The sequence below is a fragment of the Tistrella bauzanensis genome (assembly GCF_014636235.1).
GTDB classification, from domain to species: domain Bacteria; phylum Pseudomonadota; class Alphaproteobacteria; order Tistrellales; family Tistrellaceae; genus Tistrella; species Tistrella bauzanensis.
The window spans coordinates 1-45,642 of the sequence record NZ_BMDZ01000046.1 but is presented as its reverse complement, the minus strand read 5'-3'; the positions used below and the strand labels follow the sequence as shown (position 1 = coordinate 45,642).

Sequence of the window (45,642 nt, the reverse complement as noted above, 5' to 3'; positions counted from 1 at the left end):
CCAGGCGCAAACTTGCTACGTGGGACACACAATACCTCATGGCGGCTCTGCAAGCGCGTTAACCTGGACTCGTTGCCCTGGCGGTTCAGATCGTGGGGGAATTCCAGTCGGCCAATGCCGGGCTGGGCTATCTGATCGTCTATGGCAGCCAGATCTTCCGCATGGACATGGTGATGGCCGCGATCGTGATTCTGGCGATGATCTCGCTGGTGATTTATCTGGCGATCCAGGCCGTCGAAACCCGGCTGGCGCGCGGCGGCAACGGGCATTGAGTGGTTGGGGCATTGAGTGGTTGAAGCATTGAGCGGTGGGGCAGGGCGGCCTTCACGGGCGGCTCCGACGATCCGGCCCCCCGTTCTGGCTCATTGCCAGAGTTCTGGTGACGTGGTACCCATATTTGTATACAAAAGATAGTATGGAATTCTTCCCAATAAAGGAGCCACAGAATGGGCGTGATCACGCAGGACTGGCTGATCGCGGCGGTGGTCATCGCCGTGGCGGCCTGCCTGCAAGGCACTGGCGGCGTCGGCTTCGGCATGGTGGCGGCGCCGGTGATGGCGATCCTGATGCCGGAACTGCTGCCCGGCCCGATGCTGCTGCTGGGGCTGATGGTGGCGGTGCTGGCGGTGGCCCGGGAACGGGCGGCGCTCGACCCCAAGGGGCTGGGCTTCGCGCTGGCCGGCCGGCTGCCGACCTCGATCCTGGCGGCCACCCTGATCGGCGTGCTGCCCCTGCGCATGCTGTCGATCGTGTTCGCGCTGGTCATTCTGGCCGGGGTGGCGATGAGCGTCGCCATCACGCTTCGCGGCCGGCGCATCGTGCCGTCGCCGGGCAAGCTGTTCGCGGCCGGCCTGGTATCGGGCTTCATGGGCACGATCACCTCGGTCGGCACACCGCCGATCGCGCTGGTCTATCAGAACGCCGATGCGCCGGCGCTGCGCGCCACCATCGGCGCCTATCTGGTGGCGGGCACGCTGATCTCGATCGCGGCCCTGGCGGCGGTCGGCCGGTTCGGCCTGCATGATCTCACACTGGGCGCCTGGCTGGCGCTGCCGCTGGCGGCGGGTTTCGCCATCTCGGGCCCGCTGGCGTCGCGGCTGCCGCGCGCAGCGATGCGCTGGCTGGTGCTGGCGCTGTCGGGGGCGGCGGCGGCACTGCTGCTGATCAGGCAGATGATATAGGGCCGGCGCCTGACAGGGGGGGCGCGCTCTGGCCGCTCAAGAACCCATCGCCGGCGCGGGCGACATGGGCGGCGGCCCGTGCGGCCGCCAGATCCTCGTCGCCGGCGATCACCGCTTCCAGAATCCCGGCATGGTCGGCCCAGGCGTGGCGGCGCCGGGCGGGGGTGTCGGCGGTGAACAGCGCGGCGGTGCGGTCGCGCAGGCCGGTCATCAGATCCTGCAACACCCGGTTGCGGCCGGCTTCGGCAAGGGCGCGGTGGAAATCCAGGTTCAGCCCAGCCAGAAGATCGTCGCGGCCCTGCGCCATCGCGGCATCGCCCCGCGCCAGAATATCGCCGATCCGGCGCAGCATCTCGGGGTCGCGGCGCCGCGCCGCCATCCGGGCGGTCTGGCCTTCCAGAAGGGCGCGCACCTCGATCGTCTCGCGCGCTTCATCGGGGTTCATGCGGGCCACCAGCGCGCCGCGCCGGGGCAGAACCTCGACCAACCCCTCGGTCGCAAGCCCCCGGATCGCCTCGCGCACCGGGTTGCGCGATACCCCATAGATATCGGCCAGCCGATCTTCGATCAGCCGGTCGCCCGGCTTCATCGCCCCGGTCAGGATGGCCTTGCGGATCTCGGCGCGCACCCGCTCATGCAGCGGGCTGTGGGTCTCGCCAAGGCGCGGTCCGTCGTCGGGGCGCGGCATCGCTCAAAAATCATCCCGTCTGGGTGGGGCGAAGGGTGTCGGGTGAATTGTACTTGGTATACGAAATCGGGTGCAAGTGGCAGATCCGGGCCGGCGCGCGCGGCGCGCACACCGGCCCGGCCGGGATCACACCTCCGCCGCGCCGCCGTCGCAGGGGATGGTGGCGCCGGTGGTATAGGCGGATGCGCGCGAGGCCAGGAAGATCGCGACGCCGGCGATGTCTTCCGGCTGGCCGATGCGGCCGCGCGGCACTTCGGCCACCACCTCGTCGCCGCGCTCCGCCAGGGTGGCGGCCATCATCTGGCTGGGGAAGGGGCCGGGGGCGATGGCGTTGACCAGGATGTTCTCGGCCGCCAGCCGCTTGGCCAGATGGCGGGTCAGCATGATGCAGCCGGCCTTCGATGACGAATAGGCATAGGTATCCAGGAAGGGTGGGTTGATGCCATTGATCGAGGCGATGTTGATCACCCGCGACGGCGCCTCGGCGGTGGCGGCGGCGCGCAGCATCGGCAACAGGGTCTGGGTCATGAAGAACACCGACTTCATGTTCAGGTCCACGACCTTGTCCCAGCCGCTTTCCGGATAGTCGTCGATATCGGCGCCCCAGGTTGCGCCGGCATTGTTGACCAGAATGTCGAGCGTCTGCTCCCGGGCGCCCAGTTCCGCCGCCAGTGCCTTGATGCCCTCGACTGTCGACACGTCGGCCGGCAGCGCGATGCAGGTGCCGCGTTCTGAAAGCTTGTCGGCGATCTGCTGGCAGACCTGTGCCTTGCGCGACGATACATAAACCGTGGCGCCGTTCTCGACATAGCCGGTGGCGATCATCTCGCCGATGCCGCGTGAACCGCCGGTGACCAGCGCCACCTTGCCGCTGATGTCGAACAGATTGCGCATCTGGGGCGTCTCCCTTGTCGTTTCTGAGCCAGCCGGCCTGCGCCGGCATCGTTCATTGCGTATCGCGCGGCAGCATAGGCGTGTGCCGCCCCTGGTGGAAGGGGTGCGCCGTCATGTTCTGTCTGATGGAACAGCGGTGCATCGGGTGCGTGGTCGGTCGCGGTCAGAGCATGATCTCGACCAGCGTGCCCTCGCCGGGGGTGCTCGACACCTCGATCTGACCGCCATGCCGGTGGACCAGAAACCGTGCCAGCGGCAGGCCCAGGCCGGTTCCGGCCTGTTTGCGGCCCATGGCGTTGTTCACCTGCGCGAACGGCATCATCGCCACCGTGATGTCCTCGGCGGTCATGCCGATGCCTTCGTCGCGCAGCCGGATCAGCAGGCGGCGGTCGGCTGCCCCGGCGGGCGGCGGGCCCAGCCACAGATGGATGCGCCGGCCTTCCGGCGTGAACTTGATGGCGTTCGACAGCAGGTTCAGCAGCACCTGCCGGATGCGCAGCGGATCGGCATCGATGCTGGCCGGGGCCATGTCGCTTTCGATATCGATGGTCAGGCCGGCGGCGTCGGCCAGCGGCTGCACCATCTCCACACAGCCGGTTGCCAGCGCCACCGGGTCCAGCGCTTCGATCTTCAGTTCCAGGTGGCCGGCCTCGATCTTGGCGAAATCGAGCACGTCGTTGATCATGTGCAGCAGATGCTGGCCGCTGATATCGATCTGGCGGGCGAAGCCCTTATAGCGCGCATCCCCCAGCGGGCCGGCGATCTCGGTGGCGATGGCGCCGGCATAGCCGATGATGGCGTTCAGCGGCGTGCGCAGTTCATGGCTGACATTGGCCAGGAACCGCGATTTGAAATCATTCGCCGCCTTCAGTTCCGCGGTCCGCTCGGCCACCCGCCGTTCCAGCGTCTCGTTGGCCTGTGCCAGCGCGTGGGTCATGGCCTGCTGGCGGCGCTGCGCCTGGGCCTGAGCGTGCAGATGAAAATACAGCACCAGGGTGATGGTGAAGATGACGATCCCGCCAAGAATGCCGGCTCGCTGGAAATGCGCCAGAACCGCCTGATAATCGGCGTCCAGCCTGACACGCTCTTCGTTCAGGATGTCGCGGGTGACGCCGCGGATCGCGTCCATGATCTCCATGCCATAGTTGGTGCGGACCATCCCCAGAGCCGCATCCATTCCGCCCGACCGTCGCACGCCGATGCTTTCGGCAAGCTCGGCCATCTTGCTGTTGGCAAGGCCGGTCAGCAGGGCTAGCCGCGATCTCTGGTCGGGATGCCCGGCCAGCAGAACGTCCAGTTCGGCCAATCGTCTGCGCAGAATCCGGTCCGACTGGTCATAGGGGTCCAGATAGTGGTTCTCGCCGGTCAGGATGAAGCCGCGCTGGCTGGTTTCGGCGTTCAGCAGCGTGATCAGGATGCCGTCGACGGCCCCGATGATCTCTTGAGTACGGTCGGCGCGCGAGAACGCGCCATGCATGCGCGCGCCGGTGATCAACGCCGCGCCGCATACGGCGATCGCGAGCAATGCGGCGACAATGATCGCAACCGAGACCGGAACCCGTCTGCGGGCGATGGTGGGCATTCCGTGCACCCTGTCTGCGGTAGGTGGCGCCGCATGGTGTCGACCGTGACCGCGGTCTTCCGCGCCAGCCTCTTGACCATATTATGCGACACAGATCGTAAACAAAAAGCGATTGATCCTTCATCGAATTCGCGTTGGTGCTACAGCGGCCCTGTTGATAATGGTTTAATGTTGAACTATATAGTTTATCGTTAAACGATATAGCGGAGACGATGATGCGGCGGAACGGCGATGAGCATATGAAGCCGGCGCGGCGCCGGCTGTTGAAACTGGGTGTCGGTGGCGGGGTGGGCGTGTTGGCGGCGGGTGGCCTGTTGGCTGTCGATGCCTTGCGTCCGCCCCGGCTGGCGGTGCGTCCATGGCAGGCGGCGGCTGATGACGGCCCGGTCGATCTGGCGGCCGGCCTGGCGGCGGATCTGCGGGTCCGGCTGCTGGCGCGCGCGATCCTGGCGCCCAATCCCCATAACCGCCAGCCCTGGCTGTTCACGCTGCCGGCCGGTCAGCCCGATCTGGTGGCGATCGGCTGCGATCTGGACAAGCGCCTGCCGGAAACCGACCCCTTCGACCGGCAGATCACCATCGGCTTCGGCTGCCTGATCGAATTGCTGCGGCTGGTGGCTCTGGCGCAGGGGGTCGCTGTCAGCATACAGCCGCTGCCCGAGGGCATGCCCGATACGCGGGCGGGGGGGCGTCTCGATGCCCGGCCGGTCGCCCTTGTGCGCTTCGACCGCGCGGGCACGGTGTCGGATGCCGACCGCGCGGCGGCGCTGCGTCTGGTCGACGCGCTGCCGGACCGGCGTTCGACGAAGGAGCCGTTCGACGATCGCGCCCTCACCGGGACCGAGGCATCGGCGGTGCTGGGGCTTGCGGCCGGTGCGGCCGGCACCGCCGGTGGTGGATGGGCGGGCGCCCCCGCGGCACCGGCCGCGATGATCGCGCCGGCGGTGGTGGCTGCCGTGCGGGCCATCGCCTGGCAGGCCTGGGTGATCGAGGCCGAAACCCCGGCGGCCTTCATGGAAAGCGTGCGTCTGATGCGCATCGGCCGGGCCGAGATCGATGCCAATCCCGACGGCATCGCGCTTGGTGGCCCGAAACTGCAGCTTCTGCACCGTCTGGGCCTGTTGTCGCGCACGGATCTGGCCGATCCGGACAGCGATGCCACCGCACTGGGCCGGCAGATCTATGACCGGATGATCGCGCAGACCCCGGCCTTTCTGGCCGTGGCAACCGCCGATGATGGCGGGCGGGCATCGGAACTGGCGGCCGGGGCCGCATGGATGCGGCTGGATCTGGCGGCGGCGGCCAGCGGCCTGGCGGTTCATCCGGTCAGTCAGGCCCTGCAGGAGTTTCCGGAGATGGCTCCGGCCTTTCAGGCGATGCATCAGACGGTTATGGCGGCCGGGGGGCCTGCGTTCCGCCAGAGCTTGCCGGCGGTGGCGGGGGATGCAAATCTGCGTCTTCAGATGCTGGGCCGCTTCGGCCATGGCCCCCATATCCCACCCAGCCCGCGCCACCCGGTTTCAGCCGCCCTTCGCACCTGATGGCGGCGGCGGGCGGTCGGCGGCCGGTCCCGATGGAGGACGCAGACGCTGAACCCCGAAGACGACATCACGGCCGGCGGCGATACCGATCCGCCCCTGTTCCAGTTGTTCAACGAGATCGGCATCATCGATCAGTTGGCGACGGCACAGTTGGAACGCCTGTTGCCCGATGGTCTGCGCGCGCCGCATTTCCATGTCCTGAACCATCTGACCCGGCTGGGCGATGGCCGCACGCCGGTTGCCATCGCGCGCGCCTTTCAGGTCACCAAGGGGGCGATGACCAACACCCTGCAACGGCTGGAGGCGCGATCGCTGATCCGCATCGAGCCCGACCCGGTGGATGGCCGCGCCAAGCGGGTGTTCCTGACCGATGACGGCCGGCGGATGCGCGACCGCGCGGTCGGCCGGGTGGCGGGATTCATGGCCGATCTGGCGCCGGTGGTATCGGATGACGATCTGGCGGTGCTGCTGCCGCGCCTGATGCGTCTCAGGATGCATCTGGACAGGGCGCGCGACTGAAGACTGGCGCCGTCAGCCCAATCGCTGGCGGATGGCCTCGATACGCGCGGCCCGATCGGTATCGGCTGCCACAGGATGCCAATCACCGGTCACCGGCGATGCGGTGGCGCGGGCGATCTGGGCGCGCACCACCGCCGCGTCGGCATCCGACGGATCGCCCCGGCGTGCGGTCACCCGGTCGATCAGCACGGTTTCGGGTGCCTGAAGCCAGATCCCGTCGAAACGACAGCCGACACCGGCCGCGACCGCGGCGATGGCATCGCGGGCCTCGGGCCGGTCGAACACCGCATCGGCGATCACCCCATGGCCGGCGGCCAGCGCCGCCGCGGCCTCTTGCGCCATCGCGCCATACACCCGTTCGGACATGGCAGGGGTATAGGCATCGGCTGCAAGGCGGGTGGTGGGTGCCACGCCGCACAGGCGTTTGCGGATCCGGTCGCTGGAAATCACCCGGGCTCCCGGCGCCGGTCCCACCAGATGGGCGATGGCGGCGGCGGTGGTCGATTTTCCGCTGCCGCTGAACCCGCCCACCGCCACCAGCCGTGGCGGTGGCGGGTTCAGCAGGTGGGCGGCAAGATCCAGATAATCCGCCGCCCCGGCTGTCGCGGCCGCGCGGGCATCGGCGTCGGCCATGTCGCGTGCGGCCGTGGCGCCGACATGGGCGCGGATGGTCGCTCGCATCGCCAGCAGCATCGGCAGCAGCGCCAGTCCTGCCCCCCGGTCGCTGGCGGCCCCGGCCGTGTCATCGCCAGCCGCATCCCCACCTGTGGCATCCAGATAGCGGTTCAGCAGCAGCGCCGCCTGCGGGGCGAAGCCACCATGCAACAGATCCATGATCAGGAAGCCCAGATCATACAGAACATCGGTGGTCGCCAGATCGTCGTCGAATTCGATGCAGTCGAACGGCACCGGCCGGCCATCGATCACCACGATGTTGCGCAGATGCAGGTCGCCATGGCCATGGCGCACCCGGCCCAGGTGTCCGCGCGCGTCCAGCAGCGGCGCCAGCCGGGCAAAGGCCGTGTCGGTGGCGGCAATCACCTGCCGGCGGCGGGCATCGTCCAGCAGATCGCCCGCGTCATCCAGTGCCGCGTGGTTGATGTCCAGCACCCGGCGCACCCGTGCGGCACCGTCATCGCGGCCGGCAATGGCGGCGGCGGCGTGAAAACCGGCCACGATCGCGCCCAGTTCGGCCACCAGCCGGTCATCCAGCCCGCCAGTCGCGGCAACCCGGTCCAGCAGGCCGCCCTCATCGAACCGGGCCATCTCGACCACGCCATCCAGCAGCGCGCCCGGCCCGTTCAGCACGGCAGCCCCTGCATCCGATGCGGTGATCCGGTGCACACAACGATAGATATCGGGGGCGGTGCGCCGGTTCAGGGTCAGTTCGCGATGACACATCGCCAGCCGGCGTTCGGCGGTGCCGAAATCCAGATAGGGCAGCCGCACCGCCTTTTTCAGCTTCATCACCCGGCTGGCGCCGATGAACACCAGCGAGATATGGGTTTCCACCAGCCGGGGCGGCTCTCCGTCGCCGGTGTCGAGTGCCGCCCGAAGACAGGCGATGGCCGCCGATTGATCCTGGGTGTGCATGCCGGTCCCCGTGCTGCCCGCGTGTTGTGATACAGGCACCAGTATAGCGCGGATCGCCATGGTTGTGGGCGAGGCGCATGGCCGCAGGCCCATGTGCTCAAAGCATGGCCGTGCGCCCGGAAAAAAAGAAGGCCGCGCACCGGATGATGTCCGGAACGCGGCCAAGGTGCGGGTTGGAGGATCACCCGGGAGAGAGCCGTGAAAAGATGGCGGCGCGGAGCGTGGCCGTCAGGCGGCGACCACGTCGCGCAGGAAGCCGTCGACCGAGCTCCGCAGCCGCGTCGAGCGGTCGGCCAGCGAGCGCGCGGCCGAGAGAACCTGGGTGGAGCCGGCTGAGGTGGTCTGTGCCGCCTCGCTGACGCCTGACATGTTCGCCGTGACATGGCTGGTGCCGAGGGCGGCCTGATTGGCGTTGCGGCCGATCTCGGCGGTGGCGGCAGACTGCTCCTGAACCGCGGCGGCGACCGCGCCGGCCATGTCGTTCAGCCGGTAGATGACCGTCGCGATATGGGAGATGGCACCGACCGCCTGATCGATGCTGGTCTGCATGCCGCCGACCTGATTGCGGATCTCATCGGTGGCCCGCGCGGTCTGGGTGGCCAGCGTCTTCACTTCCGATGCCACCACCGCGAAGCCCTTGCCGGCCTCGCCGGCGCGCGCCGCCTCGATCGTGGCGTTCAGCGCCAGCAGATTGGTCTGGCTCGCGATCTCGCTGATCAGGGTGATCACCGAGGCGATGGCGCGCCCGGCCTGATCCAGCTCGCCCACGAAGCTCTTGGCCCGGTCGGCCTCGTTCGAGGCATCGGTCGCCACCATCCGGGCATCCTCCATCCGGCGGGCCACCTCGGCCACGGTCGCGGTCAACTCCTCGGTCGCGGCGGCGACGGTCTGGACATTCACCGATGCCTGTTCGGCGGCGGCATTGACCGTGGCGGCCTGACGCGAGGTCTCTTCCGATCCCGCCGACAGAAGCTGTGCTGTCGCTTCCAGTTCCTCGGAAGCATGGCTCATCACGCCCAGCACTTCCGAGACGTCCTTGTCGAAGCCCAGGATCAGGCGGCTGACGTCTTCGGCACGCTTCAGCTTGGCCGCGTCCTGTACGGCCTGAAGGTCGGCCAGGCGCTGGCGTTCGATCGCATTCTCCTTGAACACCAGCATGGTGCGGGCGATATCGCCGATTTCGTCGCGCCGGCCGGTATTCGCAACCGTCACGTCCAGCCGGCCATTCGCCAGATCCTTCAGGCCGACAACGGTGGCGGCAAGCGGCCGCACGATGCCGCGGCTGGCGATCAGCAGGCCGAACACCAGACCTGCGGCAATGCCGGCCAGGGCCACGCCCATCACCACCAGTTCCACCTCATGCGCCATGGCCTCGGCCTCTTGCGCCGTCCGGTCGGCACGGGCGACGGTCGCGTTCACCAGCGCGGCGATGTCGCGTTCCAGGGCCGCGGCCATCTCGCGGCCATGGGCCGCTTCGGTGACCGATGCACGCTGATCGGCGCTGAGCACGCGGCCGGCGGCCTGTCCGGCCAGCCGCACCGCCTCGTCGATCTCGGCGAAATAGGGCACGATCCCGGCCTCGACCGCGGCGATCCGCGCCAGTTCCTCGGGGCTCGCCTGCGTCTTCAACCCGTTCAGCAGCGTCACCACCTCGGCCTCGGCCGCGGTGATGTCGGCCAGCGCATCGGCAAGCTGCGACGGATCCGCCGCGATCCGGTATTCGGCGCGGTTCAGATCGATGATCAACTGATTGGTCCTGGTGCCGTCGCGGACATTGTGGCCGGCCATCTTGACGGTCTCGGTCGCCATGCTCAGCCGTGTCAGGCCCCAATTCGCCAGCCCGGCAATGGCGGTTGCCACCAGCGCCATCATCATGATGACGATCAGGATCTTCGAAGATACCCGAAGGTTCGACAGCATTGTCATGATCATGGCTCAGACCCCAATATCAAATTCGTTCCAGACTGCTCTCTCTGAAATATGCCACCCAACAGTTGACTAACGGTAAAGAGAAGATCATGAATCGACAGGGCGATGCATGGATTCAGATAAATAGTGTTGAGTCTGGCATTTTGCGGAACCCGTGATCATTTTGCATGGCATTATGCGACATGAACCTTTCGTCATTACAGCGCGTGGCAGGAATGCTGATCGCTGTGACCTATATCGGGCAAGCGCCATCCAGCGGTGGGGGCATTGGGGCGGGGATGGGTTGGCACAGTGGCATGTGACGCTGCCAAAGGTGGTTTCAGGCGCTGATCGCGGCCCGTCATCGCGCGACATGGCCCGATTGGGGCGGAAAGGGTGGCAGATCCGGGTCCGGGCGGAGGATGTCCCGTAACGCAACGCTCCATGCCCGGGCGGTTTCGCGAATCCAGGTGCTGGTTCCGCGCCACGAAGACGCCATATCAACAAAGACACCGACCGTCGGGCACTGACGGAAGGGCCGCGCCCGCCGCGGCCCGGTGGTCGCGTTCAGTCAAGGGAGCCAGGACATGTCGCACGTCAATGCCTCGATCGGCAGCCTTCCCTATGCCGTTACCCTGTCCACCGGCGTCCATCGCCTCACCGCCGACGAGCCGGTCGCTATGGGTGGCAATGAGCAGGGGCCGACCCCGCATCAATTGCTGCTGTCCAGCCTCGCGGCCTGCACATCGATCACCTTGAAGATGTATGCGACCCATCAGCATTGGCCGCTGGACGGGCTGGACGTCACCGTCGCCTTCGCGCGCGACGAGGACGACGAGAACATCGTGGTCATCGATCGCACCATCGCGTTTCATGGCGATCTCAACGACGCCCAGACCGCCGCGCTGCTGGATCTGGCCGAGCGCACGCCGGTGACGCTGACCATCAAACCGGGCATGCCGGTGCGTACCGAGCTTCACCGCGATGCCGAGCTTGAAGAGGTATGAAAGGAACCGGGACCACCCGACACCTGAACCTGATTACCTGACCGCCAGCCCCCCGTAGCGGGCCCCCGCAACGGTCACCCCCGCAACCTCATCCCCGCAGCTGGCGGGTCACCACCCGGTCCAGCGTCTGCAGGAAGCTCGACCGGTCGCGCGCGGTCATCGGCTTCGGGCCGCGCAGGCCCTCGGCGCCGACACCGGCGCGCAAGTCGGCCATCAGCGCGCGCATCGCCAGCGCCGAGCCGATATTGGCGCCGGTGAACTCCCGACCGTCCGGGCCGATCGCGGCGGCGCCGGCGCCAAGACAGCGGCCGGCAAGCTGGATGTCGGCGGTGATGACGATATCGCCCGCCGTCGTGTCCTCCACGATCCGGTCATCGGCCGCGTCGAAGCCGTCGCCCACAATCACCCGTTCGACCAGCGGCCCTTCGGGAATGTTGATCCAGGCGTTGGAAACCACCCGCACCTTCAGCCCATAGCGTGCCGCGACCTTATAGACCTCGGCCTTCACCGGGCAGGCATCGGCATCGATATGGATGACCGGTCGGGTGGTCATGACGGGTCTCCGATCAGTCCGGCGGTGATGAAGGCGTGGGCGCGGGCCAGCAGGCGGGCGGCATTGTTGCGTCGGGGCAGTTCCACCAGCACGCCATCCAGTTCCACCCGCGCGGCACCCCGGGCGCGGGCGGCATCGAATCTATCGACGATCCGGCGGGCAGTGGCGATCTCGGCGGGCGATGGCGTCAGCACCGCGTTGATGGCCCCGGCGTGGCCGGGATCGACCAGGCTTTTGGCGGTATAGCCCAGGCGGCGGGCGCGGCGCGCGCAGGCGGCCGCCCCCTCGGCATCGCTCCAGGTATAGGGGCAGTCAACCGCGATCACCCCGGCCGCCACGCAATCGATCAGGAACCGGCCGCGGGCATGGTCCAGTTCGGCGGCGTCGCGGTCGCGTTCGGCGCCCAGATCGGCCGCCAGATCCTCGGACGCCATCAGGCAGCCGATCACCCGCGGGCTGGCGGTGGCGATCGCGGCGGTGGCAAGGATCCCGCGCGCGCTTTCGATGTTGGGCAGGATCGCGGTCGATCCCGGGCTCAGGCCGTGATCGCGCTCCATCTCGCCGATCAGCGCATCCAGTTCCACGATCCGGGCCGGGCTGTCGACCTTGGGCAAGGCCACGATATCGGGCGCGCCGGCCATCACCGCCGCCAGATCCTGACGGCCGTCCCCCGCGAGGGGATTGATGCGCACGCAGGCCACCCGCCCGGCGGCGCGCCACTGCCGATACAGCGCCGGCGCCAGATCGCGCGCCACCGGCCGCAGCGCCGGGGTGGTGAAATCCTCCAGATCCTGGATCAGCACATCCGCCTCGGTGCCGGCATCGGCGGTCGCGGGGGCGGCGCCATCGCGGAACAGCCATGTCCGGCACAGCCGGAAATCGGCCGGGCGGGGCGGTGTCTGGCGGGGTTGGCGTGGCGGCGTCTGGCGTGGCGGGCGGGTTTGCTGATCCATGGCGCCCAGGATACAGACCGCCCGGGCAGGGGGCAACGACCGCAAACGACCGGGCGATCGAGGCCGCCATCTCCCAATTCAAGGCGTGGATCAATGACCATCTTTGAACGCGCCGACGCCAGCCTCCTGCCCGGATTCACGCGCCGGTTCATCGACATCGCAGGCAGGCCGCTTCTCGTGGTGACGGGTGGCAAGGGTCCGCCCTTGCTGATGCTGCATGGCGACCCGCAAACCCATCTGTGCTGGCATCATCTGGCGTCAAAGCTGGCGGACCGGTTTTCGATCGTGCTGCCCGATATCCGGGGGCGAGGGGAAAGCCATAAGCCCGGCCATATCGAGGGGCGGAACGCTTATTTATAGCAAGCGTGACATGGCGGCTGAACGGCTCGCCGTCATGCGGTTCCTGGGGCATGACAGCTTCCTGCTCGTCGGCCACGACAGGGGTGCGCGGGTCGCGCGGCGACTGGCTTTGGACAATCCCGGGGTCGTCACCCGGCTCGTCGTCATGGACATCGTCCCGGCACTGGATTTCTACGAGAATTCAAATGCCGCGATTGCTCAGGATTACTTCTATTTTTCGTTTCTGACCCAGGACTATCCAATACTCGACCGGTTGATTGCCGGAGATCCGGACGCCTTTCTGCGGCTGATTCTGTCGGGGCTTTCGGATCGCCCCGTCCGATACGACGATCTGGCGTTGCAGGCCTATCTCACCGCGAACGCCACGCCCGCAGCGGTGACGGCCATGTGCGAGTGCTTTCGCGCCGGCTATCATATCGACCGGCTGCATGATCGGGCGGCTGGTCAACCGGCCTAGTCGTCGCCACCCGTGCCCGCCTCGATCATGCTGTGCAGCGGCTCGGCTGCGATCGCCGCTTCGATCCGCTCGTGGCCCGGGGTCTCGGGCAGGGCCTGCCGGAAGTTGCGGGCCTTTTGCGGTGGCAGCTTGGGCGGCATCATCGGTTCATAGGCATCCACCACCGCCTGTATGACGACGGCGCCATCGGTGGCGAACGCCCGATCCAGCACCCGCTCGACGTCTTCGGGGCGTTCGATGGTGAAGCCGGTGCCGCCCATCGCCTCGGCGGCCTTGGCGAAATCGATCGGCTGAAGCTCGCAGCCGAATTGCGGATTGCCCAGAAACATCATCTGTTCCCAGACGATCTGGTTCAGCATGCCGTTCTTGATCACCAGCAGCTTCAGCGGCACGCCATAGCGCACGGCGGTGGAGAATTCACCCAGCTGCATGGCGAAGCCGCCATCGCCCACGATGGCGAATACCGGCCGGTCGGGGAAGGCCAGCCCGGCCGCGATCGCATAGGGCAGGCCGCAGGCCATCGATGCCAGCGTGCCCGACACGCTGTAATCCTGCCCCGGCCGCAGATCGACATGCCGGGCGGCCAGTTCGGTGTTCTGACCGGAATCGCTGGCCAGGATCGCCGTATCGGGCAGGCGGCGCCCGAAGGCGGCGGCCACCACCTGCGGCTTCAGCGGCATGTCGGTTTTCGACTGCGCCGTGGCCATCATCCGCCGCCACCGCGTCATGCCCGCCTGCGCCTGTTCCAGAAACCGGCGGTCGGTTTTGCGACGCAGCCGGTCGGTCAGCAGCCGCAGGGTTTCGGCGGCATCGCCCACCAGCCCCACCTCCACCGGATAGCGCAGCCCGACGCGCTCGGCATCGCGATCGATCTGCACCGCCCGTGCCTGACCGGGTTCCGGATAATATTCGATATAGGGGAAGGTCGAGCCGATGATGAGCAGGGCATCGCATTGCTCCATCGCCTCCTGCGAGGGCAGGGTGCCCAGCATGCCGATGCCGCCGGTGACATGGCGGTGATCATCGGGCAGCACCGCCTTGCCCAGCAGCGCCTTGGCGATCGGCGCCGCCAGCAGATCGGCGGTGGTCTCAAGCTCGGCGGCGGCGCCGGCGGCGCCGCGTCCGGCCAGGATCATCACCCGCGACGCCGCGTTCAGAACCTCGGCCGCGCGGTCCAGATCGGCCTCCATCGGCAGGCGCCGGCCCTGGAACCACTGATCGGGCGTGTGGCGTGGCTTGTTGCGCGACGACCGCGCGGCATCGTCCAGCGCCTGTTCCTGCATGTCGTTGGCGATCGACAGATGGGCGACGCCGCGATGGGCCAGCGCCGCCCGGCAGGCGAGGCCGGCCACGGTCTCCATATGCGCCGCATCGGCGACCCGGGTGTTGAACACCGCGATATCGTTGAACACCCGGGTCAGATCCACATCCTGCTGGGTGAAGGTGTCGACCAGATCATGGGCCTGCATGCCGGTGATCGCCAGCACCGGCGCCCTGTCGAGTGCCGCGTCGTAAAGCCCGGTCAGCAGATGCGCGCCGCCCGGCCCCGACGTCGCCAGACAGACGCCCAGCCGTCCGGTCCATTTCGCATGGGCCGTGGCCATGAAGGCGGCGCTTTCCTCGTGCCGGACCTGGATGAAGCGGATGCGGTCCTGCCGCACGCGCAACGCCTCCATGATGCCGTTGATCCCGTCGCCGGGCAGGCCGAAGACGGTGTCGACATCCCAACTGATCAGGGTCTCGATCAGGATATCGGCGGAGGTCATGGTATCGGGGGCATGCGGCATGATCGTCTCCAGATGACCGGGGGGCGCGTCTGATGGCAACGGCGGCCGGGGGCCAAGGTTCCCACGCGCGCGCCCTGCGCAACCTTCCGGCGCCCTGCCGGTTACCGATGGCATCGCCCGCCCACCAAGGATGCCGCGCGCCCATGGCCGTTCCCGCCGACGATACCGCCCCCATTCCCCGCACGGCCGCCTTCGACAGCTCGCTGGGGTTCCTGCGCGACGGCTATACCTTCGGGTCGCGGCGGTTCCAGCGCCTGGGCCGCGACGTCTTCGCCACCCGCATCATGTTGAAGCCGGTGATCTGCATGCGTGGCCCCGAAGCGGCGCGGATCTTCTATGACGGCGACCGCTTCACGCGCCAGGGGGCGATGCCGGCATCGGTTCGCCATCTGTTGCAGGATGACGGCAGCGTCCAGGGGCTGGATGGCGCCGCCCACCGCCACCGCAAGGCCCTGTTCATGGCGCTGCTGACCGATCCCGCCGCCATCGACCGGCTGGTATCGCTGTTCGCCGATGAATGGCGGGCGGCGCTGCCGCGCTGGCAGGCGGCGGGGCAGATGGTGCTGGCCGATGAACTGCCGGCACTGCTGACCCGTGCCGGTGCCGCCTGGGCGGGCGTGCCGGTCGGCGCCGATCAGCTCGACGACCGCGCGGCGGAGCTTGAGGCGATGGTCGCGAATGCCGGGCGGGTGGGGCCGTCGAACTGGTGGGCGCGCTGGCGTCGCCGCCGCACGGAACGCTGGGCAGAACGGGCGCTGGCGCGCTTCCATGACCGGGGCGCGACGCCGACATCGTCGGCGGCGCGTCTGGCCGATCATCATGATCTCGACGGCCGCAGGCTGCCGCCCGCCATTGCGGCGGTGGAACTGATCAACCTGCTGCGGCCGATCGTGGCGGTGGAACGCTATATCGTGTTCGCGGCCCTGGCCCTGCATGAACACAAGCCCTGGCGCGCCCGCTTCGCGGCCGGCGACGAGGCCGACCTGCTGCCCTTCGTGCAGGAGGTGCGGCGCTTCTATCCGTTCTTCCCGGCGGTGGCCGGCCGGGTGCGTCAGGCGTTCGACTGGCAGGGCACCCGTTTCCCGCTCGGGCAATGGGTGCTGTTGGACATCCACGGCACCAATCATCATCCGGCGGTGTGGGCGGCGCCGGAAAGCTTCCGGCCCGAGCGGTTCCGCGACTGGGACGACGATCCCTATCGGATGGTGCCCCAGGGCGCCGGCCATGCCGCTGAAACCCATCGCTGTCCGGGGGAGCGGGCAACGATCGCGCTGGTGATGGAAGCCGTGCGCCTGTTGACGCGAGCCATGGACTGGCGGCTGCCGCCGCAGGATCTGTCGGTGCGGCTGAACCGCATGCCCGTCCGTCCGGCCAGCGGGCTGGCGATGACCGGCATCACCGGGCGGCCACCCGTCTGACGCCGCCCGTCTGACACCGCGCAATCCGATGCCGATGCCGATACAGACCGCGCTATCGGCCCTGTGGGCCCTGACCTGCACCGACCTGCGCGTCGAAGCCCGTCATCGCGATCTTGGCCACGGCCTCCAACTCGGCGCGGCTGGCGCCGTCGCGGGCCAGAATCGACATGCCGTTCTGGATGGTCTGCACGAAACGGGCGAGGGCGTGGATGTCGACGGCGGACGGGATCTCGCCCTCGGCCACGGCGCGTGCGAAGCGTGCCTTCAGCAGGTCCAGCCCCACCGCCCGCGCCGACCGGACCAGGGCGTCCAGGTGCTCATGCCCCTCTCCGGTTATCGACGACAGCGCCAGCATGCACCCGCCGGGTATGTCGCCATGCGCGCCGCCCAGAACGGCGGCCAGGTCTTCCAGCAGCCACTGGATGGCCTCGCGTGCCGTCGCGGCGGTCTGGCACCGGTTCCAGAACAGCGGCTGCCAGGTGCGGGCGTAATAGTCCAGCGCCTCGGCATACAGCGCTTCCTTCGAGCCGAATGCCGCATACAGGCTGGGCGAGCCGATCCCCATCGCTTTGGTCAGATCGGCCATCGACGTCGCTTCATAGCCCTTGGCCCAGAACAGCCGGGTCGCTTCGGCCAGGGCCGCATTGCGATCGAAGGCGCGCGGTCGGCCGCGGCCACGTGCGGCCGGCGCGGGTTCACCGGATATGGGTCGAGCGTTGTTCTGCATCGATCGATACATATACCTGATCGGGCGGTGTCGCAACGCCCGTGATACTGTCCGATGGCGGGCCCGCTCCGGCGGAACCAGCGGGCAGGCCCGCTCGTTGGACGATATCCGCCCTGGCTTGGCGCAGGCCAGGGCACCCAGCACAGAGGACCGACCCATGCCATATCGTTCCGCAACCCGTGCCGCCGCCGTGCTTGCTGCCATTGCCTTGGCGACACCGGCCATGTCGTTGGCGGCAGACGACGCCAAGGCGCCTGCGGCCGAGACCACGACGGCCACCGCGACTTTCGTCGACGCCTCGGGCCGCGACAATGGCAGCGCCACCCTCACCGGCACGCCGACAGGGGTTCTGATCGCGACCGATCTTCGCGGCCTGCCGCCCGGGACATGGGTCGCCTTCCACATCCACGAAGGCGATGCCTGCGACGCCGAACAAGGCCACAAAACCGCCGGCGGCCATTTCAATCCCGATGGCCGCGCCCATGGCTATCTGGCGGAAGGCGGGCCGCATGCCGGCGACATGCCCAACCAGCAGGTCGCCCAGGACGGCACGCTCGTGGTCGAGGTGTTCAACAGCGCCGTGCGACTGGATCAGGGCGATACCGGCATCATGGGCCGGACGCTGATGATCCATGCCGGCCGCGACGATTACCGCAGCCAGCCGGCGGGTGCCGCCGGTGACCGCATCGCCTGCGGGGTGATCGGCGGCGCATGATGCCGGCCATCAGCCGGGGGCGGTATCCGCCAGCGCCTCGATGGTCGCGCGGAACGCCTCGGGCGTGGTCACCCGGCGGGCAAAGGTGATCCTGAGATCGGTGCCGGGCGACGACAGGTCCAGCCCCTCGGGGTCAAGGCCGGTCGCCGTCCACCGGGTGCCGGCCGGGCCGCCATGGCGCAGCGCCAGCCGGCGCGGCAGGTCGGCGCCCTCGGGTCCGTTCAACTGGTCGATCAGCCCGGCCTCGGCCGCGATCAGCGCCTCGGCGCCGGCAAGATCGGTGGTGTAATGTGCCACCTGCGGTTCGCCGGCATTGCGCCTGGGCCCGCCGCTGACCCGCAGATCCAGCATGCTCATCCGATAGAAACCGATATCCGGCAGCGACATATACAGCCGGGTCTTGGGATGGCGGGCCAGATAGCGGCGCTGCAGGGCAGCGACCCGCGATGCGTCGTCGATTTTCTCCACATGGCCGACCACGGTCATCCGCACACCGGCCAGCGCATCCGCCAGCCCCGGCTCGGCCAGGGTCAGGGATGCGCGCGGGTCGTTGTGCAGGTTACGGGCGTGCAGTGCCAGCCCGGCCATGATGAACACCGGGCTGCCGTCGTGATCGGTCGCCAGATTGGTGACCGCGCCATAGGGATAGCCGCTGCCGGGGTCCAGCGTCGACAGGGTGGCGACGCGGGCGGTGCGCAGAAGCCGGCGGCCGGCATCGCCGGCATCGAAGGGCAGCGCGGCATCCATCCGAAGTTCGGCGCCGCGCGGCGTTATCACAGGCATGTCCATGGGGGTGGTCCTTGAAAGCCAGACAGACGGTCGCGCTCGGGTCAGCATCGCGCCTTTTGGCGGACAGGCGCAATTCAATTGCCAGACGCGGCCGGGAAGCCATGGACAGAGGCTTGCCTGTTCTGTCATGGTGCCAGTCTCGGCATTGTAGTGGGCATTGCCGCTTATAAGGGACATGCAGATGGCCGGTACCCCAGTGTTCGATCTCGTCATCCGTGCCGGCAGGGTCATCGATCCCGAAAGCGGGCATGACGCGATTGCCGATATCGGTATCGTCGGCGACCGGATCGCGGCGGTTGGTCCGTCTCTGGGGGCAGGGGTGCGCGAGATCGATGCCGCGGGTCTGGTCGTGGCGCCCGGCTTCATCGATCTGCATGCCCATGGCCAGTCGGTGCCGGCGGACCGGATGCAGGCCTTCGACGGCGTCACCACGGCGCTTGAACTGGAGGTCGGCGCGCTGCCGGTCGCAGGCTGGTACGATCAGCAGCAGGCCGCCGGCCGGGTGCTGAATTACGGCACCGCCGCCGCATGGCTGTTCGCGCGCAAGGCGGCGATGATCGGCCTCAACCTCGACGGCAGCCTGGCACCGATCGAGTTGATGGGGGCGGGGTCGAACGACATGCGCTGGTCGGTCGATGCCTCGACGCCGGCGCAGACCGACGCGATCGTGGCGCTGACCCGGCAGGGGCTCGACGAGGGCGCGCTCGGCATCGGGATCCCTCATGGCTATGCCTCCGGCGCCGGCATGAAAGAGATGGCCCGGATCTGTTCGCTGGCGGCCGAATACGCCCGGCCCACCTATACCCACATCGCCTATATGTCGAACATCGATCCGAAAAGCTCGATCGAGGCCTATGTCAATCTGATCGGGCTGGCGGGTGCCACCGGCGCCCATATGCATATCTGCCATCTGAACAGCACCAGCCTGCGCGATATCGAACAGGCGGCGCGGCTGATCGGCAAGGCGCAGGCGCAAGGATTGCCGATCACCACCGAGGCCTACCCCTATGGCACCGGCTCCACCGTGCTCAGCGCCGGGTTCTTCATGGAGAGCAATTTCGTCGAGCGGACCGGAACCGGCTATGATGCGATCGAGGTGGTCAGCACCGGCCGGCGGTTCCAAAGCCGCGACGATCTGGCGGCCGCGCGTGCCGACGCGCCGGAGTCTCTGGTGCTGTGGCACTTCCTCGACACCGAAAACCCCCATGACCACAAGCTGCTTGACATCTCCGTCACCTATCCCGGCGGCGCGATCGCGTCCGACGCGGTGCCGTGGAGCAATCCCGACGGCTCGCTCTATGCCGGCGAGGAATGGCCGATCGCCGCCGACAAGTCATCTCATCCGCGCTCATCGGGCACCTTCACGCGGTTTCTGGCGCAATGGGTGCGCGAGCGTGAGGTGGTGCCGCTGATGGAGGCCATCGCCAAATGCACGCTGATCCCGGCGCGGATCGTTGAAAGCTGCAGCGACGCGTTCCGCCGCAAGGGCCGGATCCAGGCCGGTTGCGACGCCGATATCGTCGTCTTCGACCTGGCCCGGGTGCAGGACCGGGCGACGTTCGAGGCGATGCATCTGGCCGCCGACGGCATGGTGCACGTGCTGGTCAACGGTGAGGCGGTGATCGCGGATGGCGCGCTGGTGCGCGATGCGCGCCCCGGCCGCGCGATCCGGAGCGATCCGCGATGACCGTGCCGGTCCTCGTCGTCACCGGCTATCTGGGCGCCGGCAAGACGACGCTGATCAACGCGATGCTGGCGCAGGCGGGCGGCCGGCGCATCGCCGCCGTCGTCAATGACTTCGGCGCGATCAATATCGACGAGGAGCTGATCCGGGCCACGGCCGATGGCATTGTCGGTAGGGCCGATGGCGTCGCCGGCAGGGCCGATGGCGTGATCGGTCTGGCCAATGGCTGCGTGTGCTGCACCTTGCAGGGCGATCTGCTGCGCACGCTGAAACTGCTTCTGGCGCGCGATCCGGCGCCCGATCATATCGTCATCGAGGCGAGCGGCGTGGCCGATCCGGCCGGCATCGTCCAGGCGCTGGCCGATCCGGTGCTGTGGAAGAGCGCGCGGCTGGATGCGGTGCTGTGCGTGGTCGATGCCGAGGACGTGACCGGACACGCCGCGCGGCGCGGCGACGATCTGTGGCGGGCGCAACTGGCCGCGGCCAATTTCGTGGTGCTGTCCAAGACGGCGGCGATCGATGACGCCGCCGTCGAGGCGCTGTCGGGCCTGCTGTCGCCCACGGGCAAGCCGCCGGTGATCGACATGGCCCGCGAGGCCCTGCCGACCGGGCTGTTTCTCGACACAGGCGCCAGACCCACGCGATTCACGGCGGTCGCGGCCGGTGAGCCGCGCCGATCGGACCGTTTCGCCACCGTCGAATGGCAAAGCCCGGGCGAGATCAGCCTGACGGTGCTTCAGGCCCTGATCGCCGACTACGCGCCGGTTTTGATCCGTGCGAAGGGTATTTTCCACTTTTGCGAGAAGCCGGGTCGGCGCTATCTGCTCCAGATGGTCGGGCAGAGGGTTACGCTGGAGCCGCTTCCGGGAGATGATCAGCCCGGCTGCCGTCTGGTCATGATCGCCGAGGCTGGACGGCTCGACCGGCAGGCGCTTCTGGCGCGCCTCGGCGCCGGGACAGACATTCCCGGCACACACCTCTGACTTGAAGAAGAAGACCGTTCATGCAGCGTGCGAAGGGCACCGACAGAATTCTCGATATTCTCGAACATCTTGAGAATGAAACAAAACCCGTCAGCCGCAACGCGCTGGCCAAGGCGCTGAACTGCCCCCGGTCCACGATCTATTCGCTGGTCGACCAACTGGTGGCGCGCGACTGGCTGACCCAGGACGACGCCGGCACGATCAGCCTTGGCCATCGCGCCGGGCTGCTGGGGCTCGCCTATTCACGCAATGCCCGGTTCGAGCCGGTGGCGCGCGAGGTCGTGCAGCGGGTGGCGGTCGAGGCGGGGGTGGTGACCGAAATCAACATCGCCGACAACTGGCAGCAACTGGTGCTGATTTCCGCGACCGGCCGCAGCCGCAATTATCTTCGCACGGTTGAAGGCTCGCGCTATCCGCTGCCGATCACCGGCTCGGCGCGCCTGCAACTCGCCGACATTCCGCGCGATCTGATCCGCCGCAATATTCCGGACCAGGATTTCAGGCTGGGCTCGGGCGCATCGCTGCCCTTCGAGCAGTTCTGCGACGAGATCGACCAGGCCCGCGTCGACGGCTATTTCATCGCGCGCGGGCTGATCGATCGCTATGTCGGCACCGCCGGCGTGCCGATCGTGAACCGCCACCAGAACTGCGTGGCGACGCTCAGCATCATCCTGCCGCAAGCCGATCTCGACGCGCGGCAGGACGCATTGATCGAGCTTTTGCGGCGTGGCGCTGAAGAACTGTCGGGCTATCTGCGCGCCGCCGTCTGGGCGATGGGCGACCGGGCCTATAGCCATCTGTTTCAGGACCGGCTGTTTCACGACAGACCGGCCCCGGTTTAGACGCCGCCGCCCTTCACGCCACCAGATGCAGTTCGGGCGGCAGCGTTTCGTTGCCGGCCAGTTCGCTGGCCAGCATCCGGCCGGTGGTCGGGCCCAGGGTGAAGCCCTGATGGCCGTGGCCGAAATTGAGCCACAGGCCCTTATGGCGCGGCGCGCGACCAACCACCGGCAGCATGCCCGGCATGCACGGGCGATTGCCGAACCAGGCCTCGCTCTCCACCGGATCGCCCAGGTCGAACAACTGGCCGGCGGCCCGCCGGGCATGGCGGATCTGATAGGCTGTGGCGGCGGAATTGAGCCCGGTCAGCTCGGCGCCGGTCAGCAGGCGCAGCCCGGCCCGCATCGGCGCGACCACGATCCCCCGATCGGCATCGATCATGGGCAGGACCGGCCCTTTGCCGGCAAAATGCTGATGATAGCCGCGTTTGAAGAACATCGGCACGGCATAGCCCAGCGGCCGCAGCAGTTCGGCGCTCCACGGCCCCAGCGCGACCACGACATGCTCGGCCTCGATCGGCCCGTCGGGGCCATCGATCCGCCAGGCGGTGCCTACCTGCCGCAGCGTCTTGGCATCGCCTGTCACTACGGTGCCGCCGCGGCTGGCGAACAGCCGCGCATAGGCGGCGACCAGCCCGCCGGGGTCGGCGCAGCTCCAGGCTTCGGTCCAGTGGACGGCACCCGCCAGCCCGATCCGGATCGACGGCTCGGCGGCGGCGAGCTCTATGCCGCTCTCGATCCGCGAGACGACGCCGAACTCCCGCTCCAGCCGTTCGGCCGTGCGCGCGGCATCAGCGAAGCTGCGGCCATGGCGATAGACATCGCGGAAACCGTCGCGCCGGATCAGATGCCCGGCGCCGGCGGCGGCGATCAGCGGGTCGTGATCGTCACCGGCCCTGCGGATCATGGTGCTGTAGACGGCGGCGATCCGGCGGTGACTGGCCGGCGCCGAGGCCATGAAATAGCGCAGGATCGGCAGCGCCCAGCGATGCAGCGACCCCGCCCGCCACCGCACCTTGTCGTTGAAGCCCAGCGCCGCCGACAGGATCTCGCCGGCCTGTCGCGGAAACGGGTATGGCTCCACGGCTTCCATCTGAATGATGCCGGCATTGCCATAGCTGGTCTCCTCGCCGGGCGGGCGGCGGTCGACCAGCGCCACATCCACCCCCATCTGTTGCAGCGCCAGCGCGGTGCCGACGCCGACCATGCCGGCGCCCAGAACAATGCAATCGGTCATGAAATCAGATCCTTGATGACTTGATATATGAAAGGCCCTGCAGACCGGTCAGGCCTCGGGCAGTTGGGGCGCGATCTCGCGGCAGGCGGCGAAGTTCCAGCCGCGCCCGGGTGCCGCATCGATCAGCGCATGGGTATAGGCATGGCGCGGTGAGACCAGCACCTGTTCGGCGGTGCCATGTTCCACCACCCTTCCATGCTGCATCACGATGACCTCATCGCAGATCTGTGCGGCGACGCGCAGGTCATGGGTGATGAACAGGATGGCGATGCCCAGATCATTCTGCAATTGTTCCAGCAGCTTCAGCACCTGATCCTGCACCGACACATCCAGCGCCGAGACCGCCTCGTCGGCCACGATCACATCCGGCTCCATCGCCACCGCGCGGGCGATCGCGATGCGCTGGCGCTGACCGCCCGAGAACTGATGAGGATAGCAGTCCAGCGCATCGGCGGGCAGACCCACGATTTCCAGCAGCGTCCGGGCGCGGGCCATGGCCTGATCGCGCGCCACGCCGAAATTCATCGGCCCCTCGATCAGGCTGTCGGCGATCCGGCGCCGGGGGTTGAGCGAGCGATACGGATCCTGAAAGACGATCTGGATCTTCTCGCGCCGCCGGCGCAGCGGCCCCGGCGCCAGGCGGGTGATGTCGGTATCGCCCAGGCTGATCCGGCCATGGGTCGGGTCGATCAGGCGCATCACGCAGCGCGCCACCGTCGATTTGCCCGATCCGCTTTCGCCCACGATGCCCAGCGTCCGGCCCGGCCGAAGCTGGAAACTGACATCCTCGGCGGCGCGCTTGCGGCTGGTCCGCTTCAGGAAGCCGCCGCTTTCATAGGTTTTGCCGAGTGCCGCCACGTCCAGGATCGGCTGGCGGGTTTCGGCCGGCCGTGCCTCGCGCGGGCGCAGGCTCGGCACCGCCGCCAGCAGGGCCTTGGTATAGTCATGCTGCGGCGTATGGAACAGGCGTTCGGCGGGCGCACTCTCGACCACGCGGCCCTGGCGCATCACATGCACGGTGTCGGCGATGTCCGAGACCACGCCCATATCATGGGTGATGAACAGCACCGCCGTGCCGTGGACGCGCTGCATCTCGGCGATCAGCGACAGGATCTGCTTCTGCGTCGTCACATCCAGCGCCGTGGTCGGCTCGTCGGCGATCAGCAGCGCCGGTTCCAGGATCAGCGCCATGGCGATCATGATCCGCTGGCGCTGGCCGCCGGACAGTTGATGGGGGAACGAGCGATAGACCCGCTCGACATCGGGCAGATGCACCTGTTCCATGGCCTCCAGCACCCGGCGGCGCCTGTCGCCGCGCGACGCCCCGGCATGGGTTTCCAGAACCTCGGCGATCTGGTCGCCGACGCGCATCACCGGGTTGAGTGCCGTCATCGGCTCCTGAAAGATCATAGCCATCCGGTCGCCGCGCATCGCGCGCAGCTGGCGGCGGGATCGGGTCAGAAGCTCGGTGCCGTCCAGCCGGATCGTGCCTGCCGCCACCCTCAGGACATCGGTCGGCAGCAGACCCATGATCGCCAGCGAGGTCAGCGACTTGCCCGAGCCGCTCTCCCCCACCAGGCAGGCGGTTTCCCCGCGCCTGATCCGCAGGCTCACATCGTCGAGCACCCGGCGCGGGCGCCCGGCGGTGCCGAGGTCGATGCACAGCCCGTCGATGGCGAGCACGTCTTCGGCATCGTCGAAGCGCGCGGTCTTGAATCGTGTCGCCATGATCATGCGTCCCGCTTGCGCATACGTGGATCCAGGATGTCGCGCGCCGTGTCGCCCAGGATGTTGATCGACAGCACACACAGCGACAGCATCAGGCCCGGCCAGAAGATCAGCGACGGCTTTAGAAGGAAATAGCTGCGGCCTTCGGCCATGATGTTGCCCCAGCTCGGTGTCTCGGTGCCGATGCCGAGCCCCAGGAACGACAGGATCGACTCGATCAGGATGGCCGATGCGCAGATATAGGTGCCCTGCACGATCAGCGGCGCCAGTGTGTTCGGCATCAGGTGTCGCCACAGGATCACCGGCATGCGCGTGCCCAGCGCGATCGCCGCTTCCACATAGGGTTCCTCGCGCGCCGACAGCACGATCGAGCGCACCAGCCGCACGACGCGGGGAATTTCCGAAAACGTGATCGCCAGGATGACCGACATCGCGCTGGCACCGTGGATGGCGACCAGGGCCACGGCCAGCAGGATCGGCGGGATGGCCATGAAGGCGTCCATGACACGCATGATCAGCGCATCGGCGGTCCGGAAGAAGCCGGCGACCAGCCCGATGACGAGCCCGGCCGAAACACTGACGGCGGCGGTGCCGAGGCCGATCAGCAGCGACACCTGGCCGCCGTAAAGCACGCGCGACAGCAGGTCGCGCCCCAGCGCATCGGTGCCCAGCGGGAAGTCGCCGCCCGGCGGCTTCAGCCGGTTGAGCGGCGACAGCGCCAGCGGATCGTGCGGCGCCAGCAGCGGCGCCAGCAGGGTGGCGATCGCGATCGCGGCCAGCATCAGGACGGCTGCGGCCGGCACCACGCCCAGCGCCGGCATCCTTGAACGGGAGGCCGGGCCTGAACGGGAGGGCTCGCTTGAACGGGATGGCTGGGTCATTAATAGCGGATCCGCGGGTCGAAGAGCGTATAGGCAAGGTCGATCAACAGGTTGACCAGCACATAGATGCCACTGGTCAGCAGGATCATGCCCTGGATGACGGGATAGTCGCGGGCCATCACCGCATCGATCGTCAGGCGGCCGATGCCGGGAATGTTGAACACGCTTTCAACCACCACCACGCCCGACAGCAGCATGGCGAAGCCGGTGCCGACCACGGTCAGGATCGGCACGGCCGCATTGCGCAGGCCGTGGCGCAGCAGAACCCTGGTCTCGCCGACGCCTTTGGCGAGGGCGGTGCGGATATAATCCTCGCCCAGCACGTTTAGCAGGCTGGCCCGGGTCATGCGCGCGGTCAGCGCCACATAGGCGGCGGTCAGCGTCAGCGCCGGCAGGATCGCGTGGCGGAGAAAGTCGATCAGCCCCGCCGATGGCGCCCGATAGCCCTGAACCGGCAGCCAGCGCAGATCGGCCGCGAAGATCTTGATCAGCACGTAGCCCACCACGAAGGCCGGCACCGAGAACCCGGCCACCGAGATGATCATCACGACATGATCGCCGATACGGCCGCGGCGCCAGGCGGCAAAGGTGCCCATCGGCACGGCGATCAGCACCGACATGATGATGGTCAGCACGGCGATGTTCAGCGTCGGCCAGATCCGGTCGGCGATCAGCGCATTCACTGGCGTGCCCGACAGAAGCGAGGTGCCGAGGTCGCCGCGCAGCAATTGCCCGACCCACTGCACGAACTGGACATAGATCGGCTCGTTCAGGCCCATGGTCTGGCGCAGCCGGGCGATCTGTTCGGGCGTGGCGGTATCGCCCGCGATGATCGCCGCCGGATCGCCGGGCGTCAGGCGAAGGATCAGGAAGACGATCAGCGCCACGATCGCCATCACCGGAACGACGGCGAAGACGCGTTTGACGATGTAACCCAGCATGCTCTGCCTCCCGGCGTTGAGCGGCCCGGCCGGCCTGCGGCCGACCGGGCGGCAGGCGTGTCAGTCGGCGAGCGTCAGGTTCCAGAACACCGGCACCGCCGTCGGCAGCATGTCGTTGAGTGTGTTGCTGCGGGCCTGGACGAAGGGATAGTTGCCAAGCGGGATGAAGATCACCTGGTCGAGCACATGCGCCTGGATCTGATGAGCGACCGCCTTCTGCGCGTCGAGGTCCGGGGCGGTCAGATAGGCGGCGCGCATCGCCTCAAGCTCGGGATCGTTCGGCCAGCCGAACCAGCCGCTGTCGCCGGTCGACGGCAGGATGGGGTTGATCAGCGGCGTGTTCGCCTCGATCCCGCTCACGAAGCTGGTGAAGATGTTCCAGCCGCCCTCGGCCGGCGGCTTCATGCTGGCACGGCGTGACACCAGCGTCTGCCAGTCCATGCCCTGAAGGTCGACTTTGAAGCCCGCCTCTCGCAGGGCGGATGCGATCACCACCGGCACCGTGCCGATGATGCCAAGATCGGTCGCCTGCATGATCACGACCGGCGTGTTGTCGTAGCCGGCGTCTTTCAGCATCTGGCGCGCCCGGCCGGTGTCGCCGCCGGCCTTCAGGCTTTCCGACCCGGCCTCGCTGCCAAGCGGCGTGCCGCAGCCGAAGATCGCGCCGCACAGCCGGTAATAATCGGGGTTGCCGATCATGGTGGCCATGACCTGTTCCTGGCCCAGCGCCGCCATCGCCGCCTGACGGATGCGCACGTCGTTGAACGGCGGGTGCTTGAAATTCATCCGCGCGAAGACCTGATAGCCCAGCGGGTCGCGGGTCTCCACGGTCACGTCCGGGCTGGACTTGATGATGTCGAGAAGATCGATCTGCACATTCTCGATCAGGTCGACCTCGCCGCCCATCAGGGCGCTGATCGCGGTCTGGTTGTCGGGCATCGTCACCCATTCGACCCGGTCGACCTTCACCACCTTGCCGCCGGCGAGGCCCGAGGCCGGCTCGGCGCGCGGCTTATAGTCGTCGAACCGCTCATAGACGATCTTCACGCCGGGCTGGAATTCGTCGCCCACGAACACGAACGGGCCGGAGCCGACATAATCGGTGATCGCCGTATCGGCGGGGGTTGCCGCCACGCGCGCGGGCATGATGAAGGCCGGCACCGATGACGGCTTGGAAAGCACCTCTAGAAGTAGCGGAAATGGTTCCTTTAACGTCCATAAGATTGTGGTGTCGCCATTGGCCTCGATGCTTTGAGTGGCGGCCATCAGGAAGGCGGCGGCACCGTCGCGCGCACCCCAGCGCTTCAGCGAGGCCACCACGTCGGCGGCGGTCACCGGCGCGCCGTCGTGGAACTTGAGCCCGTCGCGCAGGGTGAAGGTATAGACCAGCCTGTCGTCCGAGATGTCCCACTGGGCCATCTGCGGCTGAACCGCGCCATCGCCATCCACCGCCGCCAGCACGTCATAGACCATATAGCCGTGATCGCGGGTGATATGCGCGGTGCTGACGATGGGGTCGAGCATGCGCAGGCCCGAATGCATGACCGCGGTCAGGGTCTTTTCCTCGGCATGGGCCATGGTGGCAGCCAGCATGGCGACGCCGGCGACCAGAATCCGGCCTGCGGCGCGCGGGACGGCGCGGGTATTGCCTGTGCCGGGCAGGCGCGATCGATTGACGAACCGCATGTTCAATGCCTCCTCTGTGGGCCACTTGCGCGGCTGACCTGATGGGATGGTGGCCAGACCGGTTCTTCACGCACATCGTCACGCATGCCCCATGCTGCGGATGGCCCATGCTGCGGATACATCTTCAGCGGCTGCCGCATACAGGTCGTGACCGCGCGCATGACGATCCTGCTCCCCAGTCTCGTCATCCCCGCGTAGCCGGCGTGAATGTCTATTATAACGGACGTATGTGCTCCCTAATGAGCAGCTTATTTTATTGGGGAGTGATGTCAACGGCAATTCGGCATGCGGCCCGATGCACGGGGCATGACGGCGATGCCGATGCGGCCGGGTATCGCTGCGGCCGGACTTACGATGGGGATTGTGGCGTCGACACGCCGCCGCTGACGGCCATTGGCGAGAATCCGAAACGCGTCCTGAAGCGGGCTGAGCGCCGGCGCGGCACGCTGGAAGGACTGCACGACGTCATCTCGATGCCGGAACCGGGCTGCTCGACCACATGGCGACCGCCAGCAACGTCGCCGTCCCGGATCAGCGCGGCGTGTCGCATGACGGCCGGATCCGCTGATCGCGCCGGCATCCGATCCGACAACGTCCTCCCGCGCCGCACCCCGCCCAGCCCCTCACGGCATCCAGCCCCTCACGTCATCCAGTCAAGGTCACCCGCACCAGTCGAACCGCCTGATCGGATGCCGCGGCCGGCGGCAGCACATCCTGATGGGCCAGGGCCTGGAACAGCAGCCGGGCGGTGCGGCCGGCGATGGCGGAACGATCGGGCGGCAGGCCACGGGCGGTCGCCAGCGCCTGCAATCGTGCGTCCAGCGCGATGCCGGTTGCGCGGGCGCGGGTGGCCATCCCGGGGCGTGCCGTCTCGGCGGCCAGCATCCGGTGCAGGGCAGGGGCCAGCCGGCCGGGGTTGATCAGGCGGCCGGCCAGATGCTCGATCAGCCGGTCAGGCTCCGCCGCCCCGTCGCCCGACAGCACACCATCCACATCCGCCAGAAGGCGATCGCATTCCCGGTCGATCACCGCGGCGATCAGCGCCGCGCGGTCGGGAAAATACTGATACAGCGTGCCGATGCTCACCCCGGCGCGCGCGGCAATCAGGGTGGTGGTCGCCTCCGATGCCGGCCGGCCCTCGGCGGCCAGCCGGTCCAGAATCTGAAAGGTCGCCGTCACCAGACAGTCGACCGTCGCGCGGGAACGGGCCTGGCGTGGCTGTCTGCGGCGGGTTCGGGGCGATGTCGGCATCGGTGGGCGGCCCTGTTCGAAACGCGAATAGCCCAGTCTGGCCCCGGCATGGCAGGCTTGTCACCGGTCTTCACCACAGGATCAGGGAGCCCCCCAAGCCATGCCGGCCATCTCGCTTGCCGCCGCCCGTGCCGCGCTCGATGCGTCATCCTGTGATCCGACTCCGCCCGATGGCCAGCGGCGCCCCCACATCCTTGGCCATCTGGGGATGGGGGGCGGGCCGCAGCGTCATATGCTGGGCGTGATCCGCATTCCCGCCGGCTCCACCACCGGCTTCTTCGAACGCCATGACGGCGGCGACGAACTGCTTCTTATCCTGGCCGGCCGGCTTGTCTTCACCGTGCACGCGCCTGATGGCACGACCGAGACCGTGCCGCTCGCAGCCGGTGACCTGTTGTTGATCCCGCGCGGCCACACCCATGGCGCCGAGATCCACGAGGATGTCGAGATCCTGTTCCTCACCCCCGAACATGGCAACACCGCCTGGAGCGACGACCCGGCGCATCCGCCACGGCATTGATCGCGCGGCGGCGCGCGACGTCAGGTGCCATCGCCGCGTAAGGTCAGCACCTCGACGCCGTCGCGGGTCACGGCGACCGTGTGCTCGAACTGCGCTGAGAGTTTCCGGTCGCGGGTGACCACCGTCCAGCCATCGGCTTCGGTCGCAACCCTGCGGCTGCCCTGGTTGACCATCGGCTCGATGGTGAACACCATGCCTTCCACCAAAGGCAGCCCCGTGCCCGGCCGGCCGAAATTCAGCACCTGGGGCTCCTCGTGCATCTCGCGGCCGATGCCGTGCCCGCAATAGTCCCGCACCACCGAATAGCCGTTCCGTCTGGCGTGGCGTTCGATCGCGTGGCCGATATCACCCAGATGCGCGCCGGGGCGCACCTGTTCGATGCCTTTCCACATCGCCTCCCGGGCGACCCGAACCAGCCGGCGGGCGGCTGGCGGTGCCGCGCCGACCACATAGGTCTTGCTCGAATCGGCGATGAAGCCGTTCTTTTCCAGCGTGATGTCCAGATTGATGATGTCGCCGTCGCGGATGATCTCCTCCGGGTCAGGCACGCCGTGGCAGACGACATGGTTGATCGAGCAGTTCAAAACATATTTGAAGCCGTACTGGCCCTTGCTCGCCGGTCGCGCCGCCAGATCCACGGTGATGAATCGCTCGACCAGATCATTGATCTGCATCGTCGAGCGGCCGGCCAGATCCTGCCGATCCAGCATCTCGAAAACCGAGGCCAGCAGTTTTCCGGATGTCCGCATCAGTGCCAGCTCGTCAGCGGTCTTCACCATCTCAGGCAACCGCCTGATCGGCCGCCGTGACCTGCGCCGATTTCAGCCGCATCGTCACGATGTCGTTGAACGACAATGTCGGGTTCGCCTCGGCAAGCATGCCGATCTTCATCCAGAACTCGGCCTGGGCGTTGATCGACCGGCACATGACCGTGCTGGCCCGCCGGGCTTCCTCGTGGAGGTCGTCGTCGATTTTCACCAGACCCATCATATCCTCGGCGTGGGGTGCGAGAATACGGATCGTATATGGTTCGTATATTCTTCGTCAATGCGGCATCGCCGGAAGCGCCCTCGGTCGGGGCGGCGGGCGGCGTCAGCGCTCACCGTCGCGTTTGATGCGCATGGTATAGGTGAAGCGGTCGGCCGGATGGTCGTTGATCGATGCGGTCAGGGTGCTGCCGTGCCGGTCCAGATAGCGCCGCACCACCCGCAGCACATGGGCGCCGGGGGTCTGGTCGCCGAACACTTGGCGGCTGGCATCGGGCATCGGCAGGGCGGTGATGGTCTGCAGCGTCTCCATCACCGTCACCTGGGCGCGTTGTTCGATCAGCGCATAGAATGGGCCGTGGCAGCTTGGGAAGTCATCGCGCAGCCAGCCGAACCGTTCGTGGACATACACCACCGTATGGCTGATCGGCACGCCGTCGTCCCGGGTGCTGCGGATGCCGTGAAGCGCCAGCCATGACGAGCCGGGCTCGGCGCCGATCAGCCGGGCGGTGGGCGCGTCGACCGCGGTCATGACCATGGCGGTGATGGCGAAATCGGTGTCGAGCGCATACTGGAACAGTTCCGACAGCGACCGCATCGACTGGGTGAACAGCGATCCGCCCTCGGCCGACAGCACATGGGTGCCCGATCCCTGGCGGCGCTCGACATAGCCCTGATCCACCAGCCGGCGCAGGGCCTCGCGCACGGTATGGCGGCTGACGGCAAATTCCGCGCACAGTTCCGCCTCGGTCGGCATCATGCTGCCCACCGGATAACGGCCGCCGGAAATCCGCGCCCGCAGATCCTGAAACACCTGAAGATAGCGCGGAATCTCCGGCATTCTGGGCGCCGTGGGTATGCCGGACGCCGGGGCGGGGCGGGCTGCCGCGATCCGGGTCAGATCCTGTGCCTCATCCTCGGCCATGCGCGGTCCAGCTCCCCTAAACGTCCGGCTGGCGGCCCCCTGACATCACGCTCCAGACGCTGGATGGATACAACAGTTCCCGGCTCGGGAACAGGCACGATCCGCGCGCCCCACGCCGCCATCGAGGCCCATGCATTCACCGCTCTGCGGCTGGCCGGGAACGGTCTATAATCGTAAAAGGTCATACCGTCCGCCACGGAGGCACCGATATGGTGACCGCCACATCCGTCAAGCTCGATGCCGAGTTGAAAGGGCGTGTGCAGCATCTGGCCCAGGCCCGCCGGCGCAGCGCGCACTGGATCATGCGCGAGGCGATCGCGCAATATGTCGAGCGCGAGGAACGGCGCGAGGTGCTGCGCCGCGACACGCTCGCGGCGTGGGACGAGCATCAGACCACCGGCCTGCACGCCACCGCCGCCGATGTCGAAACTTGGCTTGAAAGCTGGGGCACCGATGATGAGAAGCCCGCGCCGCCGCCCACGTCCACGGCCGAATGCGACCGGTCGTCTTCGCCCCACCGCCAGAAGGAAGCCGAATGGTGACCGACCAGCCCAGCCACGATGCCTGGTTCCGCGCCCGCGTTCAGGAAGCCCTGGCCGACCCCCGTCCGTCTATCCCCCATGACGAGGTCGAGGCGCACATGGCCCGCCGCCGCCAGATGTTGCGCCAGCGGCTGGCGGCACCCTCGTCATGACCCGGCCGGCTGGTCCGATCGACACCCTCCAAGTCTGCCCCGCGCCAGTGCTCATACACCACCACGCGGGACACGATCGCCCCCGGTCGGCCCAGGGATCAGCGCGAGGAAAGGGAGTTGGCCGGACACCGGATCTGGGCCGGATCAAGAACCGCCGGGTGAGTCTTCGCAGACGGCCTGTCAGCGCGTTGCGGTCCACGGATCGATCACCGTCAAGCCTGCGGCATTGAACGCGCTCGTGTCGCGCGATGCCACGGCAAATCCGTGCGCGCCGGCGATCGCGGCGATGTAGCCGTCGGGTGTCGGGAAGCCTTTCCCCTCTGCGCGCGCCTTGATGGCGAACTCGGCATAGTGTCGCGCCGCCGGGGTATCGAATGGCAGGATGCGGTCGGCAAACACGTCCAACACATCGTCGACCGCAGCGGCCAGCGCATTCTTGCGCTTTCCGGCCGGCAAGGCGCCAATGCCGAACAGAAGTTCGGCGACGGTGATGCTTGACAGGAACAAGGTCTCGGCCGACTGAGCATCGAGCCATGCACGCACCCGCGGATGCGGTTCGCGCGTCATCGCTTCCGAGACGACATTGGTATCGAGCAGGATCATTCGACGCGTCCGGTCAATCAAACGTCATCGGCTCGGCAGGACGCGCATCCAGAGTCTGTTCAATGGCTTCGATGTCGGTATTGGTAAGGCCGTGTTTCTGCCCAATCTCTCGCAACGCCGTGCCCAGCAGCAATCGGCCCTCTGGCCGCGTGGCGGCTTCCAGGATGGCGCGCATCTCTGCCTCGGTGCTGCGATTGTGCCGGGCCGCGCGGAGTTTCAGGGCGCGATGAGCTTCATCGGAAAGGTTGCGGATGGTGACAGCGACCATGATGGCATCCTCCATGGGATGACTGCGACGCTATCAATGTCAGCGATGTGATGGCGTTGGTCAAGACGGTGCTACGGCGACAGTTCTCGCCCCGACGACAACACGCCCCCTCAAGATTGACCTCACCGACCGCGCCTATCCTATCGAGAGCGGGGCGCCGAGGCCCGAAACGCACGCGGCACTCTTGGCCCACGCATCGCCCGAACCTCGCCGCCCCCGTCTCGGATCATCCGGCGGTGGCGGGCACCGGCGTGTTCAGAAGTTGCTGTTCCCACAGGAAGGCGATGCCGCTGCCGGCGGCATGGTGCTTCATGATGTCAGTCAGTTCTGCGGCGTGCTCGGTGCGGGCCCAGTCGCGCTGCCATTCCGATGCCAGGGCCAGCCAGGTCATCATGTTCGCGCCGGCCGCGATCATGCGCTGGATCGCGACCTCGTGCGACTCGACCGAGGCGCCGCCCGAGGCATCGGTGATCACCGTCACGTCCCAGCCGTCGCCCAGCGCATGGATCACCGGCATCGCCACGCAGACCTCGGTCCACAGGCCGGCGATGATCAGCTGCTTGCGGCCGGTCGCCTTGACCACATCCACAACCGCCTGATCCTCCCAGGTGTTGATGAACGTCCGGTCGATCACCTCCTGGTCGGGGAACACCTCGGTGATCTGCGGGAAGATCAGGCCGCCCCGTTCGGCGAGCACGCTGGTCAGGATCGTGGGGACACCAAATGCCTTGGCGGCTTTTGCCAGGGCCGTTGAATTGTTCACCACAGCCTGCGGATCGTGGCTGTTCAGGTTCGCGAGCTGGAATGGTTGATGGTCGATCAGGACGAGCACCGAGTCTTCGGGACGAAGAAGCGATGCGAGGCCGTTACGAAAGGTCATCACGACATCCTTTGTTGCCGGTGTGAGCGGCACTGGCTTTTTCGGGGAGAGACACGCGCCGTCAGCGGCGTTGTCTGGACGGGATATTGCTGGTCCCGACAGCGATGCGATAGTCTCCCTCCGTGAGGAACTGTGTCGCGAAATGGGGAACGCCGCCTTGGATATCGACGCGCTGCGCACATTCGTTGAAGTCGCCGATGCCGGGGGCATCTCCCCCGCGGCGCTCCGGCTCGGCGTCTCCAAATCGATCGTCAGTCGCAGGCTTTTCCGGCTTGAAGCGGAACTTGGCGTCCAGCTTCTCGCGCGAACCACCCGGGGTGCGGCGCTCACGGAAGCCGGTGTCACCTTCCGCGACCATGCCGCCCGGGTCTGCGCCGAGATCGACATGGCCAGGGAATCGATCCTGCCCACCGGCGACCTTCGCGGCCGCCTGCGGGTTGCGGCGCCGCTGTCCTTCGGACCCCTGCATGTCGCACCCGTGCTCGCCGACATGGCCCGCCGCCACCCCCGGCTTCAGATCCAGGCCTGCTATACCGATCGCTTCGTCGACCTGATCGCCGAGGGCTATGATTGTGCGATACGGGTTGGCTATCTGCCGGATTCCAATCTGATCGCAAGGCGCGTCGGCCCGGTCTATGGCAAGCTCGTCGCCAGCCCCGACTATATCGCGGCACATGGATCGCCCGAGACGCCGGAGGACATTACCGGCCATGAGGCGCTTATGCAGAGCACCGAATCCTGGCACTTCATGGATGGCGGCAAGACCATCACGGTTCGCCCGCAAGGGCGGTTCAAGGCCGACAATGGTCTGGCGCTCGTCGCCGCGGCGACGGCAGGACTGGGCGTCGCCTATCTGCCCGACTGCCTCACCCATGACCATGTCGCATCCGGCGCGCTGGTGCCGATCATGACCGGCTATCCGCCGCCCCCGGCCGGCGCCTATGTCGTCCGCCCCCCGGGGCAGCACCTCGCCCGGAAGATACGGGTTCTTACCGGCCTCCTGATCGCGTTTTTCGGCCAGTCTCCGTACTTTGCGGCGGCGCCGGCCGCTGCCTGACCGGCGCATGGGGCTATACCATGGCCGGTGCCATCAAAAGCCCTAATGACATATTCATATAGCAATAGATCATGACCTGGGCTATCCTCCACCCATGAACGAGATCGGGGACAGGGTGCCGCCGGGCACCGACGGCGAGGATGGCGGGCGTGACGCGGGTCGCGGCCAGGGCGTCGCCACGCGCCCGGACGGGAACCGTCATCCGGCCGCCGGCTCAGGCCGGGACGGCGCCCCCCGCGACGGCACCCCCGGTCATGACGGCACCCTCGGTCGCGAGGGGCCGACGCCGCTGTATCACCGGCTCTATGTCATCTTCCGCGAGAAAATTCTGGGCGGCGAACTGCGTGATGGCGACATCCTGCCCAGCGAACACGACATCGCCCGCGATTATGGCGTGTCGCGGATCACCGCCAAGCGGGCGCTGGATGATCTGGCCGGGGAAGGGCTGGTCAACCGGCAGCGCGGGCGGGGCACCATGGTGACCCATCACTATCGCCCGGCGCCGATCCGCGCGCCGCTGGACGGGTTGATCGCCACCATCCAGAACATCGGCGCCCGGTCGGGCATGCGGCTGGTGTCGCTGGCCCGGGTGCCGGCCTCGCCGGCGATCGCCGACGAACTGAAGCTTGCGCCCGGCACTGAGCTTGTGGCGGCGGAGCGGGTGCGCGCGGCCGATGGCAAGCCCTTCGCGCTGCTCTCCACCCACACGCTGCCGGCGGCGGCCACCGGCTTCACGGCCGCCAGCCTTGCCCATCGCCCGCGGATGGGGATGTTCGAGGACGCGGGCTTCAGGGTCGAGGCGGCGCGCCAGAAGCTGTCGGCACAACTGGCAGACGATCGGTTGGCACAACTTCTGGACGTAGCGCCGGGAGCGGCGCTGCTGCGCCTGACCCGTACCCTGTATGACCCGGCCATGCGCCCCTTCGACCATCTGGTGTCGCTGTATGTGCCCGAGCGTTTCGAATACCGGATGGACCTGACCCGCAGCGACGCGGCGGATGGCGGCTGGAAACCCGCCCGTCTGACCATGGGCGAGTAGCTGGTCATGGTGCGTCCGACAGATCTGCCTTATCCCATCCCCGCCTGATCCCACCCGCGCCTGAATTCCTCTGGCCTGTTGCTGAAAGAGCCCCGACCATGGCACGTGAAACCCGTCCTTCCTTCCAATGGGAAGATCCGCTGAACCTTGCGGGTGAGCTTTCCGAAGAGGAGCGGATGATCCGCGACACCGCGCATGATTATGCGCAGGACAATCTTCAGACCCGGGTGCTGGAAGCCAACCGGCATGAAGTCTTCCATCGCGAGATCATGACCGAGATGGGCGCGCTTGGCCTGCTGGGCTGCACGCTGCCCGAGGAGTATGGCTGCGCGGGTCTGTCCTATGTCGCCTATGGTCTGGTGGCGCGCGAGGTGGAGCGGGTCGACAGCGGCTATCGTTCGGCGATGAGCGTGCAGTCGTCGCTGGTCATGCATCCGATCCATGCCTTCGGCAACGAGGAAACCCGGCGCAAATATCTGCCGCGTCTGGCCACGGGCGAGCTGGTCGGCTGTTTCGGCCTCACCGAGCCGGATGCCGGCTCCGATCCGGCCTCGATGCGCACCCGCGCCCGCAAGGTCGATGGTGGCTACGAGGTGTCCGGCACCAAGACCTGGATCACCAATTCGCCGATCGCCGATGTCTTCGTGGTCTGGGCCAAGGACGATCATGGTTCGATCCGTGGTTTCGTGCTGGAAAAGGGCATGAAGGGGCTGACCGCGCCCAAGATCGAGGGCAAGTTCTCGCTGCGTGCCTCGATCACCGGCCAGATCGCGATGGATCAGGTTTTCGTGCCGGAAGAGAACGCCTTCCCTGAGGTGCGTGGCCTGACCGGCCCGTTCTCGTGCCTGAACAATGCCCGCTTTGGCATTGCCTGGGGTGCCATGGGGGCGGCGGAATTCTGCTGGCATGCCGCGCGTCAGTACACCATGGACCGGATCATGTTCGGCCGGCCGCTGGCCGCCACCCAGTTGATCCAGAAGAAGCTGGCCGATATGCAGACCGAAATCACCCTGGGCCTGACGGCGGCGCTTCAGCTTGGCCGGCTGAAGGATCGCGGCAGTGCCGCCCCGGAGGCGATCAGCCTGATGAAGCGCAACAATTGCGGCAAGGCATTGGAAATCGCCCGCAGCGCCCGCGACATGCATGGCGGCAACGGCATCTCCGACGAATACCACGTCATCCGTCATATGTGCAATCTTGAGGCGGTGAATACTTACGAGGGCACGCATGACGTCCATGCGCTGATCCTGGGCCGCGCTCAGACGGGCATCGCCGCCTTCGGCTGATCTGTCCGCCTCATCTGCCCGTCTTCCTTAAGCGATGGATGCCCGACCCATGGCCGCCCCCGACCGCAACGGTGCTCTCTCCCATATCCGCGTGCTCGATCTCAGCCGCGTCCTCGCCGGCCCCTGGGCCAGCCAGATCCTTGGCGATCTGGGGGCCGAGGTGTTGAAGATCGAGCGGCCCGGTGCCGGCGACGACACCCGCGGCTGGGGGCCGCCTTATGCATCCTCGGCGGATGGATCGGCGCGTGAGGCGGCCTATTTCCTCACCACCAACCGCAACAAGCAGTCGGTCGCGATCGATATGGGTACGCCAGACGGTGCGGCGCTGATCCGCCGGCTGGCGGCGGAATGCGATGTGGTGATCGAGAATTTCAAGGTCGGGGGCCTGAAGAAATATGGTCTCGACTGGGCCAGTCTTCAGGCGGTCAATCCCCGGCTGATCTATTGCTCGATCACCGGCTTCGGCCAGACCGGGCCTTACGCGCCGCGCGCCGGTTACGACTTCATGATCCAGGCCATGGGCGGGTTGATGTCGGTGACCGGCGAACCCGACACGGTGGCGGGTGGCGGGCCGGTGAAGGTCGGCGTTGCTCTGGTCGATGTGATGACCGGGCTTTACGCCACCATCGGCGTGCTGGCGGCGCTGGCACATCGCGATCAGGGCGGGGCGGGTCAGCATATCGATCTGGCGTTGCTGGATGTGTCTGTGGCCACTTTGGCCAATCAGGCGATGAATTTTCTGGTGTCGGGCACGGCGCCCGGCCGGATGGGCAATGCCCATCCCAACATCGTGCCCTATCAGGCCTTTGCCACCCTCGATGGCCATCTGGTGCTGGCGATCGGCAATGACGACCAGTTCCGGCGCTTCGCCATCGAGGCCGGTCATGCCGAATGGGGCCTGGATCCGCGCTTCGCGACCAATGCGCAGCGTGTGGCCAACCGCGCGGCCCTGGTGCCGCTTGTGGCCGCTGCCGTCGCCGGCCGCACCACCGATGCCTGGATCGCGGCGCTGGAGCCGCGCGGCGTGCCCTGCGGGCCGATCAACACCCTCGATCGCGTGTTCGCCGACGCGCAGGTGCAGGCGCGCGGTCTGCGCCGCGACATGCCGCATCCAACGCTGGGGCATGTGCCCACCGTGGCCAGCCCGCTGAACCTCTCGGCGACGCCGGTGGTCTATGATCGCGCCGCCCCGGTGCTGGGTGCTGACACCGCCGATGTGCTTGGCCGAATTCTGGGGCTGGATGCCGCCACGCTCGCCGGGTTGAAGGCCAAAGCGGTTATCGGATGATGGCCGGTATGCCTGGCGGCGATGTGCCGACCTGCCTGGCGGGGGGCGACAGGCGGGCCTGATCGTTATAGGCTGGGTGACATGACACTCAAGCCGCCGGAAGGACCATTGCCATGACCGCGCCCAAGCTTGCGATCCGCCCGATGACCGCCGGCGAGGTGCCGCTGGCTCTGGACTGGGCGGCGGCCGAGGGCTGGAATCCCGGCCTGTCCGATGCGGTGCCCTTCATTGCCGCCGATCCCGGCGGCTTCCTGATCGGCCTGATCGACGATCGGCCGGTCGCGGTGATTTCGGCGATCCACTATGGCGCCGGCTTCGGTTTCATCGGCTTCTACATCGTGCGCCCGGACCTGCGCGGGCATGGCCATGGCTGGGCGATCTGGCAGCAGGCGATGGCACGCCTGCAGGGCCGGCTGATCGGGCTGGATGGCGTGATCGCGCAGCAGGACAGCTATCGCCGCTCCGGTTTCATCCTGGCGCATCGCAATATCCGCCACGAGGGCCCGGGCATCGTCGACACTTCCGGTGATGCCGGGCTGATACCGCTGGCCGACATGCCATTCGATGTGGTCGAGCGCTATGATCGCGGCCATTTCGCGGCACCGCGACCGGGCTTTCTGGCGCCCTGGATCGCGCAGCCGGGCAGCGTGGCGCAGGGTGCGGTCGATGATGGCCGCCTGCAGGGCTATGGCGTGCTGCGCCCCTGCCGCACCGGCTATAAGATCGGCCCGCTTTTCGCCGACACCAGCGCGATCGCCGACCGCCTGTTCACGGCCCTGCGCGGCCGGGTGCCGGCGGACGCGGCGGTGTTTCTCGACACGCCGGCGTGCAACCCCGGCGCCATGGCGCTGGCCGAACGCCATGGTCTGACCCCGATGTTCGAGACCGCGCGCATGTACACCGGCGCCGCCCCGGCGATCGGCATCGAGCGGATCTATGGCATCACCAGTTTCGAGCTGGGGTAAGCGGCGCGCGTCACATGGCGGCGGGGAAGCTGGTCTCGCGCATCATGTCGATGAAAGCCCTGAGCCCCGCCGGCATGTGGCGGCGGCCGGGATAGTACAGGCACAGGCCGGCGAAGGGCTGGCACCACTCTTCCAGCAGCGGCACCAGGCGGCCGGCGGCGATGTCGGCCGCGACCAGGGCCTCCATGGCAAAAGCCACGCCGACACCGGCCAGGGCCGCGTCGAGGATCAGCATCGGGTTGTCGACGATCACTTTCCCGGGCGCGTCGATCTGGATATCCTGTCCGTGGCGGCTGAATTCCCAACGATAGACACGGCCGCTGCCCAGCCGGTAATTGATGCAGTCGTGACGGGCAAGATCCTGCGGGGTCTTGGGCGTGCCATGTTGTTTCAGATAATCGGGGCTGGCGACGGCGATCAGGCGCAGTTCCGGACCGAACGGCACCGCGATCATGTCTTGCGGCACCGATTCCAGTAGCCGGACGCCCGCATCGAATCCTTCCGCGGCGATGTCGACCAGCCGGTCTTCTGTCACCACCTCGACCCGCATATCCGGAAACCGGGCCAGAAACCGGGCCAGCATCGGCTGCATCAGAACACGCGCGCTGCTCGCCGAGGCGTTGATGCGCAATGTGCCCGATGGCGTGCTGCGATAATCATCCACCTCGTCGAGCGCCGTCATGATGTCGCGCATCGCCGGCGTCAGCCGGCGGAACAGGGTCTCGCCGGCGGCGGTGGGCGATACGCTGCGCGTGGTGCGGTTGAACAGCCGGACGCCAAGCCGCTCTTCCAGGCTGCGCACCGCATGGCTCAGCGCCGATGGCGACATCCCCAGTTCCAGCGCCGCCTTGCGGAAATTGCGATGGCTGGCCACCGCCATGAACACCGTCAGATCTGTGATGCTTGCACGTTTCACTGATGAATAATCCTCAATATCCCGTGCAACATTATGCCGATTGTTGCATCACATCAAGAGGGCTAGTCTGATACTGCTTCCACAAGCCAGCCGCGGGAGGGCAAGCCATGGCACAGGTGATCACGGTGAACGGCGAGGCCCGGCAGGTCGATGTCGATGACGACACGCCCTTGTTGTGGGTGCTGCGCGACACCCTGCGACTGACGGGCACCAAATTCGGCTGTGGCAAGGCCCAATGCGGCGCCTGCACGGTCTATATGGACGGCCAGCCGCTGCGATCATGCAGCCTGCCGGTGGGGGCGGTCGGCACCTCTGAAATCACCACCATCGAGGCGGTCGACGGACCGGAAGCGGCGGCGGTGCAGGCGGCCTGGGTGGCCCATGACGTGCCGCAATGCGGCTATTGCCAGTCGGGACAGGTGATGAGCGCGGTGGCGCTGCTGCGCGAGGTTCCCAACCCCACCGATGACGACATCGATCTGGCGATGAGCGGCAATCTCTGCCGTTGCGCCACATATCTGCGCATTCGGGCCGCGATCAAGGACGCGGCCCGGTCATTGGAGGCCTGAGCGATGCAGATGCGACAGATGCAACCCGCGCGAGGGCAGGTTTCCAGGCGCGGCCTGCTGAAGGGCGCGGCCGGGCTGGTGGTTGGCGTCTATCTGGCGCCGTCGCTGATGAAGCGGGCGCTGGCAACCGAGGCCGCGGCGGCGGATGTGACCATGCCGGCCGGTGGCTTCGCCCCCAATGCCTTCATCCGGGTGGCCACCGACGACACGGTGACGGTGCTGGTCAAGCACATCGAATTTGGCCAGGGGCCGTTCACCGGCCTCGCCACCCTGGTGGCTGAAGAGATGGATGCCGATTGGGCGCAGATGCGCGCCGAGCACGCCCCGGCCGACACCGCCCTTTATACCAACAGCCTGTTCGGCATGCAGGGCACCGGCGGCTCGACCGCCATCGCCAACTCCTTCATGCAGATGCGTCAAGCCGGCGCTGCCGCCCGTGCCATGTTGGTGGCTGCCGCCGCCGCGGACTGGCAGGTGGAGCCGGCTGCGCTGACGGTGTCGAAGGGCCGCATCCGCCATGCCGCATCCGGCCGCGAAACCGGGTTCGGTGCTGTGGCGGAAGCCGCCGCCAAGCTGCCGGTACCGACCGATGTGCTGGTCAAATCCGCTAAGGATTTCAAGCTGATCGGCCGCGACCGCGACACCGTCGGCCGCCTGGACAGCCGCGCCAAAACCAATGGCAGCGCCATGTTCACGGCCGACATCCATACCGACGGCATGGTGGTGGCGGTGGTGGCGCATCCGCCCCGCTTCGGCGGCCGGGTGAAGAGCGTCGACGCCAGCCAGGCACTGGCGGTGCGGGGCGTGCTGGCGGTGCGCGAGGTGCCGACCGGTGTGGCGGTCTATGCCGACAGCACCTGGCCCGCGATCAAGGCGCGCGAGCTTCTGGACATCACCTGGGATGACAGCGCCGCCGAGATGCGCGGCACCGAGCAGATCCTGGCCGATTTCAGCGCGCTTGCCAAAGGCTCTGGTGCCGTGGCTGGCAGCCATGGCGACGCGCAGGCGGCACTGGCGGCGGCAGATCAGGTGGTCGAGGCCGAATTTCAGTTCCCCTATCTGGCCCATGCGCCGATGGAGCCGCTGGATGGCTGGATGACCTGGGACGGCAGCACCGCCTATGCCCGCTTCGGCAGCCAGATCCAGACCAGCGACCAGATGGCGATCGCCGCCGTGTTCGATGTCACCCCCGACAAGGTGCGGATCGATACCATGCTGGCCGGCGGCAGCTTCGGCCGGCGCGGTCAGGTCGGGTCGGTGTTCGCGGTGGAACTGGCGGCGGTCACCAAGACGCTGGCTGGTGTGAGCGGATTTGCCGGCCGGCCGGTGAAGCTGGTCTGGACGCGGGAAGACGACATTCAGGGCGGCTATTACCGGCCGATGTTCGTGCATCGCATGCGCGGCGCGGTGAAGGACGGCGCCATCACCGCCTGGGCCGATACCGTGGTCGGGCAGTCCTTCATTGTCGGCACGCCCTGGGAGGGTTTCGGCTATAAGGACGGCGTGGATGCGTTGATGGTCGAGGGTGCGAGCGAGCTGCGCTACACCCTGCCAGCCTTCAGTTGTGATCTGCACATCGCGAAAACCGGCGTGCCGGTGCTGTTCTGGCGCTCGGTCGGCCACACCCATACCGGTTATGCGGTGGAGTGCTTCGTCGACGAGCTGTTGACGGCGGCCGGTCAGGATCCGGTCGACGGGCGCCTGGCGCTGATGGCCGAGGCACCGCGTGAGGCCGGCGTGCTGCGCGCTGTGGCTGAACTGGCCCGCTGGCACGACACGACGCTACCCGAAGGCCGCGCGCGTGGTGTGGCGGTGGTGAAGAGCTTCGGCACCCATGTCGCCGAAATCGTCGAGGTGTCGGTGTCGGATGACGGCGAGCCCCGCGTGCACAAGGTGTGGTGCGCGGTCGATTGCGGCGTTGCGGTCAACCCCGATGTCATCCGCGCCCAGATCGAGGGCGGCATCGGCTATGGCATCGGCCATGCGTTGTATGGCGAGATCACCATGGAGGACGGCCTGCGCATGCAGTCGAATTTCGACGGCTACCGCTCGCTGCGGATCAATGAAATGCCCGAGGTCGAGGTGGTGATCGTGGCATCCGATGCCGCCCCCAGCGGCATTGGCGAGCCGGGTCTGCCGCCGGTGGCGCCGGCCATCGCCAATGCCATGGCGCGGCTTGGCCGCGAGCGCCCGCGCCGCCTGCCGATGCTGCGGGAGACGGCCTGATGCGGGGTAGATCGATGACGCTTGCCGGCCTCGCCACGGCCGGGCTGCTGTCGCTGGCGGCGCTGATGCCGGTGGCCCATGCCGCCGATATGTCCGCCACCGACATGGCCGCCGCCGATGACCCGCAGAGCCTGCGACCGGTCACCGCTTTCGACGGCATCGGCCCTGAGGCGGAACGCTCAGCGGCGCTGTTCGGCGAGGCGGCCAAGGTGTTGCAGCATCCGCGCTGCATGAATTGTCATCCGGCCGGCGACCGGCCGGCGCAGGGCGACGACCGTCACCCGCATAGCCCGCTGGTGGTGCGCGGCGATGGCGGCATGGGCGTGGTGGGCATGCGCTGCACGACCTGCCATCACGACGAGAACTATGAACCGGCGGGTGTGCCGGGCGATCCGCACTGGTCGCTGGCGCCGCCCGAGATGGCGTGGGAAGGCCTGAGTGTCGGCCAGATCTGCGCCCAGTTGAAAGATCCGGCGCGCAATGGCGATCGCGATCTGGCCGGCATCATCGAGCATGTCTCCACCGACAGCCTGGTGCTGTGGGGCTGGGCGCCGGGCGGCACCCGCACGCCGGCCCCCGGCAGCAATGCGGCCTTCACCCAGTTGATGCAGGCTTGGGTGGACACCGGCGCCCACTGCCCGGCGGGCTGATCACATCAGCCGGCCGCCGGTCGCCGGAATGATCGCGCCGGTGATATAGCTGGCGGCGTCCGATGCCAGGAACACGAAAGCGCCGGCCATCTCCACCGGCTGGGCGGCGCGGCCGAGCGGCGTGTTCCTGCCGAAGCTCTCGACCTTTTCCGGCGGCATGGTCGAGGGGATCAGCGGCGTCCAGACCGGGCCGGGGGCGACCGCGTTCACCCGGAGCGGTTCAGACGTCAGCCTGAGGCGGTCTATGCCCGGATGTCCCGACAGGTGGCCCAGGGCGCTCAGCGGCAACTTGATGCCGAGATGCCGGGTTGGGCGGAGCGCGCCGATGCCAAGGCCGCCATCGCCCAGCTTCCCACTGTGGCCAACGCCATCCGCTTCGAGGCAGAGGCGGTGGTTGCCGAGGGTCTGAGAGCCGACGGCATCGTGCGCGTCCTGATGCTGAAAGCGGCGGTGATCGAGCCCCAGTTTCATCCCGATACCGGCAATCACAGTTACCGCCAGATTCTGTCTGCGGCGCTCGCTGAAACCTTCCGCGTGCTCAGGGCGGATCCGGATTTCTGGGAAAGCCTGCGGCCTGCGATCGACGAGGCGGTGTTCGCCCGGCTGGACGAGGTGATCGGGCAGCAGGCGGCCATTCAGACGGCGCTTGATGCGATCAACAAGCGCCTTGATGGGCTGTTTGCCGAGCTTCGCTTGTCGACCGGGGACAGGGAGCGGCTTGCGGGGGATCTGGCGCGGGCTCAGACGGCCCATGACGCCACCCGCGGCCTTGTTCTGGGCTTTCTTGAGAGCCTGTTGCAGAATGGGTCTTCGGAATGTGTCGCGATCGCAGTGAGATCCGCCCTTGAGCCTGCGGCCGGCGCCTGAT

At 67.5% G+C, this 45,642-nt stretch carries 47 protein-coding genes and 1 pseudogene; 24 read left to right on the top strand and 24 right to left on the bottom strand.

Annotation, left to right across the window (positions count from 1 at the left end; translation table 11 throughout):
- Positions 1-92 precede the first annotated feature (92 nt).
- Positions 93-272, top strand: a complete 180-nt coding sequence (locus IEW15_RS17465) for a hypothetical protein (protein WP_229708220.1) — start codon at positions 93-95, stop codon at positions 270-272.
- A gap of 174 nt (positions 273-446) precedes the next feature.
- Complete coding sequence (locus IEW15_RS17460) at positions 447-1,181, top strand: sulfite exporter TauE/SafE family protein (RefSeq protein ID WP_188580233.1); 735 nt, start codon at positions 447-449, stop codon at positions 1,179-1,181.
- Here IEW15_RS17460 and IEW15_RS17455 read toward each other — a convergent pair.
- The 3 genes from IEW15_RS17455 to IEW15_RS17445 form a co-directional block, all read right to left on the bottom strand.
- Positions 1,165-1,869 carry a GntR family transcriptional regulator gene (locus IEW15_RS17455; protein WP_188580231.1) on the bottom strand — a complete coding sequence of 235 codons (705 nt, stop codon included), beginning with the start codon at positions 1,867-1,869 and terminating at the stop codon, positions 1,165-1,167. The genes IEW15_RS17460 and IEW15_RS17455 overlap by 17 nt on opposite strands.
- Positions 1,870-1,995: 126 nt before the next feature.
- Positions 1,996-2,763: an SDR family oxidoreductase gene (locus tag IEW15_RS17450; protein WP_188580229.1), complete on the bottom strand. Its 768-nt coding sequence runs from the start codon at positions 2,761-2,763 to the stop codon at positions 1,996-1,998.
- Between the two features lie 163 nt (positions 2,764-2,926).
- On the bottom strand, positions 2,927-4,345 hold the full coding sequence (locus IEW15_RS17445) for a sensor histidine kinase (RefSeq protein WP_188580227.1): 1,419 nt from the start codon (positions 4,343-4,345) through the stop codon (positions 2,927-2,929).
- A gap of 212 nt (positions 4,346-4,557) precedes the next feature.
- On the opposite strand from IEW15_RS17445, the gene IEW15_RS17440 reads away from it, so the two are divergent.
- A complete protein-coding gene (locus tag IEW15_RS17440) occupies positions 4,558-5,886 on the top strand; it encodes a hypothetical protein (protein WP_188580225.1) in 1,329 nt (442 codons plus the stop codon).
- 105 nt (positions 5,887-5,991) lie between these two features.
- On the top strand, positions 5,992-6,405 hold the full coding sequence (locus tag IEW15_RS17435) for a MarR family winged helix-turn-helix transcriptional regulator (protein WP_229708219.1): 414 nt from the start codon (positions 5,992-5,994) through the stop codon (positions 6,403-6,405).
- Between the two features lie 12 nt (positions 6,406-6,417).
- On the opposite strand, the gene IEW15_RS17430 is transcribed toward IEW15_RS17435, so the two are convergent.
- Positions 6,418-7,998: a bifunctional aminoglycoside phosphotransferase/ATP-binding protein gene (locus tag IEW15_RS17430; protein WP_188580222.1), complete on the bottom strand. Its 1,581-nt coding sequence runs from the start codon at positions 7,996-7,998 to the stop codon at positions 6,418-6,420.
- Between the two features lie 228 nt (positions 7,999-8,226).
- Complete coding sequence (locus IEW15_RS17425) at positions 8,227-9,924, bottom strand: methyl-accepting chemotaxis protein (protein ID WP_229708218.1); 1,698 nt, start codon at positions 9,922-9,924, stop codon at positions 8,227-8,229.
- A gap of 569 nt (positions 9,925-10,493) precedes the next feature.
- Between IEW15_RS17425 and IEW15_RS17420 the strand changes: the two genes are divergently transcribed.
- Entirely contained in the window at positions 10,494-10,913 is a 420-nt protein-coding gene (locus IEW15_RS17420; protein WP_188580218.1) for an OsmC family protein, read from the top strand.
- A gap of 88 nt (positions 10,914-11,001) precedes the next feature.
- Here IEW15_RS17420 and IEW15_RS17415 read toward each other — a convergent pair whose 3' ends face one another.
- A complete protein-coding gene (locus tag IEW15_RS17415) occupies positions 11,002-11,466 on the bottom strand; it encodes a YaiI/YqxD family protein (protein WP_188580216.1) in 465 nt (154 codons plus the stop codon).
- Entirely contained in the window at positions 11,463-12,419 is a 957-nt protein-coding gene (locus IEW15_RS17410; RefSeq protein WP_188580214.1) for an HpcH/HpaI aldolase/citrate lyase family protein, read from the bottom strand. The genes IEW15_RS17415 and IEW15_RS17410 overlap by 4 nt, the downstream gene beginning before the upstream one ends.
- Before the next feature lie 93 nt (positions 12,420-12,512).
- On the opposite strand from IEW15_RS17410, the gene IEW15_RS17405 reads away from it, so the two are divergent.
- On the top strand, positions 12,513-12,779 hold the full coding sequence (locus tag IEW15_RS17405; protein WP_188580212.1) for an alpha/beta fold hydrolase: 267 nt from the start codon (positions 12,513-12,515) through the stop codon (positions 12,777-12,779).
- Between the two features lie 10 nt (positions 12,780-12,789).
- Positions 12,790-13,236: an alpha/beta fold hydrolase gene (locus IEW15_RS17400; protein ID WP_188580210.1), complete on the top strand. Its 447-nt coding sequence runs from the start codon at positions 12,790-12,792 to the stop codon at positions 13,234-13,236.
- Here IEW15_RS17400 and IEW15_RS17395 read toward each other — a convergent pair.
- Complete coding sequence (locus IEW15_RS17395; protein WP_188580208.1) at positions 13,233-15,023, bottom strand: thiamine pyrophosphate-dependent enzyme; 1,791 nt, start codon at positions 15,021-15,023, stop codon at positions 13,233-13,235. The genes IEW15_RS17400 and IEW15_RS17395 overlap by 4 nt on opposite strands.
- Before the next feature lie 143 nt (positions 15,024-15,166).
- Here IEW15_RS17395 and IEW15_RS17390 point away from each other — a divergent pair, with 143 nt between their 5' ends.
- Positions 15,167-16,441 carry a cytochrome P450 gene (locus IEW15_RS17390; protein WP_188580206.1) on the top strand — a complete coding sequence of 425 codons (1,275 nt, stop codon included), beginning with the start codon at positions 15,167-15,169 and terminating at the stop codon, positions 16,439-16,441.
- 52 nt (positions 16,442-16,493) lie between these two features.
- On the opposite strand, the gene IEW15_RS17385 is transcribed toward IEW15_RS17390, so the two are convergent.
- On the bottom strand, positions 16,494-17,168 hold the full coding sequence (locus IEW15_RS17385; protein WP_188580205.1) for a TetR/AcrR family transcriptional regulator: 675 nt from the start codon (positions 17,166-17,168) through the stop codon (positions 16,494-16,496).
- Positions 17,169-17,391: 223 nt separating this feature from the next.
- Here IEW15_RS17385 and IEW15_RS17380 point away from each other — a divergent pair, with 223 nt between their 5' ends.
- Entirely contained in the window at positions 17,392-17,883 is a 492-nt protein-coding gene (locus tag IEW15_RS17380) for a superoxide dismutase family protein (protein ID WP_188580242.1), read from the top strand.
- 9 nt (positions 17,884-17,892) lie between these two features.
- Here the strand turns inward: IEW15_RS17380 and IEW15_RS17375 are convergent, their stop codons facing one another.
- Positions 17,893-18,672 (bottom strand): HugZ family pyridoxamine 5'-phosphate oxidase, encoded by a 780-nt coding sequence (locus IEW15_RS17375; protein ID WP_229708216.1) that lies wholly within the window; start codon positions 18,670-18,672, stop codon positions 17,893-17,895.
- A 181-nt stretch (positions 18,673-18,853) separates the two neighbouring features.
- On the opposite strand from IEW15_RS17375, the gene IEW15_RS17370 reads away from it, so the two are divergent.
- The 3 genes from IEW15_RS17370 to IEW15_RS17360 are packed head-to-tail and all read left to right on the top strand — an operon-like array spanning position 18,854 to position 22,181.
- Positions 18,854-20,359, top strand: a complete 1,506-nt coding sequence (locus IEW15_RS17370) for an amidohydrolase family protein (RefSeq protein ID WP_188580201.1) — start codon at positions 18,854-18,856, stop codon at positions 20,357-20,359.
- On the top strand, positions 20,356-21,339 hold the full coding sequence (locus tag IEW15_RS17365) for a CobW family GTP-binding protein (RefSeq protein WP_188580199.1): 984 nt from the start codon (positions 20,356-20,358) through the stop codon (positions 21,337-21,339). Before IEW15_RS17370 ends, IEW15_RS17365 begins: the two co-directional genes overlap by 4 nt.
- Positions 21,340-21,359: 20 nt before the next feature.
- Complete coding sequence (locus tag IEW15_RS17360; RefSeq protein WP_188580197.1) at positions 21,360-22,181, top strand: IclR family transcriptional regulator; 822 nt, start codon at positions 21,360-21,362, stop codon at positions 22,179-22,181.
- A gap of 13 nt (positions 22,182-22,194) precedes the next feature.
- Here the strand turns inward: IEW15_RS17360 and IEW15_RS17355 are convergent, their stop codons facing one another.
- The 6 genes from IEW15_RS17355 to IEW15_RS17330 all read right to left on the bottom strand — a co-directional run bounded on the left by IEW15_RS17355 (position 22,195) and on the right by IEW15_RS17330 (position 29,830).
- On the bottom strand, positions 22,195-23,415 hold the full coding sequence (locus tag IEW15_RS17355; protein WP_188580195.1) for an NAD(P)/FAD-dependent oxidoreductase: 1,221 nt from the start codon (positions 23,413-23,415) through the stop codon (positions 22,195-22,197).
- 48 nt (positions 23,416-23,463) lie between these two features.
- On the bottom strand, positions 23,464-25,143 hold the full coding sequence (locus tag IEW15_RS17350; RefSeq protein ID WP_188580193.1) for an ABC transporter ATP-binding protein: 1,680 nt from the start codon (positions 25,141-25,143) through the stop codon (positions 23,464-23,466).
- Between the two features lie 2 nt (positions 25,144-25,145).
- Positions 25,146-25,964 carry an ABC transporter permease gene (locus IEW15_RS17345; protein ID WP_229708215.1) on the bottom strand — a complete coding sequence of 273 codons (819 nt, stop codon included), beginning with the start codon at positions 25,962-25,964 and terminating at the stop codon, positions 25,146-25,148.
- Positions 25,965-26,023: 59 nt separating this feature from the next.
- Entirely contained in the window at positions 26,024-26,965 is a 942-nt protein-coding gene (locus IEW15_RS17340; RefSeq protein WP_188580189.1) for an ABC transporter permease, read from the bottom strand.
- Positions 26,966-27,025: 60 nt separating this feature from the next.
- On the bottom strand, positions 27,026-28,651 hold the full coding sequence (locus IEW15_RS17335) for an ABC transporter substrate-binding protein (RefSeq protein WP_188580187.1): 1,626 nt from the start codon (positions 28,649-28,651) through the stop codon (positions 27,026-27,028).
- A gap of 645 nt (positions 28,652-29,296) precedes the next feature.
- Positions 29,297-29,830: a TetR/AcrR family transcriptional regulator gene (locus tag IEW15_RS17330; protein ID WP_229708214.1), complete on the bottom strand. Its 534-nt coding sequence runs from the start codon at positions 29,828-29,830 to the stop codon at positions 29,297-29,299.
- 172 nt (positions 29,831-30,002) lie between these two features.
- Between IEW15_RS17330 and IEW15_RS17325 the strand changes: the two genes are divergently transcribed.
- Complete coding sequence (locus IEW15_RS17325; RefSeq protein ID WP_188580183.1) at positions 30,003-30,422, top strand: cupin domain-containing protein; 420 nt, start codon at positions 30,003-30,005, stop codon at positions 30,420-30,422.
- Between the two features lie 20 nt (positions 30,423-30,442).
- Here IEW15_RS17325 and map read toward each other — a convergent pair whose 3' ends face one another.
- The 3 genes from map to IEW15_RS17310 all read right to left on the bottom strand — a co-directional run bounded on the left by map (position 30,443) and on the right by IEW15_RS17310 (position 32,333).
- Positions 30,443-31,201 carry a type I methionyl aminopeptidase gene (map, locus tag IEW15_RS17320; RefSeq protein WP_188580181.1) on the bottom strand — a complete coding sequence of 253 codons (759 nt, stop codon included), beginning with the start codon at positions 31,199-31,201 and terminating at the stop codon, positions 30,443-30,445.
- A 1-nt stretch (position 31,202) separates the two neighbouring features.
- A complete protein-coding gene (locus tag IEW15_RS17315) occupies positions 31,203-31,409 on the bottom strand; it encodes a ParD-like family protein (RefSeq protein ID WP_188580179.1) in 207 nt (68 codons plus the stop codon).
- Between the two features lie 105 nt (positions 31,410-31,514).
- Positions 31,515-32,333, bottom strand: a complete 819-nt coding sequence (locus IEW15_RS17310) for a GntR family transcriptional regulator (RefSeq protein WP_188580177.1) — start codon at positions 32,331-32,333, stop codon at positions 31,515-31,517.
- A gap of 209 nt (positions 32,334-32,542) precedes the next feature.
- On the opposite strand from IEW15_RS17310, the gene IEW15_RS17305 reads away from it, so the two are divergent.
- A complete protein-coding gene (locus IEW15_RS17305) occupies positions 32,543-32,875 on the top strand; it encodes a CopG family ribbon-helix-helix protein (protein WP_188580175.1) in 333 nt (110 codons plus the stop codon).
- Positions 32,872-33,027 carry a type II toxin-antitoxin system RelB family antitoxin gene (gene relB, locus IEW15_RS17300; protein WP_188580246.1) on the top strand — a complete coding sequence of 52 codons (156 nt, stop codon included), beginning with the start codon at positions 32,872-32,874 and terminating at the stop codon, positions 33,025-33,027. Before IEW15_RS17305 ends, relB begins: the two co-directional genes overlap by 4 nt.
- A gap of 180 nt (positions 33,028-33,207) precedes the next feature.
- Here the strand turns inward: relB and IEW15_RS17295 are convergent, their stop codons facing one another.
- The 3 genes from IEW15_RS17295 to IEW15_RS17285 form a co-directional block, all read right to left on the bottom strand.
- Positions 33,208-33,630 carry a type II toxin-antitoxin system VapC family toxin gene (locus tag IEW15_RS17295; protein ID WP_188580173.1) on the bottom strand — a complete coding sequence of 141 codons (423 nt, stop codon included), beginning with the start codon at positions 33,628-33,630 and terminating at the stop codon, positions 33,208-33,210.
- 13 nt (positions 33,631-33,643) lie between these two features.
- Positions 33,644-33,898, bottom strand: a complete 255-nt coding sequence (locus IEW15_RS17290; protein ID WP_188580171.1) for a FitA-like ribbon-helix-helix domain-containing protein — start codon at positions 33,896-33,898, stop codon at positions 33,644-33,646.
- A gap of 226 nt (positions 33,899-34,124) precedes the next feature.
- Complete coding sequence (locus IEW15_RS17285) at positions 34,125-34,778, bottom strand: hydrolase (RefSeq protein ID WP_188580169.1); 654 nt, start codon at positions 34,776-34,778, stop codon at positions 34,125-34,127.
- Positions 34,779-34,935: 157 nt separating this feature from the next.
- Here IEW15_RS17285 and IEW15_RS17280 point away from each other — a divergent pair, with 157 nt between their 5' ends.
- The 5 genes from IEW15_RS17280 to IEW15_RS17260 all read left to right on the top strand — a co-directional run bounded on the left by IEW15_RS17280 (position 34,936) and on the right by IEW15_RS17260 (position 40,413).
- The gene (locus IEW15_RS17280) at positions 34,936-35,835 is read left to right on the top strand and encodes a LysR family transcriptional regulator (RefSeq protein ID WP_188580241.1); all 900 of its coding nucleotides are present in this window, start codon (positions 34,936-34,938) and stop codon (positions 35,833-35,835) included.
- A 94-nt stretch (positions 35,836-35,929) separates the two neighbouring features.
- A complete protein-coding gene (locus IEW15_RS17275; RefSeq protein ID WP_188580167.1) occupies positions 35,930-36,874 on the top strand; it encodes a GntR family transcriptional regulator in 945 nt (314 codons plus the stop codon).
- 98 nt (positions 36,875-36,972) lie between these two features.
- Positions 36,973-38,160, top strand: coding sequence for an acyl-CoA dehydrogenase (locus tag IEW15_RS17270; protein ID WP_188580164.1), 1,188 nt, complete (start codon positions 36,973-36,975; stop codon positions 38,158-38,160).
- Between the two features lie 49 nt (positions 38,161-38,209).
- Positions 38,210-39,448: a CaiB/BaiF CoA transferase family protein gene (locus IEW15_RS17265; RefSeq protein WP_188580162.1), complete on the top strand. Its 1,239-nt coding sequence runs from the start codon at positions 38,210-38,212 to the stop codon at positions 39,446-39,448.
- 113 nt (positions 39,449-39,561) lie between these two features.
- Positions 39,562-40,413: a GNAT family N-acetyltransferase gene (locus IEW15_RS17260; protein ID WP_229708211.1), complete on the top strand. Its 852-nt coding sequence runs from the start codon at positions 39,562-39,564 to the stop codon at positions 40,411-40,413.
- Between the two features lie 10 nt (positions 40,414-40,423).
- Here IEW15_RS17260 and IEW15_RS17255 read toward each other — a convergent pair whose 3' ends face one another.
- Positions 40,424-41,329 (bottom strand): LysR family transcriptional regulator, encoded by a 906-nt coding sequence (locus IEW15_RS17255; protein ID WP_188580160.1) that lies wholly within the window; start codon positions 41,327-41,329, stop codon positions 40,424-40,426.
- A 107-nt stretch (positions 41,330-41,436) separates the two neighbouring features.
- On the opposite strand from IEW15_RS17255, the gene IEW15_RS17250 reads away from it, so the two are divergent.
- Genes IEW15_RS17250 through IEW15_RS17240 form a run of 3 tightly spaced genes read left to right on the top strand, consistent with a single transcriptional unit; the run spans position 41,437 to position 44,774 of the window.
- Entirely contained in the window at positions 41,437-41,898 is a 462-nt protein-coding gene (locus tag IEW15_RS17250) for a (2Fe-2S)-binding protein (RefSeq protein WP_188580158.1), read from the top strand.
- Positions 41,899-41,901: 3 nt separating this feature from the next.
- Positions 41,902-44,124, top strand: coding sequence for a xanthine dehydrogenase family protein molybdopterin-binding subunit (locus IEW15_RS17245; protein ID WP_229708210.1), 2,223 nt, complete (start codon positions 41,902-41,904; stop codon positions 44,122-44,124).
- Positions 44,124-44,774, top strand: a complete 651-nt coding sequence (locus tag IEW15_RS17240) for a hypothetical protein (protein ID WP_229708209.1) — start codon at positions 44,124-44,126, stop codon at positions 44,772-44,774. The genes IEW15_RS17245 and IEW15_RS17240 overlap by 1 nt, the downstream gene beginning before the upstream one ends.
- On the opposite strand, the pseudogene IEW15_RS26005 reads toward IEW15_RS17240, so the two are convergent.
- Positions 44,775-44,990: pseudogene (locus IEW15_RS26005) on the bottom strand (SDR family oxidoreductase); the annotation flags it as partial.
- Positions 44,991-45,026: 36 nt separating this feature from the next.
- On the opposite strand from IEW15_RS26005, the gene IEW15_RS26000 reads away from it, so the two are divergent.
- On the top strand, positions 45,027-45,641 hold the full coding sequence (locus IEW15_RS26000) for a hypothetical protein (RefSeq protein ID WP_229708207.1): 615 nt from the start codon (positions 45,027-45,029) through the stop codon (positions 45,639-45,641).
- Position 45,642: the final 1 nt, after the last annotated feature.

Excerpts from the sequence above, each read along its gene's own strand:
- IEW15_RS17415 (WP_188580216.1), bottom strand. The coding sequence starts at position 11,466 with ATGACCACCCGACCGGTCATCCATATCGATGCCGATGCCTGCCCGGTG.
- IEW15_RS17445 (WP_188580227.1), bottom strand. The coding sequence starts at position 4,345 with ATGCCCACCATCGCCCGCAGACGGGTTCCGGTCTCGGTTGCGATCATT.
- IEW15_RS17425 (WP_229708218.1), bottom strand. The coding sequence starts at position 9,924 with ATGACAATGCTGTCGAACCTTCGGGTATCTTCGAAGATCCTGATCGTC.
- IEW15_RS17315 (WP_188580179.1), bottom strand. The coding sequence starts at position 31,409 with ATGGGTCTGGTGAAAATCGACGACGACCTCCACGAGGAAGCCCGGCGG.
- IEW15_RS17260 (WP_229708211.1), top strand. The coding sequence starts at position 39,562 with ATGACCGCGCCCAAGCTTGCGATCCGCCCGATGACCGCCGGCGAGGTG.
- IEW15_RS17410 (WP_188580214.1), bottom strand. The coding sequence starts at position 12,419 with ATGGATCAGCAAACCCGCCCGCCACGCCAGACGCCGCCACGCCAACCC.
- IEW15_RS17375 (WP_229708216.1), bottom strand. The coding sequence starts at position 18,672 with ATGGACATGCCTGTGATAACGCCGCGCGGCGCCGAACTTCGGATGGAT.
- map (WP_188580181.1), bottom strand. The coding sequence starts at position 31,201 with ATGGTGAAGACCGCTGACGAGCTGGCACTGATGCGGACATCCGGAAAA.
- IEW15_RS17420 (WP_188580218.1), top strand. The coding sequence starts at position 10,494 with ATGTCGCACGTCAATGCCTCGATCGGCAGCCTTCCCTATGCCGTTACC.
- IEW15_RS17335 (WP_188580187.1), bottom strand. The coding sequence starts at position 28,651 with ATGCGGTTCGTCAATCGATCGCGCCTGCCCGGCACAGGCAATACCCGC.
- IEW15_RS17265 (WP_188580162.1), top strand. The coding sequence starts at position 38,210 with ATGGCCGCCCCCGACCGCAACGGTGCTCTCTCCCATATCCGCGTGCTC.
- IEW15_RS17295 (WP_188580173.1), bottom strand. The coding sequence starts at position 33,630 with ATGATCCTGCTCGATACCAATGTCGTCTCGGAAGCGATGACGCGCGAA.
- IEW15_RS17250 (WP_188580158.1), top strand. The coding sequence starts at position 41,437 with ATGGCACAGGTGATCACGGTGAACGGCGAGGCCCGGCAGGTCGATGTC.
- IEW15_RS17360 (WP_188580197.1), top strand. The coding sequence starts at position 21,360 with ATGCAGCGTGCGAAGGGCACCGACAGAATTCTCGATATTCTCGAACAT.
- IEW15_RS17365 (WP_188580199.1), top strand. The coding sequence starts at position 20,356 with ATGACCGTGCCGGTCCTCGTCGTCACCGGCTATCTGGGCGCCGGCAAG.
- IEW15_RS26000 (WP_229708207.1), top strand. The coding sequence starts at position 45,027 with ATGTCCCGACAGGTGGCCCAGGGCGCTCAGCGGCAACTTGATGCCGAG.
- IEW15_RS17430 (WP_188580222.1), bottom strand. The coding sequence starts at position 7,998 with ATGCACACCCAGGATCAATCGGCGGCCATCGCCTGTCTTCGGGCGGCA.
- IEW15_RS17305 (WP_188580175.1), top strand. The coding sequence starts at position 32,543 with ATGGTGACCGCCACATCCGTCAAGCTCGATGCCGAGTTGAAAGGGCGT.
- IEW15_RS17355 (WP_188580195.1), bottom strand. The coding sequence starts at position 23,415 with ATGACCGATTGCATTGTTCTGGGCGCCGGCATGGTCGGCGTCGGCACC.
- IEW15_RS17385 (WP_188580205.1), bottom strand. The coding sequence starts at position 17,168 with ATGCAGAACAACGCTCGACCCATATCCGGTGAACCCGCGCCGGCCGCA.
- IEW15_RS17450 (WP_188580229.1), bottom strand. The coding sequence starts at position 2,763 with ATGCGCAATCTGTTCGACATCAGCGGCAAGGTGGCGCTGGTCACCGGC.
- IEW15_RS17270 (WP_188580164.1), top strand. The coding sequence starts at position 36,973 with ATGGCACGTGAAACCCGTCCTTCCTTCCAATGGGAAGATCCGCTGAAC.
- IEW15_RS17390 (WP_188580206.1), top strand. The coding sequence starts at position 15,167 with ATGGCCGTTCCCGCCGACGATACCGCCCCCATTCCCCGCACGGCCGCC.
- IEW15_RS17395 (WP_188580208.1), bottom strand. The coding sequence starts at position 15,023 with ATGCCGCATGCCCCCGATACCATGACCTCCGCCGATATCCTGATCGAG.
- IEW15_RS17455 (WP_188580231.1), bottom strand. The coding sequence starts at position 1,869 with ATGCCGCGCCCCGACGACGGACCGCGCCTTGGCGAGACCCACAGCCCG.
- IEW15_RS17275 (WP_188580167.1), top strand. The coding sequence starts at position 35,930 with ATGAACGAGATCGGGGACAGGGTGCCGCCGGGCACCGACGGCGAGGAT.
- IEW15_RS17460 (WP_188580233.1), top strand. The coding sequence starts at position 447 with ATGGGCGTGATCACGCAGGACTGGCTGATCGCGGCGGTGGTCATCGCC.
- IEW15_RS17370 (WP_188580201.1), top strand. The coding sequence starts at position 18,854 with ATGGCCGGTACCCCAGTGTTCGATCTCGTCATCCGTGCCGGCAGGGTC.
- IEW15_RS17340 (WP_188580189.1), bottom strand. The coding sequence starts at position 26,965 with ATGCTGGGTTACATCGTCAAACGCGTCTTCGCCGTCGTTCCGGTGATG.
- IEW15_RS17345 (WP_229708215.1), bottom strand. The coding sequence starts at position 25,964 with ATGCCGGCGCTGGGCGTGGTGCCGGCCGCAGCCGTCCTGATGCTGGCC.
- IEW15_RS17405 (WP_188580212.1), top strand. The coding sequence starts at position 12,513 with ATGACCATCTTTGAACGCGCCGACGCCAGCCTCCTGCCCGGATTCACG.
- IEW15_RS17350 (WP_188580193.1), bottom strand. The coding sequence starts at position 25,143 with ATGGCGACACGATTCAAGACCGCGCGCTTCGACGATGCCGAAGACGTG.
- IEW15_RS17310 (WP_188580177.1), bottom strand. The coding sequence starts at position 32,333 with ATGGCCGAGGATGAGGCACAGGATCTGACCCGGATCGCGGCAGCCCGC.
- IEW15_RS17245 (WP_229708210.1), top strand. The coding sequence starts at position 41,902 with ATGCAGATGCGACAGATGCAACCCGCGCGAGGGCAGGTTTCCAGGCGC.
- IEW15_RS17285 (WP_188580169.1), bottom strand. The coding sequence starts at position 34,778 with ATGACCTTTCGTAACGGCCTCGCATCGCTTCTTCGTCCCGAAGACTCG.
- IEW15_RS17400 (WP_188580210.1), top strand. The coding sequence starts at position 12,790 with ATGGCGGCTGAACGGCTCGCCGTCATGCGGTTCCTGGGGCATGACAGC.
- IEW15_RS17440 (WP_188580225.1), top strand. The coding sequence starts at position 4,558 with ATGATGCGGCGGAACGGCGATGAGCATATGAAGCCGGCGCGGCGCCGG.
- IEW15_RS17380 (WP_188580242.1), top strand. The coding sequence starts at position 17,392 with ATGTCGTTGGCGGCAGACGACGCCAAGGCGCCTGCGGCCGAGACCACG.
- IEW15_RS17325 (WP_188580183.1), top strand. The coding sequence starts at position 30,003 with ATGCCGGCCATCTCGCTTGCCGCCGCCCGTGCCGCGCTCGATGCGTCA.
- IEW15_RS17240 (WP_229708209.1), top strand. The coding sequence starts at position 44,124 with ATGCGGGGTAGATCGATGACGCTTGCCGGCCTCGCCACGGCCGGGCTG.
- IEW15_RS17290 (WP_188580171.1), bottom strand. The coding sequence starts at position 33,898 with ATGGTCGCTGTCACCATCCGCAACCTTTCCGATGAAGCTCATCGCGCC.